This window comes from Ramlibacter rhizophilus, assembly GCF_004681965.1.
GTDB lineage: Bacteria > Pseudomonadota > Gammaproteobacteria > Burkholderiales > Burkholderiaceae_C > Ramlibacter > Ramlibacter rhizophilus.
The window spans coordinates 167,529-222,371 of record NZ_SMLL01000006.1 but is presented as its reverse complement, the minus strand read 5'-3'; the positions used below and the strand labels follow the sequence as shown (position 1 = coordinate 222,371).

Here is a 54,843-nt window from a genome sequence, read left to right as displayed (position 1 = left end):
GGGAGCTGCGGCCCGGCGCCGACCAGCTGGTGGTGCGTTTCGAGTCGCCGGTGAAGAACGGGGTCAAGCTGGTCAAGACCTACACGCTCGCACGCGGCTCCTACGACATCCCGGTGCAGCACCAGGTGATCAACGCGGGTGAGCAGCCGGTGGCGCCGCAGCTGTACGTGCAGCTGGTGCGCGACGGCAACCCGCTGCCCGGTGAGTCGTCGTTCTATTCGACCTTCACGGGTCCTGCGGTCTACACCAACGAGAGCAAGTACCAGAAGATCGATTTCGAGGACATCGAGAAGAACAAGGCCGACTTCCAGAAGCAGGCGAGCGATGGCTACATCGCCATGGTGCAGCACTACTTCGCCAGCGCCTGGATCCTGCCGCAGGGCGTGCAGCGCGACTTCTTCATGCGCAAGGTGGACAGCAACCTCTACGCCGCCGGCATGATCGCGCCCATGGAGCCCGTGGCCGCAGGCGCGAGCCAGGCCCTCACGCCCGTGCTCTTCGCGGGGCCCCAGCAGGAAAAGATGCTGGAGCAGGTTGCCCCGGGCCTGGACCTGGTCAAGGACTACGGCTGGCTCACCATCCTGGCCAAGCCGCTGTACTGGCTGCTGGACAAGCTGCACGCCTTCATCGGCAACTGGGGCTGGTCCATCGTGGCGCTGGTGCTGGTGATCAAGATCGCCTTCTACTGGCTGCAGGCCAAGGGCTATGAAAGCATGGCCAAGATGAAGGCCATCAACCCGCGCGTCATGCAGATGCGCGAGCGCTTCAAGGACAACCCGCAGCAGATGCAGCAGGAGATGATGCGCATCTACCGCGAGGAGAAGGTCAACCCGCTCGGCGGCTGCTTGCCGATCCTGGTGCAGATCCCGGTGTTCATCGCGCTGTACTGGGTGCTGCTGTCCAGCGTGGAGATGCGCAACGCGCCCTGGATCCTCTGGATCAATGACCTGTCCGCGCCCGATCCCTTCTTCATCCTGCCGCTGGTGATGGCGCTGACCACGCTGCTGCAGACGGCGCTGAACCCGCAGCCGCCCGATCCCATGCAGGCCAAGCTGATGTGGTTCATGCCTCTGATCTTCTCGGTCATGTTCTTCTTCTTCCCGGCCGGCCTGGTGCTGTACTGGATCACGAACAACGTGCTGTCGATCGCGCAGCAGTGGCTGATCAACACGCGCATGGGCGTGCCGCCGCAGTTCAACCTGCCCAAGTTCCGCTGAACCTCGAAGCAGCAAGCCAGGGGCCGCGCAAGCGGCCCTTGTCGTTTGCTGGCCCACGTACCATCGCGCCCATGCTGACCCACCGGGACGACTCCATCGCCGCCATCGCCACCGCCCCGGGGCGGGGTGCGGTGGGCATCGTGCGCGTCTCCGGTCTTGCCGTCGCGGCGGTGATGCAGGCGGTCTGCGCCCGCGCCCTGGCCCCGCGCGAAGCCCGCTACCTTCCCTTCCTGGACGAGGCCGGCCGCCCCATCGACCAGGGGCTCGCGCTGTACTTCCCCGGCCCGCACTCCTACACCGGCGAAGACGTGCTGGAGCTGCAGGCGCACGGCGGCCCGGTGGTGCTGCAGCTGCTCCTCGCGCGTTGCCTGGAGGCCGGGCGGGAGGCCGGGCTGCGCGTGGCGCAGCCCGGCGAGTTCACGCAGCGCGCCTTCCTCAACGACAAGATCGACCTGGCGCAGGCCGAGGCCATCGCCGACCTCATCGACGCGAGCACCGAGGCCGCGGCGCGCAGCGCGAGCCGGTCGCTGTCGGGCGAGTTCTCGCGCGAGGTCGATGCGCTGCTGGCGCAGCTGGTGCAGCTGCGCATGCTGGTGGAGGCCACGCTCGATTTCCCCGAGGAGGAGATCGACTTCCTGCAGCAGTCCGACGCCGTGGGGCAGCTCGCCCGGCTGCAGGAGCGGCTGCGCGCCGTGCTCGAACGCACGCGCCAGGGTGCCCTGCTGCGCGAAGGCCTCAAGGTCGTCATCGCCGGGCAACCCAATGCCGGCAAGAGTTCGCTGCTCAATGCGCTGGCCGGCGCCGAACTGGCCATCGTCACGCCGATTGCGGGCACCACGCGCGACGTGGTGAGCCAGTCGATCCAGATCGAGGGCGTGCCGCTGCACGTCATCGACACGGCGGGCCTGCGCGAGAGCGAGGACCCGGTCGAGCGCATCGGCATCGAGCGGGCCTGGGCTCAGATCGCGCTAGCCGACGCCGTGCTGTTCCTGCACGACGCCTCGCGCCGCGCCGATGCCGACTGGCAGGCCGGCGATGCCCGCATCCGCGAGCGCCTGCGGGCCCACCTCCCGCAGGGCGTGCCGGTGATCGAGGTCTGGAACAAGCAGGACCTGCTGGCGCCCGCGGAGGGCCAGGCCCTCGAAGGCCTGCCGCTGTCGGCCCGCACGGGCCTGGGCCTGGACGGCTTGCGCCGTCGCCTGCTGGACGTGGCCGGCTGGCAGGCGAGCCCCGAGGGCGTGTGGATCGCGCGCGAGCGGCACGTGCAGGCCTTGCAGCGCGTGGGCGAGCACCTGCGCGCGGCCGGGGCCCATCTCGCGCCCGAGGCGCTGGCGCTGGACCTCCTGGCCGAGGAACTGCGCCTGGCGCAGAACGCGCTGGGCGAGATCACCGGGGCGTTCAGCGCCGACGACCTCCTGGGCGTCATCTTCTCCAGCTTCTGCATCGGCAAGTAGGCCGGCGCGACGCCCTGCTCACACCGCCAGGAGCTTCTCCTCGGCCAGCGCCAGCGGTTCGGCGCGGCCACTGAGCACCAGGGTGTCCCCGTCCTGCAGCGCGAGGTCGTCCCGCAGCTCGAGGGTGCGGCCGCCGCCGCGCCGCAGGCTCAGCACGCGCACGCCCAGTCCGTGCAGGGCCAGCTCGCCCAGCCGTCGCCCGTTGGCGCTCGCCCCCCGGGGCAGCGTCACGGTGGCCAGGCGCTCGGCGCCCGGGTCGTCGGGCGGATCGTCGGCGCCGTGGAAGTAGCCGCGCAGCAGGTTGTAGCGGGCATCGCGCTGCTCCTGCACGATGCGGATCACGCGGCGGATCGGCACGCCCACCAGCGCGAGCGCATGGCTGGCCAGCATGAGCGAGCCTTCCAGGGCCTCGGGCACGACCTCCGCGGCACCCGCGGCCTGCAGCTTGTCCAGCTCGCGGTCGTCCTGGGTGCGCACGATCACCGGCACCTGCGGCGCGTGCGCGCGGGACACCGCGAGCACTTTCATGGCGCCGGGCACGTCCAGGTAGGTCACCACCACCGCGCTGGCGCGTGCCAGGCCCGCGGCCATGAGGGCCTGCAGGCGCGAGGCGTCGCCGAACACCGCCGAGTCGCCGCCGGCGGCCGCCTGCCGCACGCGGTCGGGGTCCAGGTCCAGCGCGATGTAGGGAATGCCTTCGTGCTCCAGCATGCGGCCCAGCGTCTGGCCCGTACGACCGTAGCCGCAGATGATCACGTGGCCGCTGGTGTTGATGGCGCGGCGCGCGATGCTCGTCATCTGCAGGGACTGCTGCAGCCACTCGCTGGAGACCAGCTTCATCACGATGGCGTTGCTCCCCATGATGATGAAGGGCGTGGCCAGCATGGACAGCACCATGCTCGCCAGGATGGGGTTGAACAGGGCCGGGCTCAGCAGGCCGTTCTGCTGGCTCAGCGTGAGCAGCACGATGCCGAACTCGCCCGCCTGCGCCAGGTACAGGCCGGTGCGAAGGGACACCCCCATGGAGGCGCCGAGCCCGCGCGAGAGCAGCGTCACCAGGCCCAGCTTGAACAGCACCGGCATGGTGACCAGCACTGCCACCAGTCCCCAGCGCTGCGCCACCCAGCGCCAGTCCAGCATCATCCCGATGGTGATGAAGAACAGGCCCAGCAGGATGTCGTGGAAGGGCCGGATGTCGGTCTCCACCTGGTGCTTGTACTCCGTCTCGGAAATCAGCATGCCGGCGATGAAGGCCCCGAGGGCCAGCGACAGGCCGGCCAGCTCCGTGAGCCAGGCCAGGCCCAGCGTGATCAGCAGCAGGTTGAGGACGAACAGCTCCTCGCTCCTGCGCCGCGCCACCAGCGTGAGCCACCAGCGCATCACGCGCTGGCCGCCCGTGAGCAGCAGCGCGATCAGCACGGTCGCCTTCAGCAAGGCGAGGGTCAAGGCGCCCAGCAAGGCCTCGGGCTTGCTGCCCAGGGCGGGAATGAGCACCAGCAGCGGCACCACGGCCAGGTCCTGGAACAGCAGCACGCCCATCACGCGCTTGCCGTGCTCGGTCTCCAGTTCCAGCCGCTCGGCCATGAGCTTGACCACGATGGCCGTGCTGCTCATGGCGAGCGCACCGGCCAGGGCGATGGCGGTCTGCCAGCTCACCTGCGGCACCCGCACGAAGGCGGGCAGCAGCAGCATGCCGGCACTGGCCAGCGCGATGGTCAGCACCACCTGGAACAGGCCCAGCCCGAATACGTGCGCCCGCATGGCGCGCAGCTTGGGCAGGTTGAACTCCAGGCCGATGACGAACATGAGGAACACCACGCCGAACTCGGCCAGGTGCCGCACGGCATCGGAGTTCTCGGCGAAGCCCAGCGCGTTGGGCCCGATCATCACCCCCACCACCAGGTAGCCCAGCATGGGCGGCAGCTTGAGGGAACGGCACGCGACCACGCCCACCACCGCGGCGAGCAGGTACAGCAGCGTGAGTTCCAGCGTGTCCATGGAGGGGGATCGTAAGCTGCCGCTGTTGCGCCGGCGATCCGCCGCCAAGCCAAGGACGCGTTCGTACAATGGCGGCCATGCCCGCCGCGCCTGCTTCCGATACGCCTGCCAGCTTTGATCCGTCCCGCGCCATCCGGCTCGCCCATGAGACCTTCGACATCGAGGCAGCCGCCGTCCTGGGCCTGAAGCAGCGCACCGGCGAAGCCTTCAGCCGCGCCGTGCAGGCCATGCTCGATGTGCGCGGGCGGGTGGTGGTCATGGGCATGGGCAAGAGTGGGCATATCGGCCGCAAGATCGCCGCCACCCTGGCCTCCACCGGTACCGCGGCCATGTTCGTCCACCCGGCCGAGGCGAGCCACGGCGACCTGGGCATGATCAAGCCGGTCGATCTCGTGCTGGCCATCTCCAACGGCGGCGAGAGCGACGAACTCACGGCCATCCTGCCGCTCCTCAAACGCCTGGGCGCGCCCCTGGTGGCGATCACCGGCCGGGCCCAGTCCACCCTCGCCCGCCACGCCGACATCGTGCTGGACAGCGGCGTGGAAAAGGAAGCCTGCCCCCTCAACCTCGCGCCCACCGCCAGCACCACCGCCCAGCTCGCGCTGGGCGACGCGCTCGCCGTGGCGCTGCTCGATGCGCGGGGCTTCCGCCAGGAGGACTTCGCGCGTTCGCACCCCGGCGGCGCGCTGGGGCGCAAGCTGCTCACGCTGCTGTCGGACGTGATGCGCTCGGGCGACCAGGTCCCGCGCGTCGGGCCCGACGCGGGCTTTTCCGAGCTGATGCGCGAGATGAGCAAGAAGGGCCTGGGCGCATCGGCCATCGTCGATGCCGAAGGCCGCGTCCTGGGCATCTTCACCGACGGCGACCTGCGCCGGCTGATCGAGAAGGGCGCCGACCTGCGCGCCCTGCGCGCACGCGAGGTCATGCACCCGAACCCGCGCACCATTCGCATGGACACGCTGGCGGTCGAGGCGGCCGAGTTGATGGAGCAGTACCGCATCACCAGCGTGCTCGTGGTCGATGCCCAGGACCGCCTGTGCGGCGCCGTCAACAGCAACGACCTGATGCGCGCCAAGGTCATCTGAGCGTCCTGTCCATGGCGCCCGCGCAGTACTTCGCACCCGACTTGCTCCTGGCGGCGCAGGGCGTGCGCGTCGCCTTCTTCAGCGTCGATGGCGTGCTGACGGACGGCGGCCTCTACCTCGGTGCCGAAGGCGAGTCGTTCAAGCGCCTGCACATTGCCGACGGCCTGGGCCTCATCCTGCTGCAGCGCGCCGGCATCGTACCGGTGGTCATCACCGGGCGCGACTCGCCGCCGCTGCGCGAGCGGCTCGCCGCGCTGGGAGTGGTGCATGCCTACTTCGGCGTCGAATACAAGGCGCCGGCCGCCGAGAGTGCCCTGCAGGCGCTGGGCTTCGGCTGGAACGAGGCGGCCGCCATCGGCGACGACTGGCCTGACCTGCCGGTGCTGCGGCGCTGCACCTTCGCCGCCGCGCCTGCCAACGCGCACGTGGAGGTCCAGGCGCTCGCGCGGCACGTCACCGGTGCGCGCGGCGGGCAGGGCGCCGCGCGCGAGTTCTGCGACCTGCTGCTGGTGGCCAGCGGCCGCTACGCCGAGCTGCTGGAGAGCTACCGTTGAAGGCCGGCGCGCCCGTGCAGCGCGGCGTCGCCACGGTCCGCAGGCTCGCGGACCGCGTCGCCGTCTACCTGCCCGTGCTCCTGATGGCGCTCATGGCGCTGGGCAGCTACTGGCTGGTGCGCAACACGCCCACCTTCGGCCCGCCGCCCACGCCCGCCGCCGCCACGCACGAGCCGGACTACTTCATGCGGCGCTTCGCGGTGCGCAACTTCGACGCCGCCGGCCGCCTCAAGAGCGAGATCTTCGGCAGCGAGGCGCGCCACTACCCCGACACCGACACGCTGGAAATCGACAACCCGCGCGTTCGCGCCTTCAACGAACGCGGCGAACTCACGGTGGCGACGGCCCGGCGCGGCCTGACCACCGGCGACGGCAGCCAGGTGCAGCTCTTCGGCAACGCCGTGGTCACGCGCGAAGCCAGCCGCGACGCGCAGGGCCGCCTGCAACCCCAGATGCGCATCAGTGGCGAGCACCTGCACGCCTTCCTGGACACGGATCGACTGACCTCCGAGCAGCCGGTGGTGCTGCAGCGCGGAGAAGACCGCTTCACCGCCGACCGCCTCAACTACCAGCACGGCGACCGCGTGCTGCAGCTTGACGGCCGGGTGCGCGGCCTCATCGCCCCGGCCGGATCGCGCGAGCCCGCCTCGTGAGCGGACTGGTCTTCATCACCGGTGCGTCCAGCGGCATCGGCCAGGCCCTGGCCGATCGCTATGCCCGCGCCGGCTGGCGCCTCGCCCTGGTGGCGCGGCGCACCGAGGCCATGGACGCGTGGGCGCTGGAACGCGGCCTGGGCCGCGGGCAGTACGCGATCTACGGGGCGGATGTGGGCGCGGTGGACAGCATCGTCGCCGCCGGCCACGCCTGCCTGGCCGGCCAGGGGCTGCCGGACGTGGTGATCGCCAACGCCGGCATCAGCCAGGGGGTGGACACCTCCCAGCGGGAGGACCTGGACGTCATGGCGCGCAGCTTCGCCGTCAACACCGTGGGCCTGGCGGCCACCTTCCAGCCCTTCATCGAGGCCATGGTCCGGCGCGGCAGCGGCACCCTGGTCGGCATCGCCAGCGTGGCCGGCGTGCGCGGCCTGCCCGGCCACGGCGCGTACTGCGCGAGCAAGGCCGCGGCCATCAGCTACTGCGAGTCGCTGCGGGGCGAGCTGCGACCCACCGGCGTGCGGGTGCTCACCCTCAGCCCCGGCTATGTCGCCACGCCGCTGACCGCGCGCAACCGCTATCCCATGCCTTTTCTGATGCAGCCGGCCGACTTCGCCGACGCGGCGTTCCGGGCCATTGCCTCGGGCGCGGGCCACCGCGTCATTCCCTGGCAGATGGCCTGGGTGGCGCGGGTGCTGCGGGTGTTGCCGGACGCCTGGTTCGACCGCCTGCTGGCCGGCCAGCCGCGCAAGCACCGGCACAACGAAGGCTGAAGGCAGCGCCTGCAATGAAAAACGGGGCCGAAGCCCCGTTGTCCTGATGAACCGGCCGCGGGGCCGGGTTCGATCGATCAGTAGCCGCCGCGATTGCCGCCGCCGCGCGGTCCCGAGCCGTAGGGGCTGCGGAAACCACCGTCGCTGCCGCCCCGGCCGCCGCCGCCGCCGCCACCACCGTAGCCGCCACCGCCGCCGCCGCCGCTGCGACCGCCGCCGTAGCCACCACCGCCACCGCCGTAGCCGCCGCCACCACCACCACCGTAGCCGCCGCCACTGCCGCCGCCGCCGAAGCCGCCGCTGCGCGGACGCGACTCCATCGGACGGGCCTCGTTGACCACGACACTGCGGCCGCCCAGGGGCTGGCCATTCATGCCGGTGATGGCAGCCTGCGCCTCGGCGTCGCTGCCCATTTCAACGAAACCGAAGCCCTTGGAGCGGCCGGTTTCGCGTTCCATCATCACCTTGGCGCTGGTCACGGCGCCGAACTGGCTGAAGGCTTGCTCGAGATCGCTGTCGCGCACCGAGTAGGGCAGGTTGCCCACGTAAAGTTTGTTGCCCATCTGTCTGGGACTCCTAAAAGAAACAATTGGCCGAGCGATGAGTCCCGAAAGCGCCTTCAACTGAGCAACAACGCGAAAGTGACCTGTTCACCGCAAACTCGCGGGGTTTTGCTTGACCCACGCGTGGACATTATGAACCACAGGTTCGGGGGTAATGCAAGGGCGCAAACCCGGCGGGGGCGAAGCAATCGATCAGGAACCGCTGTATCGAGGGGCGTTACCACTGGGCCATGGCAGAGCATTCGGCTCGGTAATGGAGGACTTCGCCATGGACACACAACGCTCGGCACGCCCGCGACCAGCCACTTCGCTGGGCTCCGGGTTGGCAACGCCGCAGCCGCAGAGGGAGCGCGATTCAAAAGGGCCTGCCGCATCGGCTATTTCGCCGCCTCTGCAACAGCGAGTGGAAGCACACCAAGTGGAACCGCTGGTCGAGGACGACTTTCGCACTCCGCAGGCGGACACCAAGCAGGGAGCTGCCAGGCGGGACACGAGTGCTGCTGGTCCGGCGAGCAGTCCTGAAGGCCAGAGCAGTAGCAGCCTTGATTTCGGCGAGCTGCCGCCCGACGATCCGGTCGTCGCGTGGGCGCGGCTGGCCCACCACGCAGCAGGCCTGGCGCGTGGCGGGCAGGCACTGACAGCAGTGCTGTCGAGAATTCATCCGCCTGCCTCCCGGCCGATCACGGCAGCCGATGTGGAAGCGGCGGACAGACTGGTTGGCCTGTTCGAAGAGGGCCAAGCTTTCGATGTTCAACGCCTCGGTGCGCTCCACGCGGTCTACGCCAAGTACATCCCCAAGGAAATCCAGGAGTCCGACCCCCAGCGCACGGCCGAAACCTTGAAGGCAGCGCTCGAACTGGACATTTCGCCAGAGACCCTCAAGCGCGCCCTGGACATGGCATGGACGCGCGACCTGATCTGCCAGGTCGCGGCGTCCACTATCGGCTACATCCTGTCCTGGTTCAACGGCGCTCAGCTGTCCATGCGCGCCGTGCGGGACGACTGGCCCGACTCGCTGCGGCGGCTGGTCGTCTCGCTGGACATCGCCATGGGCTTGAAGGTCGCGGCCAACTTCCTGCGGGTTTCGGGCATGGGCGGGGGCTGGACCCGGCCCGTCGCCATCGCGCCGGACGGAAAAGCCGTGGCCCCGCTGGAGACCCGGCAGGGCCAGTACCGGACCTCCAGCGTCTATGCGCCCTTCACCCCGGGCATGCTGGCGTCCCGCTACCTGAGCGAGGAACCCGCGGCGGCCCCCAGCCGGGAGGTCGCCGTGCAGCGATCGCTGGCGCGGCAGGACATGCGGGCCAACCTCAACTTTGTCTCGACCCTCGGCGTGGCGCTCATGCGCTACTTCTACGCCGCGCCCGCACGCGATTACTGGTGGCTCGACGCCGTCGACAAGCCCGGCGACCAGGTGGGCTTTCGCAGGAGCGTCATGGCCGGCGCCGTTCGCGAACTCACCGATCCAGTCGCCACCGCCCGCGCGGCGCTGGAGTACATCTGCGTGCGGCCGTTGATCCCGCTCTACGAAGCCTTGGCCATCCCCGACGCCGTGCACGCCCTGCGCACCCGGTTCCCGGACCGATTCGGTGCCCCGGACGATGACCGGGTGAGGCGCGGGGCCCTGAGCGCGGAAGAACGCAACGAGAGCCGCATGATCGCGCTCAAGACCCTCGGCCTTGTCGTCGGTGCCGTGCTCCTCTACCAGATGATCGACAAGGTGGCTGGCGACTTCTCCAACGAGCCCTGGCTGGCGCCCTTCAACGACGTGGCCGTGCTGCTGCCCCTCTGGGGGCTGGTGCTGACCCAGCAGGACCGTGAGACGGCCCGCAGCCCCGCCGTGCGAGCGGGCAACGACTACCGGGCCACGCAGTGGCATCGGGACCTGGCCGCTCGCGCGCCAAGGCCGTCCGAAGTGGCGCCGGCAGGCGCCAACCCGGTCTAGCCCCTGACGCACCACATCATCGGAGACCGTCATGTCCGCAAGCACCTTCACATCCGAGCCCGAGACCAGCGCAGCTCCCGAACTCGACGAATCCCTCGATGCCATGCTGCAGGACCTCGGCGAGATGGGCGACACGTTCCGGGCCAACTCCGCCGCCCGCTTCCAGGCCATGCTCCCGCGCATGATCACCCGGGTGCTCGGCGAGGGCGATGCCGCACGCCAGGCGCTGGCGGACGGCGGGTTCGTCATGAACGAGGCCACGGTCGTCCTGCGCCTGAACCCGGATACCGACCAGGTCGAGATCTTCTGTGACGTCGGCGTGCCGGACCCGCACGGGCTCGAGCGTGCCTACCGCGCCGCGTTGGAGTTGAACCTGTGCCGGACCTACCCGGGGGTGGTGTTCGGCGTGCATCCGGAGTCGGGCCGCATGGTCGCCACCACGGCCATCAGCAGTGTCATCGCCCTGGATGACCAGGTCTGCATCAATGCGCTGGAGATGCTCACCCTGCATGTGCGGCAGCTGCGGGCGAGCCGCACCCTTCCCTTGCTGGACGAAGAGCCCGCCTTCGCTTGAAAGGCCGAGCGGGGCCGCGCGATCGCTATACTGCCGCCCCATCAGCGCCGATTTGCTTCCGCTTGCGGGCGCTTCAACAAGTTCAGCTAAAGCCGAAGCCCGTACGCAAGAACCGGCCTCGCACTTTGGCGACGCCGGTTTTTTCGTTTGTCGATGACGCTGATCGCGCAACCGCAGTCCATGCACTTCGCCGAGCCGCTGGCGCTGCGAAGCGGCGCGCGTCTCGCCGACTACCACCTGGCCTACGAGACCTACGGCACGCTCAACGCCGAGCGCAGCAACGCCGTGCTGGTGTGCCATGCGCTCAACGCCTCGCACCACGTGGCCGGCGTCTACGAAGGGCAGGAGCGTTCCGAGGGCTGGTGGGACAACATGATTGGCCCGGGCAAGCCGGTGGACACCGACCGCTTCTTCGTCATCGGCGTGAACAACCTGGGCTCCTGCTTCGGCTCCACCGGGCCGATGCACACCAACCCGGCCACCGGCCGGCCCTGGGGGGCGGACTTCCCGGTGGTGACGGTGGAGGACTGGGTCGATGCGCAGGCGCGGCTGGTGTCGGCGCTGGGCGTCGACACGCTCGCGGCCGTCATGGGCGGCAGCCTGGGCGGCATGCAGGCGCTGTCCTGGACCCTGCAGTACCCGCGGCGCGTGCGGCATGCGGCGGTGATCGCGAGCGCCCCCAACCTCAATGCCGAAAACATCGCCTTCAACGAGGTGGCGCGCCGCGCCATCGTGACCGACCCCGACTTCCACGGCGGCCACTTCTACGGGCACGGCGTGCTGCCGCGGCGGGGCCTTCGCATCGCCCGGATGATCGGCCACATCACCTACCTCTCGGACGATGTGATGAACGCCAAGTTCGGCCGCGAGCTGCGCAGCGCCGTGGGCTCCGACTACCGCTACAGCACCCAGGAGGTCGAGTTCCAGATCGAGAGCTACCTGCGCCACCAGGGCGACAAGTTCAGCGAGTATTTCGACGCCAACACCTACCTGCTGATCACGCGCGCGCTCGACTACTTCGACCCGGCCCGCCTCACGGGCGGCAACCTCACGCGCGCCCTGGCCGCGGCCGCCGCGCGCTTCCTCATCGTGAGCTTCAGCACCGACTGGCGCTTCTCCCCGGCGCGCAGCCGCGAGATCGTCAAGGCCCTGCTGGAGAACCGGCGCGAGGTGAGCTACGCCGAGATCGATGCGCCGCACGGCCACGACGCCTTCCTGCTGGACGACCCGCGCTACCTCTCGCTGGTGCGCGCCTGGTTCGACCGGATCGCCTCGGAGCCGGCAGCATGAGCGACCGCACCATCATCCGGTCCATCGCGCAGATGGTGCCCGTGGGTTCGAGCGTGCTGGACCTCGGCTGCGGCGACGGCGCGCTCCTGGAGCTGCTGCAGCGCGAGCGCGGCTGCACCGGCTACGGCGTGGAGATCGATGACGCCAACGTGCTGGCCTGCACCCGCCGCGGCGTGAGCGTCATCCAGCTGAACCTGGACGAGGGCCTGGCCATGTTCGGCGACGACAGCTTCGACGTGGTGCTGCAGATCGACACGCTCCAGCACCTGCGCAACACCGAGACCATGCTGGTGGAGACCGCGCGCGTGGGCCGCCAGGGCATCGTCGCCTTTCCCAACTTCGCGCACTGGCCCAATCGCCTGGCAGTGCTGCGCGGCCGCATGCCGGTGACGCGCCGCCTGCCCTACCAGTGGTACGACACGCCCAACATCCGGGTGGGGACCTTCAAGGACTTCGAGGTGCTGGCCACGCGCAACCGCCTGTCCCTGCTCGACGCCTTCGGCCTGCAGGACGGGCGCGAGGTGCGGGTGCTGCCCAACCTGCTCGCCTCCACCGCGGTGTTCCGCTTCGAGCGGGGCTGAGAAGCTGTGAACGGATCCGCCACGCCCGCCTCGGCCGCCAAAACGCGGCCCCTCTGCGTTGCAAATGCTCGCCATAGCCCGGGCTATGGCTGCGCTTTGCGCCTTGATCGGCCACGTTTCGGCGACCGCTTCGGACGCGCCGAATCCATTCACAGCTTCTGACGCCGTGCCCGCGGTGCCCTTCGCCCAGGCGCTGCGCTTCTGGCTCAAGCTCGGCTTCATCAGCTTCGGCGGCCCGGCGGGGCAGATCGCCGTCATGCACCGCGAGCTGGTCGAGCGCCGGCGCTGGATCTCCGAGCGGCGCTTCCTGCATGCCCTGAACTACTGCATGCTGCTGCCCGGCCCGGAGGCGCAGCAGCTGGCCACCTACATCGGCTGGCTGATGCATGGTCCGATCGGCGGCATCGTGGCGGGCGCGCTGTTCGTGCTGCCCTCGCTGGTGATCCTGGTCGGGCTGAGCTGGGTGTACATGGCCTTTGGCGACGTCGCCGCCGTGGCGGGCATCTTCTACGGCATCAAGCCCGTGGTGGCCGCCATCGTGCTGCAGGCGCTGTGGCGCATCGGCGGGCGCACGCTGCGCGACGCGCAAGGGCACGCCCGGCCGCTGATGGCGTCCATCGCGCTCGCGGCCTTCGTCGGCCTCGCGGTACTGGGGTTGCCGTTCCCGCTGGTGCTGCTGCTGGCCGCCCTGGCGGGCGTCGTGGGAAGCCGCCTGGTTCCGGGTCAGTTCGAGGTCTCGCCGCCGCCCGTCCACCTGGCCGGCGCGCGTGCATCCGCGCCCGCCCTCATCGACGACGACACGCCGCCGCCGCCCCACGCCCGCCACGACCGCAGGCGCGTCCTGCGGGTGCTCGGCATCGCCGCCACGCTGTGGATTGGATCGATGGCGCTGGTCGTGTCGCTCCACGGCGCCGATGGCACGCTTGCGCGCATGGCCTGGTTCTTCACCAAGGCCGCCCTGCTCACCTTCGGCGGCGCCTATGCCGTGCTGCCCTACGTCTATCAGGGTGCGGTGGAGCAGGCGCAGTGGCTCACCGGCGCGCAGATGATCGATGGACTGGCCTTGGGCGAGACCACGCCGGGGCCGCTCATCATGGTGGTGGCTTTCGTCGGCTTCGTGGGTGGCTGGACGAAGGAGGTGCTGGGGGAGTCGCTGGTCCTTGGCGGCGTGCTGGCCGCCTGCGTGGCGACCTGGTTCACCTTCCTGCCGTCCTTCGTGTTCATCCTGGCGGGGGGACCGCTGGTGGAAGCCACGCACGGGCAGTTGCGCTTCACGGCGCCACTCACGGCCATCACCGCCGCCGTGGTGGGCGTCATCGCCAGCCTGGCGCTGTTCTTCCTGGTCCACGTGCTGTGGCCGGGCGTCGGCGCATTCGACGCGGTGGCCCTGGTGCTGGTCCTGGCGGCCGCGGCCGCGCTGCTGCGCTGGCGCGTCGGTGTGATCCCGGTCATCGGGGCCGGTGCGCTCGCCGGGCTGTTGCTGCGCCTTGCGGGCTGGGCTTAGCCGCTATGCTGCGGCGTCTTCCGCCGAACGCTCGCCCGCATGCCCCGCTTCGCCGCCAACCTTTCCCTGCTCTATCCCGAACTCGATTTCCCGGACCGCTTCGAAGCAGCCGCCCGCGATGGCTTCGAAGGTGTCGAGTGCCTGTTTCCGTATGCCTGGGACGCCGGCGAGCTGGCGGCGCGGCTGCAGGGGAACGGGCTGCAGCAGGTGCTGTTCAATGCCCCGCCGGGCCGGCGCGAACGCGCGGAGATCGAACGCGCCTGGCAGGCCGGCGACAAGGGCCTGGCCTGCGTGCCGGGCCGCGAAGCCGAGTTCAAGGCGGGGGTCGCGCTGGCCCTGTCCTATGCCGCCGTGCTGCAGTGCCCGCGCGTGCACGTGCTGGCGGGCGTGGTCCCGGCCGGCCTGACGCGCGAGGCGGTGCAGCCGCTCTACGTGGAAAACCTGCGCTGGGCGGCGCGCGCCGCCGCGAAGGAGGGGCTGCGGCTGATGATCGAGCCGATCAACACGCGCGACATCCCGGGCTACTTCCTCAACCGGCAAGACCATGCGCATGAACTGCTGGAGGAGATCGGCGAGCCGAACGTGCAGGTGCAGATGGACCTCTACCACTGCCAGGTCGTCGAGGGCGACGTGGCCACCAAGATCCGGCGCTACCTGCCGACCGGCCGCGTGGGCCATTTCCAGGTGGCGGGCGTCCCGCAGCGGCACGAACCCGACTGCGGCGAGCTCAACGCCGGTTACCTGTTCGGGGTGATCGACGAGGTGGCCGCGCAGTGCGGCTGGGACGGCTGGGTCGGTGCCGAGTACCGGCCGGCGCGCGGCAGCGAGGCCGGCGGCACCAGCGCGGGGCTGGGCTGGCTGCGCGCGGCGCGCGCGCAGGCGGCGCGCTGACTCAGACCTCAGACCGAGACGATCACGTCGGCGCCGTCGAGCAGTTGCTCGACCTTCGCGGCCGAAGGACCGACCTCGGCCACGGCTTCGCGCAGCTGCTGCTCATTGCAGCCGAAGCGCTTGACCCACCAGCTGACCTCCCTCGGGTTGTCCAGTTCGATGACGTTGCGTTGCGCCGGAATGGTCTCGAAGACGAATGACATGTAGCTCTGCTCCCGTGTTTGCTTTGGCCGAGATTGAAACGCAGGGCTTGAGGCGAGCCTGAACGAAGGTGGCGCGAGCATTCGTCGGCCTGCGCCTAACCCGAACGGTTTACCGGGTCCGCGCGATTGGCGGGGTCGCACGCCTGCGCTTACAGTGCGGCTGATTCACTTCCTTCCGCCATGAACGCACCCCTGCACCGCGAAATGCCCGCCGCCGCACTGGACGCGGCGGCCGCCCTGGACCAGATCAGCCGCCAGTGGGACGGCGACATCGTCCGGCAGCTGTCCGACTACATCGCCATCCCGGCCAAGTCCCCCGGCTTCGACCCCGAGTGGGCGGCCCACGGCCACATCGACACGGTGGTCCGCAACGCCGCCGCCTGGGTGGAGGCGCAGAAGGTGCCCGGGCTGTCCCTGGAGCTGGTTCGACTGCCCGGGCGCACGCCGGTGCTGTTCTTCGAGATCGCGGCCACGCGGGCGGAGGCCGGCTCGTCCGGCCAGACCGTGCTGATGTACGGCCACCTGGACAAGCAGCCCGAGTTCACCGGCTGGCGCGCCGACCTCGGGCCCTGGACGCCCAAGTACGAGGACGGCAAGCTCTTCGGCCGCGGCGGCGCCGACGACGGCTACGCCGTCTATGCCAGCATCGCCGCGGTGCAGGCGCTCAAGGCGCAGCAGCTGCCGCATCCGCGCATCGTGGGCCTCATCGAGACCTGCGAGGAGTCCGGCTCGCACGACCTGCTGCCCTACGTCGAAGCGCTGCGCCCACGCCTGGGCGAGGTGGGCCTGGTGATCTGCCTGGACTCGGGCGCCGGCAACTACGACCAGCTCTGGCTCACCACCTCGCTGCGCGGCATGGCCACCGGTACGCTGAAGGTGGAGGTGCTGACGGAGGGCGTGCACTCGGGCGATGCCTCGGGCCTCGTGCCCTCCAGCTTTCGGATCATGCGCCAGGTGCTGGACCGCCTCGAGGACAGCCGCAGCGGCCGCCTGCTGCCCGCGAGCTTCCACTGCGACGTGCCGGCAGAGCGCCTCGCGCAGGCCCAGGCGACCGCGGCCATCCTGGGCGAGGAGGTGTACAAGCGCTTCCCCTGGGCCCACTACGACTGCGGCGGATCGACCGCCTTCGCCCTGCCCACCACCACCGACCCGGTGCAGGCGCTCATCAACCGCACCTGGACGCCGACCCTGTCGGTCACGGGCGCCGAGGGCTTTCCGTCGCTGCGCGACGCGGGCAACGTGCTGCGGCCCTACACCGCTTTCAAGCTGTCGCTGCGCCTGCCGCCGCTGGTCGATGCGGCCAGCGCGGTGCAGGAGCTCAAGGCCTTGCTCGAGGACAACGCGCCCTACCAGGCGCGCGTCACCTTCGAGCCCTCGGGCGCGGCCACCGGCTGGAACGCACCGGCCTCGACGCCCTGGTTCGAGCAGGCGCTGCACGCGGCCTCGCGCGCCCACTTCGGCGCGTCCTGCGGCTACATCGGCCAGGGCGGCACCATCCCGCTGATGAACATGCTCAGCGCCGGCTTCCCTTCGGCGCAGATGATGGTGTGCGGCGTGCTCGGCCCGCGCAGCAATGCGCACGGCCCCAACGAGTTCCTGCACGTGCCGTATGCGAAGCGCCTCACGGCGGCGGTGGCCGAGGTGATCGCGCGCATGCCCTGAGAAGCTGTGCACGACGCGCCCCGGCATGCCTCGCAGCGATTCGACCCTGTCCACCTTCACGGCCGGCGACGGCGAGAACATCGCCGTCCAGCACTGGCGCCTTCCCGCCGGCGCGGTGCGTCGCGGCGCCGTGCTGCTGGTGCATGGCCTGGGCGAACATGCGGGTCGGCACGAGCGCCTGGCGCAGCGCCTGGTGGCCTGGGGCTTCGAGGTCCACGGCTACGACCAGTGCGGCCACGGGGAATCGAGCGGACGACGCGGCCGCATTCCCAGCATCCGCCGCCTCCTGCAGGACCTGCAGGACCTGATCGAGGCCACGCGCCGGCGCCTTGCGCCCGGCGAGCCGCTCATCGTGCTGGGACACAGCATGGGTGCGCTGGTGGTGACGCGCCTGCTGCTGCTGCGCGACATGCCGGTCGATGGCGTGGTGCTGTCGTCGCCGGCGTTCATGCTGCGGCTGGGCCCGGTGCAGCGATTCATGCTCCGCATCGTTCCGCGCCTCGCGCCGGACCTCGCGGTGGGCAATGGCATCGCCCCCGAAGCGCTGTCGCACGACCCGGACGTGGTGGACGCCTATCGCAGCGACCCGCTGGTGCACGACCGCGTCTCCGGCCGGCTCGCCCGCTTCATGGCCGAGGCCGGCACGCGCGTGCTGGCGCAGGCCGGGCGCTGGAAGCTGCCGACGCTGCTGGTCTGGGGCGGCAGCGACTGCGTGGTGGACCCGCGCGGCAGCCGGCGCTTCGCCGAACGCACGCCGCCCGGCGTGGTGCGCGCCTGCGCCTTCCGGGGGCTGTTCCACGAGGTCTTCAACGAGATGGAGGCCGAGCCGGTGTATGCGGCCCTGCAGCGCTGGCTGGAGGAGACGTTTCCACCGCCACCCCGCGGCGCAGCACCAGCCAGCCCAGTGCCGCAGCGCATGCCGCCACCGGCAGCACCGATCCCCAGTTGAGCAGGCTCCAGCCCTGGGTGGTGACCAGCACGCCCGAGGCCAGCGAGCTGAGCGCCAGCGTGGCGAAGACGAAGAAGTTGAGCGCGCCCTGGGCGCGGTCCTTCTCCTCCGGGGCATAGGCCGACAGCGACAGGGTGGTGCTGCCGGTGAAGAGGAAATTCCAGCCCACGCCGAGCAGGAACAGCGCCACCAGGAAGTTGTGCAGCTGCACGCCGGCCAGCGCGATGGCGATGCAGCCGGCCATCAGCGCCACGCCGGTGCCCATCACCCTGGGTGCGCCGAAGCGGCGGATCAGGTGGCCGGTGAAGAAGCCCGGCGCGAACATGCCGATCACGTGCCACTCCAGCACGAAGGCCGCATCCGAAAAAGGCAGCCCGCATTGCTGCATGGCCAGGGGCGTGGCCGCCATCAGCAGGTTCATCACGCCGAAGCTCAGGGCGCCGGTGGCCGCGGCCACGATGAAGATGGGTTGGCGCAGGATGGCCGACAGCGGCCGGCCGCCCTGCGCCGCCGTGCGCGGCGGCACCGGCGGGAATCGGACGAAGTGCATCAGCACCATGGCGAGCGCGGCCACCACGGCCAGCGCCAGGTAGGCACCGGCGAAAGGCACGCTGAACAGGTCGCGCGAGCGCGCCGCCAGGTTGGGGCCCAGCACGGCGCCGATGAGCCCGCCGGCCATCACCAGGGACACGGCTTTTTCGCGTGCGGCGGGCCCCGTGAGTTCGGCCGCGGCGAAGCGATACAGGCCGGCGTTGGCGTTGTAGTAGCCCGCGACCACGGTGGCCGCGCACAGCAGCCAGAAGTCGCGAGACACCGCCGCCCAGGCGCACAGCAGGGCCGAGAGCAGCGCCACCAGCAAGCCGAGCTGGAAGGCGCGCTGGCGGCCGAGCCGCTGCTGCGAGCGCGCCACGAGCGACGTGGACAAGGCACCGCCCACCACGTAGCCCATCACGGGCAGCGTCGCCATCCACCCGTAGGGCGCCAGCGCCAGGCCGACCAGGCCATTGATGGCGATGAAGGTGACGTTGTTCGTGAGGAAAAGGCCCTGGCAGGCCGAGAGCAGCCACAGGTTCCGGTTCATGCGCACCTCGTGTCGGATCGCGTGGCGCCCGCGAGCGTCAGGACGGCCAGGGCGGCCAGGGGTGCCGTCTCGGCGCGCAGCGTGCGCGCACCGAGCGAAACCGCTTCGAAGCCCTGCGCCTGCGCGGCCTCGATCTCCGCCGGGGCGAGCCCGCCTTCCGGGCCCGAGAGCAGCAGCACCGGGCCCTCGTCGGCGGTGAAGTGTCCGATGGGCCGGGCATCGGCGTCCAGCGAGAGCAGCAGGCGCCGCCCGCCGCCCGCCGGCAGGGCTGCGCACCAGGCGCCCAGCGACTGCAGGGGCTCTACGGCGGGCACGCGGTTGCGGCCGCACTGTTCGCAGGCCGCCGTGGCGATCGCCTGCCAGTGCGCCTGTCGGCGTTCGGCCCGCTCGCCGGACAGGCGCAGCACGCTGCGCTGGGCGGTCAGCGGGGTCAGGCTGGCCGCGCCCAGTTCGGCGGCCTTTTCCACCAGCCAGTCCATGCGCTCGTTGGCCGGCACACCCAGGGCCAGGTGCACGGCGCGGAGCGCTTCGCGCTCCGTGGCCCGGTGCGCACCCACGCGCACCTGCACCTCGCTGCGGCCCATGCGCTCGACGGTGGCGTCCCATTCGCCGCCCCGGCCGTCGAACAGCACGAGCCCGTCGCCGGGCTGCAGGCGCAGCACCTGCACATGGCGCGCGGCGCCGTCGCCCAATGCGAGCGAGCGGCCCGACTCCAGCGGGCCGGGGGTGAACAGGCGCGGGTCAGACGCGGCCAAAGGCGTAGCCGGTGGCGGCCTGCGTGCCCTCGACCTCGTCCACCAGGGCCAGCAGGGGCGCGAGCTCGCGGTAGCGCGCGGCGGTGGCGCGGATGTAGCCGATGAAGCGCGGCGCATCGGCCAGGTAGCGCGGCTTGCCGTCGCGCAGGGTCAGGCGGGCGAAGATGCCGGCCACCTTCAGGTGGCGCTGCAGGCCCATCCATTCCACGGCGCGCCAGAACTCACCGAAGTCGCGGTCCACCGGCAGGCCGGCCTTGAGCGCCTTCTCCCAGTAGCGGATGGTGATGTCCAGCACGAACTCCTCGTCCCAGCTCAGGAAGGCGTCGCGCATCAGGCTGGCGATGTCGTAGGTGATGGGGCCGTGCACCGCATCCTGGAAGTCCAGCACGCCCAGGCGCGGCTCCTGCGCGTCCAGGGGGATCATGAGGTTGCGCGGCATGAAGTCGCGGTGCACGTACACGGCCGGGGCGGCGAGATTGCGCTGCACGATGAGGCCGAACTGCTGCGACAGCGTCTCGCGCATCCGGCCCTCCACCGCCACGCCCCGGTGCTTGCCCAGGTACCAGTCGGGAAAGAGCTGGAGTTCGCGCTCGAGGAGGGCCGCGTCGTAAGGCGGCAGCACGCCGGGCCTGGAGGCGAGCTGCCAGGCGATGAGCGCATCGACCGCGCCCAGGTACAGCGGCTGGTTCGCAGGCGCATGCTCGCGCTCCAGCACCTCCATCATGGTCTGGCGGCCCAGGTCGTCCAGCAGCATGAAGCCCTGGGCCTCGTCCCAGGCGAGCACGCGGGGCACGAGCAGACCGGCGTCGGCCATGAGACGCGCCACGTGCACGAAGGGCCGGCAGTCTTCCCGCTCGGGCGGCGCGTCCATGATGATTAGGCTGCCGCCGTCCTGCGTGTCCACGCGCAGGTAGCGGCGGAAGCTCGCGTCGGCGGAGGCCAGTCGCAGGCTGGACGGGCGCAGCGCTTGGGTGTTCTGGAGATCGTCGAACCAGGCCTGGAAGGCGGCCTGGCGCCGGGGATCGGACCAGGTCAGCGGTGGCGAGGGCGGACTCGGGTCGGCGGGGGGCGCGTGATCGCTCATGGATAATCGATTCTACAAACGCAACCGACCCGCCCCGCCCGCCGCGGGCACCCCCCTTCCCCTCGATGCATCGCCGCTCCAGGAGCCGAACTGCCCCTCGTCCCGCCAGGCCACTGGCCTGGTTCCTGGCCGGGCTGGCCGCGGCCGGCATGGCCCAGGCGCAGGAGGACTTGCCGCCGCCCGCGCTGCGGCCCAGCCCCGCGCTGGCCGAGACCGTGCCGAGCGAGCTGCGCCCGCAGCTGCCCACCTTCGTGGAAGGCCAGAGCATCAGCGGCCGCCCCGAGCTGGAAACGGTCATCGAGGGCGATGCCATGCTGCGCCGCGGCGACACCGTCATCCGCGCCGACCGCATCGAATACGACCAGCCCCAGGACCTCGCCCGCGCGCGCGGCAACGTGCGCATCAACCGCGCCGGCGACATCTTCACGGGGCCCCGGCTGGAGATGAACGTGGAGGCCTTCGAAGGCTTCTTCACCGACCCGAGCTACCGCTTCATTGCCAACGACGCCTACGGCCGCGCGGACCTGATCGAGTTCCTCGACGACAAGCGGGCCGTGATCCGCAACGCCACCTACACCACCTGCACGCCCGAGCCGGGCGAGGGCTGGCTGCCCGAATGGCTGCTCACGGCGGACCGGCTGTACATCGACAACGAGGAAGAGACGGGGCTGGCGGTGGGTGCCACGCTGCGCTTTTTCGGCGTGCCGGTGCTGCCGGTGCCGGTGCTCAGTTTTCCGCTGACCGAGAAGCGCAAGTCGGGGTTCCTGCCGCCCACGCTGGCCCTGAACAACCGCAGCGGCCTGGAGCTGACGCTGCCCTACTACTGGGACATCGCACCCAACCGCGACGCCACGCTCTCACCCACGATCCTGAGCCGGCGCGGCCTGCAGCTGGGCGGCGAGTTCCGCTACCTGGAGCCGGGCTACCAGGGCGTGCTCGACGCCAGCTTCATGCCCAACGATGCCCTGCGCGACCGAGAGCGCTGGGCCTACAGCGTGCGCCACTCGCAGTACCTGCCGCAGGCGGTGCGCGGGGGCCTGAGCCTCAGCCTGAACCTCAACCGCGTGAGCGACGATGACTACTGGCGCGACTTCACCCGCTCGCCGGCCATCGTCTCGCTCACCCAGCGCCTGCTCGCGAGCGAGGGCGTGCTGGCCTGGGGCCTGGGCAACTACTCCGCCTTCGCGCGCGCGCTGCGCTGGCAGACCCTGCAGGACGTCACGGCGCCGATCGTGCCGCCCTACGACCGCATGCCCCAGGTGCAGGGCCGCTGGCAGAACACCTACCTGCCACTCGGTTTGAGCGGCTATGTCGAGGCGGACCACACGCAATTCCAGTCGGACAGCCGCCTGACCCTGCAGCCGAACTCGCAGCGAAGCTACGTGATGGCGCAGATCTCGCGCCCCTGGCAGGCGCCGGGCTGGTTCTTCACGCCGCGCGCGCAGTTCCACGCCACCCACTACGAGTTCGACGCGCCGCTGGCCAACGGCCGCCTGTCGGCGGACCGCACCGTGCCCACCTTCAGCCTAGACGCCGGCCTGGTGTTCGAGCGCGAGGTGCAGCTGCTGGGAATGTCCGTGCTGCAGACGCTGGAGCCGCGCGCCTTCTATGCCTACACGCCCTTCCGGGCCCAGAACTTCCTGCCCAACTACGACTCGGGCCTGCACGACTTCAACTTCGCAACCATCTTCACGGAGAACGCCTTCGTCGGGCACGACCGCATTGCCGACACCAACCTGCTGACGCTGGGGCTCATCAGCCGCCTGCAGGATCCGGCCACGGGCGGCGAGCTGGCGCGCTTCGGCTATGCCCAGCGCCTGCGCTACGAGAACCAGCAGGTCACCCTGCCGGGCGGCGCGCCGGTGGTGGACCGCTTCTCGGACGTCCTGCTGGGCGCCGCGATCAACTGGTCGCCGACCTGGGCCACCGAAACGACGGTGCAGTACAACCCCAAGACCGATCGCTCCGAGCGGGCTACTGCGGGCGTGCGCTATCACCCCGGCCCCTACCGCGTGGTCAGCGCGGCCTACCGCACGCAGCGGGGCTTGAGCGAGCAGTTCGACATCGGATGGCAGTGGCCGCTGCAGGATTTGCTGGGCGGCGAGGGGCGTTGGTACAGCGTCGGCCGGCTGAACTACAGCCTGAAGGACAATCGCCTGGTGGATTCCATCGTCGGCCTGGAGTACGACGGCTGCTGCTGGACCGGGCGCGTGGTGCTGGAGCGCCTGCAGGCCGGCAGCAGCGGGGCCAACAAGCGCATCCTGTTCCAGGTGGAGTTCCGAGGCCTTGCACGGCTGGGCTCCAATGCGCTTGGCGTGCTCAGGGACAATATCCCGCGCTACCAGCTGCTGCAGCAGCAGACCACCACCCCCAGCCGATTCACCCGGTACGACTAGTTCAGTGAAACAGCCATGATCGCAGGCGATTCCCCCCGGCTCCGCGCCTTTGCGCTGAGCCTTGCTGCCCTGGCCGCCACCGCCGGCCCCGTGATGCCGGCCGCGGCTCAGCTCGGCCTGGGCACGCCGGGCATGCCGCCCTCCACCGAGGCGCCCCGCGCCCGCGGCAACGAACCGCGGCCGGCCGACCACATCGTGGCCGTCGTCAACTCCGAGCCCATCACCTTCAACGAACTGCGCGCCCGCGAGGCGCGCGTCGCGCAGGAGCTCGAGCTGATGGGGCGCCGTCCGCCGAGCGGCGCCGAGCTGCGCGGCCAGGTCCTGGAACAGCTCATCGGTGAACGGGCGCAGCTCCAGATCGCCAAGGAACTGGGCCTGCGCGTGGACGACGCGCTGGTCGACACCGCCGAGCAGAACATCGCGCGGCAGAACCGCATCGACGTCGAGGAGTTGCGCCGCCGCCTGGCCAGCGAAGGCATCTCGCAGCAGTCGTTCCGGCAGGACCTGCGCAACCAGGTGCTGCTCTCGCGCCTGCGCCAGCGCGAGATCGAGCCGCGGGTCAAGGTGACCGAGCCCGAGGTCGAGCAGTTCATCCGCGAGCAGCAGAACCCGCAGGACCCCTCGGCCATCGAGCTGAACCTCGCGCACATCCTGGTGGCCGTCCCCGAGAACGCGGCGCCGTCCCTGGTGCAGGAGCTGCGGCAGAAGGCCGACCGCATCCGCGCCCGGGCCAGCGCCGGCGAGGACTTCTCGGCCCTGGCCCGCGAGGTCTCCGACGCGCCCGGTGCTGCGAGCAGCGGCGGCGTGGTGGGTCTGCGCACCGCCGACCGCTACCCGCCCCTGTTCGTGCAGGCGACGCGCCAGCTCGCCCCCGGCGCGCTGAGCGAGGTCGTCCGCTCGGGCGCGGGTTTCCACGTCATCAAGGTGCTGGAGAAGCGCCAGGGCGTGCTGCCCGGGGCCACCGTGACGCAGCACCGCGCGCGGCACATCCTGCTGCGGCCCGGCGGCGGCCTGACCGAGGCCGAGGCGCGCAAGCGCCTGGAGGGCTACAAGAAGCAGGTCGAGTCCGGCCAGGCGAGCTTTGCGCAACTGGCGCAGGCGCACTCGCAGGATGCCAGCGCCCGCGAAGGCGGCGACCTGGGCTGGGCCGGGCCGGGCATGTTCGTGCCGGAGTTCGAGGATGCCCTCGCGGCCCTGTCGCCCGGGCAGATCGCCGAACCCGTCGAATCGCGCTTCGGCCTTCACCTGATCCAGCTCGTGGACCGGCGCCAGCACACCCTCAGTGCACGCGAGCAGCGCGAGATCGCGCGCAACCTGCTGCGCGAGAAGAAGATGCAGGAGGAGTACCAGCGCTGGGCCAAGGAGGTGCGCGGCCGCGCCTTCGTGGACATCCGCGAGCCGGTGCAGTGAAGCGCGCCAGGCCGTGAGCCGCCACGTCGCGCGCAAGCGCTTCGGCCAGCACTTCCTGGCCGACCCCGCCATCCTGGACGCCATCGTCCGCGCCATCGCGCCGCGCCCGGGGCAGCCGATGGTGGAGATCGGCCCCGGCCTGGCCGCGCTCACGCAGCCGCTGGTCGAACGCGTGGGCAAGCTCACCGTGATCGAGCTGGACCGCGACCTCGCCGCCCGCCTGCGGGGGCACCCGCAGCTGGAGGTCATCGAAGCCGACGTACTCCAGGTCGATTTCGGTGCGCTGGCCGAGCGCGCGGGCGCGCCGATCCGCGTGGTGGGCAACCTGCCCTACAACATCTCCTCGCCCATCCTGTTCCACCTGCTGCCCTGGGCGGACCGGGTGCAGGACCAGCACTTCATGCTGCAAAAGGAGGTGATCGACCGCATGGTCGCCGCGCCGTCCACCGCCGCCTACGGTCGCCTGTCGGTGATGCTGCAGTGGCGCTACGAGATGGAGGACGTGCTCTTCGTGCCGCCCGAGGCCTTCGATCCGCCGCCGCGGGTGGACAGCGCCGTGGTGCGCATGGTGCCCCGCACCGAGCCCGCCACGGTGGACGCCGCTCGCCTGTCCGAGCTGGTGCAGGTGGCCTTCAGCCAGCGGCGCAAGCTGCTGCGGCACACCTTGGGACGCTGGCTGGAACAGCGGGGGTTCGCGGGTGAGTTCGACCTGCAGCGGCGCGCCGAGGAAGTGCCGGTCGAGGAGTACCTCGCGCTCGCGGCCGCCGGGGCCTGAGCGCCGGCGCCCCATGCAAAAAGGCCGGACAAGCCGGCCTTTTTTCTTGTGGGATCCGGGGGTGACCCGGATGCCCGCGTGCTGATCGCCTCAGGCGGCGGTGAGCCAGTACCCGGCGTTGAAGGGGCTGCTCATGCGCAGCGCCATGGGCGACACGTCCACGAGCTTGTCCGTGGGCATCTTCTCGCCGGTCTCGGTCACGGGGGCGGGCGCCGCAGCGTTCTCGCCTTGAGCCTCGTTCGCCCGTTCTGCTTGGCTGGTGTGTGCAGAACGGGCTACAGAAAAGAATAGAAGCACCGGAATGGGATCTTCCGGTCTCCCCAGTAGTCGGCCGTGTCGCGGAAGATGTCGAGCAGCTGCTCGCGCGCTTCCTTGTCGAACTTCGCGTGCGCCGGGATCTGCTCCAGCACGACGACGAAGCCGGGCTGCGGGCCCGATTTATGCACGGGGTCGGTCATGCAGTCGTACAGCGCATCGAAGTTCTTGCCGAAGTGCGCCGGCAGCATGAACTGCTGCGCGAGCAGGTCCAGCACGTCCTGCTTGCTCTGGGCCTGTGCCAGGTTGGCGTACAGGAAGTGGTGGCCCAGCGCGCTGGCGGCATCCTGCAGGTCCTGCACGCGGAAGGCGCGGATGGACTGCACGATGTTGCTGCGCACGCCCTTCAAAGGCGTTTCGCTGAGCTCGGGGCGAAGAGATTTGTTCATCTCCGCGTGTCTTTCCATGGTCAAGAACAAGTCCCGCTTCATTTCGGGTTCACTCCACAATCTTGCGAAAACTGGCGTAGTGGTCTGCGGTGTAGTAGCAGGCATGCGGTACGCGTGGCGGCCCTCCGCACACGATGCGCCGGGCTCCCCGGTCGCGCGAACCTGGTGTCTTCACGGTGTATTCCCGGTAGTAGCCCCGCTTGTTGGGCGGCAACAGACGCTCCCGATTGAAGAAGACCGTGCCGTCCTTGCTGTAGGGGAACGGCCCGCCTTGGCGGATCAGCTCGAAGGTCTCACGCCCCTGCCTGGGCAGCTCGGCCACGGAAACCGTGGCTGAAACTGCCGGGGCTGGATCCACCGGCGTCCTGGCGTCTGCCAGACCGGTGACCACTGCCGAAAACAAGATGCTAGTGAGCGCAAACTTGGTCGCGGCAACGCGCATGGACTGGGCCTTCTGAGGTGACCTTCAATTCGGAGAACGTCCGGGAAAACCCGAAAGTTCAGGTGCGCGAGTGTGAACGATCCGGTCGCGAAACGCAAGCTGGTGCCCAAATTTTGCGCAGGCCGTATGGCCTTTGGTGCATGGCTTGCGACCGGCCTTAGTTAGTGCCTGCTTTCGACCGAGGCCTTATCGGCTGGCGTTGGCGTCGGCCACTGTCAAAGCTGTCATATTGACGATGCGCCTCACCGTGGTGCTGGCCGTGAGGATGTGCACCGGCTGAGCTGCCCCGAGCAGCACCGGGCCGATGGCAATGTTGCCGCCCGCCGCCGTCTTGAGCAGGTTGTAGGAGATGTTGGCCGCGTCGATGTTGGGCAGCACCAGCAGGTTGGCGTCGCCGGCGAGCGTGCTGCGTGGCATGAGTTTCATGCGCGCGGCGCCGTCCAGGGCCACGTCGCCGTGCATTTCCCCGTCCACTTCGAGCCAGGGCGCCTGCACCCGCAGCAGCTCCAGCACCTGCCGCATCTTCACCGCACTGGGCTGGTTGCTGCTGCCGAAGCTGGAGTGCGACAGCAGGGCCGCCTTGGGCCGGATGCCGAAGCGCATCATCTCTTCGGCCGCCATGACGGCGATTTCCGCCAGTTGCTCGGCCGTGGGGTCGTAGTTGACGTGGGTGTCCACCAGGAACACCTGGCGGCCGGGCAGCACCAGGCCGTTCATGCAGGCGTAGGTCTGGCAGCCGGCGCGGCGGCCGATCACCTGGTCGATGTAGTGCAGGTGCAGCGAGGTCAGGCCCCAGGTGCCGCAGATCATCCCGTCCACTTCGCCCTTGTGCAGCAGCATGGCGCCGATCAGGGTCAGGCGGCGGCGCATCTCGATCTTGGCCATCTGGGCCGTCACACCCTTGCGCTCGGCCATGCGGTGGTAGGTCTGCCAGAAGTCGCGGTAGCGCAGGTCGTGCTCGACGTTGACCACGTCGTAGTCGATGTCGCTGCGAAGCCGCAGGCCGAACTTATCGATGCGCTGCGCGATGATGGCCGGCCGCCCGATCAGCGTCGGCCGGGCGATGCGTTCGTCCACCACGATCTGCGCGGCGCGCAGCACGCGCTCTTCCTCGCCTTCGCAGTAGGCCACGCGCTTGCGCGGCGCGAGCCGGGCCGCCGCGATGATCGGCTTCATGGTCGTGCCCGAGGCATAGACGAAGCTTTGCAGCTTCTCGCGGTAGGCGTCCATGTCCTGGATGGGGCGCAGCGCCACCCCGCTGTCCACCGCCGCCTGCGCCACGGCCGGCGCGATCTTCATCATCAGCCGCGGATCGAAGGGCTTGGGGATGAGGTAGTCCGGCCCGAAGGCGAGCTGCTGTCCGGCGTAGGCCGCGGCCACTACCTCGCTCTGCTCGGCCTGCGCCAGCTCCGCGATGGCGTGCACCGCCGCGATCTCCATCTCGTCCGTGATGGTGGTCGCGCCGGAATCGAGTGCGCCCCGGAAGATGTAGGGGAAGCACAGGACGTTGTTGACCTGGTTCGGGTAGTCGGTGCGACCGGTTGCGAGGATCGCATCCGGGCGCACGGCCTTGGCCTCGTCCGGGGCGATCTCCGGGTTGGGATTGGCCAGAGCCAGGATCAGCGGGTTGGGCGCCATGCTCTCGACCATGGCCGGCTTGAGCACGCCTCCCGCCGACAGGCCCAGGAAGATGTCCGCGCCCGCGACGATGTCGGCCAGCGTGCGCGCCGAGGTCTTCTGCGCGAACTGGATCTTGTCCTCGTCCATGAGCTCGGTGCGGCCTTCGTACACCACGCCGGCCAGGTCGGTGGCGAAGATGTTCTGGCGCGGAAGCCCCAGCTTGACCAGCAGCTGCAGGCAGGCCAGCGCCGCCGCGCCCGCGCCGGAGGTGACCAGCTTCACCTCCTCGATTTTCTTGCCCACGACCTTCAGGCCGTTGAGGATGGCCGCGCCCACCACGATGGCCGTGCCGTGCTGGTCATCGTGGAAGACGGGGATCTTCATGCGCTCGCGCAACTTGCGCTCCACGTAGAAGCAGTCCGGCGCCTTGATGTCCTCGAGGTTGATGCCGCCGAACGTGGGCTCCAGCGCGGCGATGACATCGACCAGCTTGTCCAGGTCGTGCTTCTCGTTGATCTCGATGTCGAACACATCGATGCCCGCGAACTTCTTGAACAGGACGCCCTTGCCCTCCATCACCGGCTTGGCCGCCAGCGGCCCGATATCGCCCAAACCGAGCACCGCGGTGCCGTTGGTGACCACGGCCACGAGGTTGCCGCGGCTGGTGTAGCGGAAGGCGTTGACCGGGTCCTTGACGATCTCTTCGCAGGGCGCTGCCACCCCCGGCGAGTAGGCCAGCGCCAGGTCGTGCTGGTTGATCAGCTGCTTGGTGGCCTGGATCGATACCTTGCCCGGCGTGGGGAACTCGTGGTACTCGAGCGCAGCCTGGCGCAGCAGGGCGCGCTTGTCTTCGGGTGGGGCCGGGGGGGTGCTGGACATGGGGAACTTCTCTCCTCGCCCGAGAGCCGCTGTCGGGGGCGCAGCCGGGCCTGTTCTGGGTGGCGCGGATTGTAGACCTGCCCCCTTGCGGGCCTACGCTCAGGCCGCAGCCGCAAGCGCCTCGCTGCGGGCGCGCTCGCGGCGGCTCCACGCCTTCTCGTGCACGAAGAAGGCGACCGCCTGGACCGTCGGCTCGATCAGGCTGAGGGTCAGCGACACCATCAGGTTGCCGGTGACGGCATAGGCCACCGTAATGGCGACCACGATGTGCATGAGGTAGTAGCTGGCGGTTTTCTTCAGGGTGGGAAGCTGAGCGATGGCAAGGCGGGCCATGGTGAACTCCAGGGGATCGACCCGACGAATGATAGGCATTCGCAATGATGTCGGGAACTTGGATTTGGCTAACCTATCGATAGCCGCCCCCCCCCGGGGCCTGGTGCCTCAATCCCGCATCAGCGCCTCGATCTCGTCCGCCTTCACCGGCACGCCGCGCGTGATCAGCTCGCAGCCGCCCTCGGTGACGACCGCGTCGTCCTCGATGCGGATGCCCAGGTGGTGGAAGGCCTCGGGAACGCCCTCGGCCGGCCGCACGTACAGGCCCGGCTCGATGGTGAGCACCATGCCCGGGCGCAGGATGCGGCTGGGGCGGTTCTTGATGATTTCGCCGGACAGCGGGTCCTTGCGCTCGCTCACCTCGCCGGCCTCGCCCGGCTCCACGTAGCTGCCGCAGTCGTGCACGTCCATGCCCAGCCAGTGGCCGGTGCGGTGCATGTAGAACTGGAAGTAGGCGCGCTGCGCGATCACGTCCTCCAGGCCGCCCACCTTGTCGCGGTCCAGCAGGCCCAGGTCGAGCAGGCCCTGCGACAGCACCCGCACGGTGGCTTCGTGCGGGTCGGTGAAGCGGGCGCCTGGGCGGGTGGACTCCACCGCCGCGTCCTGGGAGGCCAGCACCAGCTCGTAGAGCGCGCGCTGCGGGCCGGTGAAGCGGCCGTCGGCTGGAAAGGTGCGCGTGATGTCGCTGGCATAGCCGTCCAGCTCGCAGCCGGCATCGATCAGCACCAGCTCGCCCGCGCGCACCGGCGCCGCGTCGGCGCGGTAGTGCAGCACGCAGGCGTTGGGTCCTGCGGCGACGATGGAGTTGTACGCAGGCGCCTGCGAGCCGCCGGCGCGGAACTCGTGCAGCAGCTCGGCGTCCAGGTGGTACTCGCGCACGTCGTGGCCTTGGCGCAGCATGCGGGCGCTCGCCTGCATGGCGCGCACATGGGCCCGTGCGCTGATGGCGGCGGCCCGGCGCATGGTGTCCAGTTCGAGCGCGTCCTTGACCAGGCGCATCTCGTCCAGCACGGCGCACAGGTCGCGCTGCTGCTCGGGGCACAGCGCGCCGAAGCGCACCCGGGCCCGCACGCGGGCGAGCCAGCTCGCCACCTGCGCCTCCAGGCCGGCGTGGATCGCGAAGGGGAACCACACCGCGTCCCGGTTTTCCAGCAGGCGCGGAAGCTGCGCGTCGAGTTCGGCGACCGACATCGCGCTGTCCACGCCCAGTGCCCCGGGCGCGGCCTCGGGGCCGAGCCGAAAGCCGTCCCAGATCTCGCGTTCCAGGTCCTTGGGGGCGCAAAAGAGCGTGCTGCGGCCGTCCCCGGTGATCACCAGCCAGGCGTTCGGCTCGGTGAAGCCGGTGAGGTAGTAGAAGTAGCTGTCGTGCCGGTAGAGGAAGTCGCTGTCCCGGTTGCGCGGGCGTTCCGGGGCGGTGGGGACGATGGCGATGCCGCCGGGGCCGATGGCCCGGGCGACGCGGGCGCGTCGATCGGCGTGGACGGAGTGGTTCATGGTGCGTTGAGTTGGGCCAGGCGCTCCGGGGTGCCCACATCGGTCCAGCCCCCGGTCCAGAGTTCGGCCGTGACCGCGCCATTGTCCATGGCGGCGCGCAGCAGCGGCGCGAGCGGGGCGCGAAGGCCCTGCGGGTTGCCGGGGACGAAGCCGGCGAAGAAGGCCTTGCGGTACAGGGCGACGGTGGAGAAGGTGTAGCGCTCGGCGGCCTCGTTGACGGCCCGGCCGTCGCTCGCGAGGCCGAAGTCGCCGCGCGGGTTGTGCGGCGGATTGGGCACCAGCCAGAGGTGCGCCGACGCATCGCCCGCCATGAAGCGTTCGCGGGCCTGGCGCGCGAAGGGAAACTGCGGCATGAAGACGTCGCCCGCCACCACCCAGAAGACCTCGTCCAGCAGTGGCAGGGCACGCACGATGCCGCCGGCTGTCTCCAGGGCGCCGCCGAAGTCGCGGCCTTCGTGGGAATAGAGCAGCCGCTGGGGGCTGGCGTCGCTCCACTGCGCACGCTCGCCGAAGGCGGCCTCCACCTGCTCGCCCAGCCAGGCGGTGTTGACCACCACCGTCTCGATGCCCTCGCGCGAGAGGGCCTCCAGGTGCCACTGCATCAGCGGCTTGCCGCGCACTTCGAGCAGCGGCTTGGGGCACTGGTCGGTCAGCGGCCGCATGCGCTCGCCGCGTCCCGCCGCCAGCACCATGGCCCCTGCGGGCCGCTGCGGCGGGCTGGTCATCGGGGCGCCGCTCACGCCTCGTCGCCCCGGTCGAGCGAGCGCTGCTCGGTCCACTCCGGCGCGAAGCGCGCCACCAGGGCTTCCATCAGCGCACGGGCCTGCGCGGCCGAGTGCTCGTCCTCGCCGTCCAGGGCGATCTGCAGGTCCAGCAGCGCGCCGCGCGCGGCCGGTGCGGTGCGCAGGTCCAGCCGCGCACCGCGCATCAGGAGCACGCCCGAGACGGGGCCGTCGCTCTCGGTGCAGAACAGCTCGCCATGGGTTTCGAAGCCGCCCGCCTCGGCCACCTGCCGCAGCGCCGAGCGCAGCGGCTCGGCGGTGGACAGCCAGCCCGCGGCGCAGCGACAGCGGTACAGGTCGGCGGTGAGATGGAGCGCGCGCATCGCGGCACTTTAGACCATGGCCGCCCGCTGCGGCTTCTCAGCCGGTTCGGGGGGTGGCCGCTAAAATGCCGGGTTTCCCCCAGTCCCACCCCTCCCCGCCTTTTCCCCCGGAGCTGCCCTCGATGGCCAACCCCCTTCAGATGGCGAGCGCGATCCGCGCTCTGTCCATGGACGCCGTTCAACACGCCAACTCGGGACACCCGGGCGCGCCCATGGGCATGGCCGACATCGCAGTCGCCCTGTGGGGCCGCCACCTGCGGCACAACCCCCTGGACCCGCACTGGTCCGACCGCGACCGCTTCGTGCTGTCCAACGGCCACGGCTCCATGCTGATCTACTCGCTGCTGCACCTGACCGGCTACGAGCTGCCGATCGAGGAGCTGAAGAACTTCCGCCAGCTGCACAGCAAGACGCCGGGCCATCCCGAAGTCGGCATCACCCCCGGCGTCGAGACCACCACCGGCCCGCTCGGCCAGGGCCTGGCGAACGCGGTGGGCATGGCGCTGGCGGAAAAGCTGCTGGCGGCCGAATTCAACCGCGAGGGCCACACGGTCGTCGACCACCACACCTACGTCTTCACCGGCGACGGCTGCCTCATGGAAGGCATCAGCCACGAAGCCAGCGCGCTGGCCGCCGTGTGGAAGCTGAACAAGCTCATCGTCATCTATGACGACAACGGCATCTCCATCGACGGCCAGGTCACCCCCTGGTTCGTGGACGACACGCCCGCGCGCTTCAAGGCCTACGGCTGGAACGTCATCGGGCCCGTCGACGGCCACGACGTGGACGCAGTGGACCGGGCCATCGCCCAGGCCCGCGACTGCGCCGACAAGCCCTCCCTGATCGTCGCCAAGACGCACATCGGCAAGGGCAGCCCCAACCGGGCCAACACCGCCAAGTGCCACGGCGAGCCCCTGGGCCACGACGAGATCCGCCTCACGCGCGAGAACCTGGGCTGGCCGCACGAGGCCTTCACCGTGCCCCAGGAGGTCTATGCCGACTGGAACGCGCGCGATTCCGGCCGCAAGCGCCAGGCCGAGTGGGACCGCCGCTTCGCCGCCTACGCGCAGGCCCATCCCGAGCTGGCCGCCGAATTCACCCGCCGCATGCGCGGCGAGCTGCCCGAGAACTTCGCGCAGCTGGCGCTGGACGCCGCGCTGGCGGCCGTGGCCAAGGCCGAGACCGTCGCTTCGCGCAAGGCCTCGCAGCAGGCCCTGGAGGTCTTCACCGCCGCGCTCCCGGAGATGCTGGGCGGCAGCGCCGACCTGACCGGCTCCAACCTCACCAACACCAAGGCCACGCAGCCGCTTCGTTTCGGGGCGGGTGGCGAGGTCCAGCGTGCGGACGGCGGCGCGCTCGGCCGCCACATCAACTACGGCGTGCGCGAGTTCGGCATGGCCGCGGTGATGAACGGCATCGCCCTGCACGGGGGATTCATCCCCTACGCCGGCACCTTCCTCACCTTCAGCGACTACAGCCGCAACGCCATCCGCATGGCCGCGCTCATGAAGCAGCGCGTGGTGCACGTGTTCACGCACGACTCCATCGGCCTGGGCGAGGACGGCCCCACGCACCAGTCCATCGAGCACGCCGCCAGCCTGCGCCTCATCCCCGGCCTGGACGTCTGGCGTCCCTGCGACACGGCCGAGACCGCCGTGGCCTGGGCCGTGGCGCTGCAGAACGCGCAGCGGCCCACGGCGCTGCTGCTGTCGCGGCAGAACCTGCCCTACGCACCCAAGCCGGGCCTGGAGAACATCCGCCGCGGCGCCTACGTGCTGGCCGAGGCCGCCGAGGTCGGTCTCGATCGCGCACCGCAGGCGGTGCTCATCGCCACCGGCTCGGAGGTGCAGCTCGCGCTCAAGGCGCAGGAGCAGCTTGCCGCGCAGGGCCTGGCCGTGCGCGTGGTCTCCATGCCCAGCACCACCACCTTCGACCGCCAGGAGCGCGCCTACAAGGAGCAGGTGCTGCCCCCGGGCCTGCCGCGCGTGGCGGTGGAGGCCGGCGTGACCGACTTCTGGTGGAAGTACGGTTGCTCGGCCGTTGTCGGGATCGACACCTACGGCGAGTCCGCGCCGGCCAACGTACTGTTCAGGCACTTCGGATTCACCCCCGAGAACGTGGCGGACACGGTCCGCGCCGTCCTCGGACAATGACGGTTCTCGTTTTCAACCAGCAAGGGACAAGCACATGACGATCAAGATCGGGATCAACGGCTTCGGCCGCATCGGCCGCATGGTGTTTCGCGCCGCGGTGCAGAACTTCAAGGACATCGAGGTCGTCGGCATCAACGACCTGCTCGAGCCCGACTACCTCGCCTACATGCTGCGCTACGACAGCGTGCACGGCCGCTTCGAGGGCGAGGTGTCGGTGGACGGCAACACGCTGGTGGTCAACGGCAAGCGCATCCGCCTGACCGCCGTCAAGGATCCGGCCGAGCTGAAGTGGAACGAGGTCGGCGCGGACATCGTGGTGGAGAGCACCGGCATCTTCCTGACCAAGGAAGGCGGGCAGAAGCACCTGGCCGCCGGCGCCAAGAAGGTGATTATGTCCGCCCCCTCCAAGGACGACACGCCCATGTTCGTCTTCGGCGTCAACGACAAGAGCTACAAGGGCGAGGCCATCATCTCCAACGCCTCCTGCACCACCAACTGCCTGGCGCCGCTGGCCAAGGTGATGAACGACAAGTGGGGCATCAAGCGTGGCCTGATGACCACCGTGCACGCCGCCACCGCCACCCAGAAGACCGTGGACGGCCCGAGCAACAAGGACTGGCGCGGCGGCCGCGGCATCCTGGAGAACATCATCCCCTCCAGCACCGGCGCGGCCAAGGCCGTGGGCGTGGTCATCCCCGAGCTGAACAAGAAGCTCACCGGCATGGCCTTCCGCGTGCCCACTTCGGACGTCTCCGTGGTGGACCTCACCGTCGAGCTGGACAAGCCCGCCACGTACGCGGAGATCTGCGCCGAGATGAAGGCCCAGTCGGAAGGCGCGCTCAAGGGCGTGCTGGGCTACACCGAGGACAAGGTGGTCGCCACCGACTTCCGCGGTGACGCCCGCACCTCCATCTTCGACGCCGACGCCGGCATCGCCCTGGACGGCACTTTCGTCAAGCTGGTGAGCTGGTACGACAACGAGTGGGGCTACTCCAACAAGGTGCTGGAGATGGTCCGCGTCGTCGCCTGAACGTCGCGTCGGCCAGGAGACACGCCGGCGGCGCCACGGCCCGCCGGCGTTCCATTTCAGTGGTGATGCCCACCTTCGCCGTGCACGTGCCGGTGCGCGAGTTCCTCGGCGCTGGCCGGCCGCACGCCGGTCACCTTGATCGACAGCCGCAGGGTGCGTCCGGCCAGGGGATGGTTGCCGTCCAGGTGCACCGTGTCGCCCTTGATCTTGCTCACGGTGAAGGGCAGCGGATGGCCGTTGGGCCCGGGCATTTCCAGCTGGCCGCCCACCTTCACCCCGGGCGGGAAGTCCCGCTTGGGCAGGGTGCGCAGCAGCGCCTCGTCGCGCTCTCCGAAGCCCTCGGCGGGTGTGAGCACCAGCGACAGCTCGTCGCCCACGGTGCGGCCCTGCAGCGCCTCCTCGATCTTGGGAAAGGTGTTGTCGTAGCCGCCATGCAGGTAGGCCATGGGCTGCTTGCCGTCCTGGATCAGCTGGCCCTTGTCATCGGCGATGCGCACGCGCATCGTCACCACGGAATCTTTGTCGATGTTCATGGGCCGGATTGTGCAACCCGGCCCGCTACAGTCGCAGCCACATGAGCGAAACCGAATCCCAGTCCCCGCCGCCGCGCCCGGCCAAGGCCAGCCGCAAGACGGCCCGCGCGCCGCGCACCGTGCATCCCCTGCTGAACCGGCTGTGGGAGCTGTATCCGCGGCTCTTCGGCGCGCGCTTCCGGCCGCTCAAGCGCGGCGTGTTCGAGGACCTCATGGCCCGCCACCCGGGCGACTTCGCCAAGGACGAGCTGAAGCAGGCCCTGGGCCAGCACGTGCGGTCCACCCGCTACCTGGAGGCCGTGGCCGAGGGCGACGCACGCCACGACCTGGACGGCGAGCCGGTCGAGCCGGTCGCACCCGAGCACGTGCAGCACGCCATCGTCGAGGTCTTCCGCCGCCGGCAAGCCCGCGGTTCGGAGGCGGCCCGTGCCTGGGCGGTGGCGCACCTGGTGCGCACGGTGCAGGCAAGCGGCCTCTCGCGCGAGGCCTACCTGGAGCAGGTCCGCACGCAGGACGAGACGGCGCTGTCGCTGCTGGACGAGGCGTTTGCCGAACTGGCGGCGCAGACCGCGCGGCGCGAGGCCCTGGTGCGCGCCTTCAAGGCCAGCGGGCGACCCATGGACGAGTTCGCGGACATGTACGGCCTGGACCCGGCCGTGGTGCGACAGGCGGTGGAAGCGGGCGCCGGCTGAGCGCCGGACCGGGGCCGGCGGCGCAAAGCCGGACCGGTGCCGGCGCCGACCTACAGCCGGCGCGCAGGGGCGTGGGTACAACCGGCGGGATCGCCCATCCCCCTGCCAGGAGTCCCCCCGATGAACGCCTTGATCGAACGCGTGGCGCCCTATGCCACGCACATGATCCGCACCGACCATGCCCACGTGCTGGCCGCCTTCCACCAGTACCAGACCGACAGCGCGCCCCGGGTCAAGAAGGGCCTGGTGAACACGGTCTGCCTGGCGCTGGAGGTGCATGCGCAGCTCGAGGAGGAGATCTTCTATCCGGCCATGCGGGCCGTCTCCGACAGCGACTTCCTGCGCAAGGCCGTGCCCGAGCACAACGAGATGCGCCGGCTGATCACCCAGCTTCGCAACATGGAGCCCACCGACGCCGGCTACGACGGCACCTTCATGGAGCTGATGCGTGACGTGATGCACCACGTGGCCGACGAGGAGACCACCGTGCTACCGGAGGCCGAGCGGCTGATGCGCGACCGCCTCGGCGAACTCGGCGCCAAGATGACCCGGCGCCGGCTGGAGCTGATGGCCCCGCGCAGCGGCGCGATGGCCACCAACATGGCCCGGTCCCTGCCCGCCACGTCCATTGCGCTGGCCGCCGGTCTGGTCGCGGGCGGCGTGCTGCTCGGCAACCGCCTGCTTTCCAGCCGGCCGCATCGCTTCGGCAGCGGCACGCGAACGGGGGCAAGCGGCCGCTGGCTGTAGATCCCTTGCGGCGTTTCGCGTTGGAAATCCGAGACGTCGCGCAGCCGCTGATTGCCCTGTCCTACGGCTCGAGCTGTCCGCCTGGCCTAAGGTGGCGGCATGGAGATCGAGCGCCAAGCTGCGGTGAAACGCCGGCCGGCCCCTGAGGCCAAGGACTCGCCCGCTGCCCGCCGGGACGCCCCGCGCGCGCCGCTTCCGGCCGAAGTGGCCGAAGGCCGCCGCGAGGCCCGCGAACCCGAGGGGCCGAGCGAGGACGACGCCGCGCAGAAGGTCTGGGACGACCGTGCTGGCTGAAGCGCGCGCCCAGGAGCTGCGGGAGGCCCGTGCCAACCGGCGCCTCAAGATCGGCCTGTCGGCCTGCTTTTCGCACGCCGACCCCACGCGTTCCTTCTTCACCGGCAAGACGCTGCAGTACGTGGAGCAGAGCGTCGCGCACTGGCTCATGTCCTCGGGCGCGATGGTCGTCATGGTGCCCTGCCCCACCGGCAGCACGGCCCGCGGCGATGTCACCTACGAGCACTATGCGCAGTGGCTCGACGGTCTGGTGCTCCATGGCGGATCGGACGTCTGGCCCGGCAGCTACGGCGAAGTGCCCATGGAGGAGCGCTGGGCCGGCGACCGCATTCGCGACGAATACGACCAGGCGCTGGTCGCAGCCTTCGTTGCCCAAGGCAAGCCGGTCTTCGGCATCTGCCGTGGGCTGCAGTTGCTGAACGTGGCCTTCGGTGGAACGCTCTGGCAGGACATCAACACGCAGGTGCCCGAGTCCCTGGTGCACCGCGACGCCGCCATCTACGACAACAACTACCACAGCATCGACATCGTGCCGGGCACGCGCCTGGCGGCGCTGTACCCCGGCGTGCAGCGCGTGCGCGTCAACAGCATCCACCACCAGGGCATCAAGCGGCTGGCCGACGAATTCGTGGTGGAGGCCGTGAGCCACAGCGACGGCGTCATCGAGGCCATCCGCCGCAAGGACGCGGGCGCGAGCTACATCGCGGCCGTCCAGTGGCACCCGGAGTGGCACCAGCCCGGGTTGTCCGAGTCGATCGACGACACGGCGCTGCTGCGCGACTTCCTGGGGGCCGTGTCGGAGGCCAAGGCGCGCGCGGGGTGAGTGCGAAGCAAACTCCCTCCCTCTCTGGAGGAGGGTGGGGGTGGGGGCTGGCGCGCCGACAATGCCACCTCAGCGCGGCCCCCATCCCGGCCTTCCCCCAAAGGGGGAAGGGGGCTTCACCTACTGCCCCACCTGCTCCAGGTGCTTGCCCACCAGGCCGGCCAGCTCGAACATCGTCACCTGCGGCTTGCCGAACACGGCGCGCAGCTTGTCGTCGGCGTTGATCGCCCGCTTGTTCGTCGCATCCTGCAGGCCGTGGGCCTTGATGTAGTCCCACAGCTTCTTGATCACCTCGGTGCGGGCAACCGGTTCACTGCCCACCACGGCGGCGAGGGCCGGGCTGGGCCGGAGGCCTGCGGTGGTCTTGCGAGGGGCCTTGGGCGCGGCGCTCTTGGCGGCCACTGCCTTCTTGGCCGGCGCCTTCTTCGCTGGCGCCTTGCCGGCGGCGACCGTGCTCGTCTTGCCGGCGGGCGCGGCGCGCGCCGCCGACTTGGCCGCGAACTTGCCGGCGGCCTTGCGCGGCGGAAACTTGCTCGCGCGCGGCTCGAACTCGAAGTTCACCTTGCCGGCCTCGGCATCCCAGACCAGGAAGGCCTTGAACGCGCGGCGTGTGCGCGTGGACACGAACTTGTCCAGCAGGTCGGTCTTGCCGGTGGCCAGCAGCTTGTGCATCTGTTCGCGCTCGATCGGCTGCTGCAGGATGATCTGGCCGCTCTTGAAGTCGCACGAGGGCGTGGCCTGCGCGGGCGTGGGCAGGCTGTGCTCGCACACGTAGTTCTTCCCGAACTCGAACACCCGCGCGCCGCACTTGGGACAGGGGCCCAGCGCCTCCTGGCCGCTGAAGTCCACCAGCTCGCCGGTCTCGGACGGGTCGGCTTCGTCGCCGAAGTCGAACTCCAGCTTCCAGTTCCGGTCCTCCTCGCTGTAGGCGAGCGCGATCTCCGCGGTGAAGGGCCAGCCGGCCTTGGAGCGGAAGCCTTCCAGCGGTCCGATGCGCTTGTCGCGCAGGAACTGCTCCACCTCGTGCAGCTCGAAGGCGCGTCCGGCCGGCATCTTGGTAAAGGAGAAGCCGCAGGCGTCCTCGCCGGTGCCGCTCCTGCCGCTGCAGGTGTAGCGGCGGTAGTTCTCCTTGACCACGCCGCCGCAGTTGGGGCAGGGCGTCGACAGCGTGGCGTAGTCGCCGGGGACGGTGTCGCGGTCGTACTCCTTGGCCTTCTGCACGATGCGCTGCGTCATCTCCGCGATCTGCTGCATGAAGGCGTCGCGACTGAGCTGGCCGCGCTCCATCTGCGCGAGCTTGTATTCCCACTCGCCCGTGAGCTCGGGGCGCGAGAGTTCCTGCACGTCCAGCCCGCGCAGCAGCGTCATGAGCTGGAAGGCCTTGGCCGTGGGAATCAGCTCGCGGCCCTCGCGCAGCATGTACTTCTCGTTGATGAGGCCTTCGATGATGGCCGCGCGCGTGGCCGGGGTGCCCAGGCCCTTTTCCTGCATGGCCTCGCGCAGTTCCTCGTCCTCGATGTTCTTGCCGGCGGTCTCCATGGCACCCAGCAGCGTCGCTTCGCTGTAGCGCGCGGGGGGACGCGTCTTCAGGCCCTTGGCCTCCACGGCCTCGGCCAGCACCTTCTCGCCCGGCGCCACCGCAACCAGCACCTTGCTGTTCTCGTCGCCCTCGACGTCGGCTTCCTTGCCCCAGATGGCGAGCCAGCCCGGGCGGACCAGCACCTTGCCCTCGGTGCGGAAGCGATGCTGCTCCACCTGGCTGATGCGCGTGGTGACCAGGTGCTCCGCGCTCGGGAAGAACACCGACAGGAAGCGCCGCACCACCAGGTCGTAGAGCTTCTGCTCGGCATCGGACAGGCCGCTGGGGGCCTGCAGCGTCGGGATGATGGCGAAGTGGTCGCTGACCTTGGCGTTGTCGAAGATGCGCTTGCTCGGCTTGACGTAGCCCTGCTCGATGGCCTGCTTCGCGAACGGCGCGAGGTGGCCCATGCCGCTGGTCGCCAGCATCTGCATCGTCTGCTTCACGGTGCCGAGGTAATCCTCGGGCAGGGCGCGCGAGTCGGTCCGCGGGTAGGTCAGTGCCTTGTGGCGCTCGTACAGGCTCTGGGCGAGGGCCAGCGTGGTCTTGGCCGAGAAGCCGAAGCGGCCGTTGGCCTCGCGCTGCAGGGAGGTCAGGTCGAACAGCAGGGGCGAAGCCTGCGTCGTCGGCTTGGCTTCCTCCGTGACCGTGGCCCGCTTGCCGCGCACGGCGTCGGCGATGGACTGCGCCTGCTGCAGGGACCAGAGCCGGTCGGCCCGCTGCTCGGCGTCGTCCGGGTTCTTGCGCCACTGCGGGTCGAACCACTTGCCCGCGTACTCGCCCGCTTCGGCGGCGAAGGTGGCGTGCACCTCCCAGTAGTCGCGGCTGACGAACTTGCGGATCTGCTCCTCGCGCTCGACCACCACCGCCAGCGTGGGCGTCTGCACCCGGCCCACGGTGGTGAGGAAGAAGCCGCCGTCGCGCGAGTTGAATGCGGTCATGGCGCGGGTGCCGTTGATGCCCACCAGCCAGTCAGCTTCCGAGCGCGAGCGCGCGGCGTGGGCCAGGCCCTCCATCTGCCGGTCGGTGCGCAGCTTGTCGAAGCCGTCCCGGATCGCCTGCGGCGTCATGGACTGCAGCCACAGGCGCCGCACGGGCTTGCCCAGCGGCTTGGCCCCGCCGGCGTACTGCTCGATCAGCCGGAAGATCAGCTCGCCCTCGCGCCCCGCGTCGCAGGCGTTCACGAGCTCGGTGACGTCCTTGCGCCGGGCCAGCTTGACCACGGCGTTCAGGCGGCCCTTGGTCTTGTCCACGGGCTTGAGGTCGAAGTAGGGCGGGATCACCGGCAGGTGGGCGAAGCTCCACTTGCCGCGCTTGACGTCGAACTGCTCGGGCGCCTGGATCTCCACCAGGTGGCCCACGGCGCTGGTGACCACGTAGCGCTCGTTCTCGAAGTACTCGTCGTGCTTGTCGAACTTGCCCACGGCGGGCGTCAGCGCCCGCACGATGTCCTGGGCAACGGACGGTTTCTCGGCAATGACCAGTGTCTTGCTCATGTGTGTTTGATGGGGTTGGGCCCGGATTCTGAGGCGACCGGGCACCAGGTTGTTCCTACAATCGCGGCTCTCGCGCGTGCGCGCACGCGCCTGTGCACACCTTCAACTTACCAGAGTTTCCAGAGATGCCATCCACCGCCCCGGGCCGCGGCCGCAAGATCCAGGCTCGTCGCTCGGGAATCCACGGCCGCGGCGTGTTCGCGCTGCAGGACATCGCCGAGGGCGAGACCATCATCGAGTACGTGGGCGAGATCATCAGCTGGAAGGAGGCCCAGCGCCGCCACCCGCACGATCCCAGCGATCCCAACCACACCTTCTATTTCCACGTCGACGAGGACCGCGTCATCGACGCCCTGCACGGGGGCAACACCTCGCGCTGGATCAATCACTCCTGCGACCCGAACTGCGAGGCCGACGAGGTGGAGGGCCGCATCTTCATCAAGGCGCTGCGCAACATCCGCGCCGGCGAAGAGCTGAACTACGACTACGGGCTCATCATCGACGAGCCCTACACGAAGAAGCTCAAGGCCGAGTACCCCTGCTGGTGCGGCGCGGCGGACTGCCGGGGCACGCTGCTGGCCCCCAAGCGCCGGCGCTGACGATGGAGTGCGCCTGGCCGCTGCAGGCCCTGCGCGAGGAGCTCGCGCCGCTGATGCCCGGCGTGCGCGTGGAGCTCGCCCCCGAGATCGACTCCACCAACAGCGAACTCATGCGGCGCGCGCGCGCCGGCTCCACCCAGCCGGTGCTGCTGGTGGCCGAACGGCAGACCGCCGGTCGCGGTCGCCGCGGGCGGGCCTGGCAGGCCGATCCCGGCGATTCGCTCACCTTCTCCCTGGGCCTGCCGCTCGCACCGCGCGAGTGGTCGGGGCTGTCGCTTGCCGTCGGCGTGGCGGTGGCCGAGATGCTGCATCCGGCCGTTGGCCTGAAGTGGCCCAACGACCTGTGGGTCGGCGGGCACAAGCTCGGCGGCATCCTGGTGGAGACCGCCGGGACGGGCGAGGCCCTGCGCCAGGCGGTGGTGGGCGTGGGCATCAACATCGCACCCCGCGATGGCGCCGGCCTCTCGACCCCGCCGGCCGCACTGCGCGCGCTGTGGCCGCAGGCGCAGGCCGGCGAGGTGCTGCTGCGCGTGGCCGCGCCGCTGGCCCGGGCGCTCCGGGAGTTCGAGCAGGCCGGCTTCGGCGCCTTCGTGGAGCGCTACCGCGCCCGCGACCTGCTGTGGGACACCCCGGTGACCCTCAGCGACGGGCGCCTCGGCACGGCGTGCGGCGTGTCCGGATCGGGCGGGCTGCTGGTGCATACTGCGGCCGGCACGCTCTGCGTGACCAGCGAGGAGGTCAGCGTCCGACCGGCCTGAACCCTGCGCGCCGATCCCTTCTTCCATGCTCCGACCGCTCGTTCTCCTGCTGATCCTCGCCAACGCCGCCTGGTTCGCCTGGGCCCAGGGCCTGCTGCGACCCTGGGGCCTCGGGCCGGTGCCCCAGGCCGAGCCGCAGCGCCTGGAACGGCAGCTGCGCCCCGAGCTGCTGCGCGTCGGCGCCGCGGCACAGCACCTGGCGGCTCGCGCATCCGACCCGAACACCTGACCTGGAGACTTCGAATGACCCTGAAGCTGTACTTCGCCCCCGGCGCCTGTTCCTTCGTTCCGCACGTGCTGCTCGAACTCAGCGGCACGCCTTTCGAGCCGACGATGGTCAAGCTGCACAAGGGCGAGCAGAACGAGGCGGCTTACCGCGCGATCAACAGCCGCGGGCAGGTGCCCGTGCTGGTCGACGGCGACGTGGTCATCACGCAGATCCTGGCCATCATCGGCTACCTGCACGACCGCTTCCCCGAGCAGCGCTTCCTGCCCACCGAGCCCCTGGCCCGCGCCCGCGTGATGGAGCAGCTCGCCTGGTTGAACAACACCGTGCACCCGACCTTCACGCACGTCTTCATGCCCTACAAGTTCGTGGACGGCACCGAGGCCCAGGCGCAGGTCAAGGCCTTCAACGTCGGCGTCTACGCCAAGCTGCTGCAGGAGCTGGAGTCCTTCGCGGCGCGCGCCGTGGCGCAGGGCCCGTGGCTGGGTGGCGAAGCGGTCGGTCCGCTCGACGCCTATGCGCTCACGGTGCTGCGCTGGGGCGGCATCGCCGGCATCGACCCGGAGCGCTTCGTCACGCTGTGGTCCCAGGCGCAGAAGCTGGCCAAGGAACCCGCCGTGGCCCGCGTGATCGAGCGCGAGCGGCTGCAGCTCAATCTCTACAAGCCGGCCTGAGGCCAGCCGGTCACGCGATCGCGGCCGCGGGCTCGCGCGCGGTGAATCGCACGCTGATGCGCGTACCCGGCGGCGTGGCCCCGGGGTGGGCCTCGTCGATGCGGATCTCGGCGCCGTGCTGGCGCGCGATCTCCCGCACGATGGACAGGCCCAGGCCCGAGCCGTCCACGTTGGTCCCCAGGGCGCGGTAGAAGGGCTGGAACACCAGCTCGCGTTCGGAGGCGGGAATGCCCGGCCCCGTGTCTTCCACCTGCAGCACCAGCGCCTGCGCGGACGCGTCCGGTACCAGGCGCGCCGTGATCACGCCCGGCTGCTCGGCGCTGGAGGGCGTGTAGTTCAAGGCGTTGTCCAGCAGGTTGACCACGATCTCCTTGAGCAGCGTGCGGTTGCCGTGCAGGCGCACGGCAGGATCGCCCGGCTCGGGACCGTCGTAGCCCAGGTCGATGCGCTTGTCGAGCGCGCGCGGCAGCAGCTCCAGCACCGCTTCCTGCGTGATCTCGGCCAAATCGCAGCCCTGCAAGGCCACCACCGTGGCGCCGCTCGCCTCGGCGCGGGCCAGCGAGAGCAGCTGGTTGACCGTGTGGGTGGCGCGCATGCTCGCGCGGCCGATCTGCTTGAGCGACTGCTTGAGCGCCTGCGCGTTGGTGTCCTCGCGCTGCGCCAGGTCGGCCTGCATGCGCAGCCCGGCCAGCGGCGTCTTGAGCTGGTGCGCGGCGCCGGCGAGGAAGCGCTTTTGCAGCGAGATGGATTCCTTCAGGCGCGTGAGCAGGTCGTTCACCGAGGACACCAGCGGCGCCACCTCCAGCGGCACGGCCTTCTCGTCCAGCGGCGAGAGGTCGTCGGGACGGCGCGCGCGGATGCGTTCTTCCAGTTGCGACAGCGGCTTGATGCCGCGCACCAGCGCCAGCCACACCAGCAGCACCGCCAGCGGCAGGATGACGAACTGCGGCAGCATCACGCCCTTGATGATCTCGGTGGCCAGCACCGAGCGCTTGTCGCGCGTCTCGGCCACCTGCACCAGCAGCAGGTCGCCGCCGGGCAGGGCCACCCAGGTGTGGCCCACGCGCACGGGCAGGTCACGGAACACGTCGTCGCGCAGGCGCACCTCGCCCACTAGGTGCGGCTCGGTATCGGGCGGTGCCGGCATGTCGCGCTCGCCGCCCAGCGTGTCGCCCTTGGGCGCGCGGACCTGGTGGAAGACCTGGTCCGTGTCGTCGGCGGCCTGGAAGCTGCGTTCCGCGCGCGGCATGTCGAAGCCGGGTTGCTGGTCCTGCGCCGCCACGCGCTGCGCGAGCAGGTGCACGTTGTGTTCGAGCGCGCGATCAAAGGGCTTGGCGGCGATGCTCTGGGCCACCACCCAGGTCAGCGCCAGGCTGACCGGCCACAGCAGCAGCAGGGGCGTGAGCATCCAGTCGAGGATCTCCCCGAAGAGGGAGCGCTGCTCACGCTGGAAGAGGCGCATGGCTTCTTCAGCCCGGGATCTTCTCGAGGCAGTAACCCAGGCCGCGCACGGTGGCGATGCGGATCGGGCCCTTCTCGATCTTCTTGCGCAGGCGGTGGATATACACCTCGATCGCGTTGTTGCTCACTTCTTCGCCCCACTCGCACAGGCGCTCCACGAGCTGGTCCTTGCTGACCAGCCGGCCGGCGCGCTGCAGCAGCACTTCGAGCAGGCCCAGCTCGCGCGCGGACAGTTCCACCGCACGGCCGTCGATGGTGGCCACGCGCCCCGCCTGGTCGTACACCAGCGGGCCGTGGCGGATGCTGCTGCTGGTGCCGCCCATGCCGCGGCGCGTGAGTGCGCGCACGCGCGCCTCCAGCTCCTGCAGCGAGAAGGGCTTGGCCATGTAGTCGTCGGCGCCCAGGTCCAGGCCCTTGACGCGCTCTTCCACGCTGTCGGCGGCGGTGAGGATCAGCACGGGCAGCGAGGAGCCGCGTCCGCGCAGCCGGCGCAGGACCTCCAGGCCATGCAGGCGGGGCAGGTCCAGGTCGAGGATGAGGAGGTCGAACTCGTTGTTCGTCAGGAGGGCCGCATCGGCCTCGGACCCGCTGGAGACCTGGTCGGCGGCGGCGCCGGAGGCGCGCAGGCTGCGCAGCAGCGCGTCGGCCAGCACCTGGTCATCTTCGGCAATGAGGATGCGCATGGCTCGTCTCCTGTCTCGCCGCTCTCGACGCGCGCAGGAACGTGGCGGCTGTGGGCGCGATTCTAGGCCGCCGGTGCGGCCCAGGCCTCCAGGCCGATCTTCATGACCGTGGCCACGGCCTCGCCCACTTCGGCGTTGAACTCGGCCTCCGCCTGGGCGACCGCATCCCGGAAGGCCTGCAGCCAGGCCAGCCCGGCGGCCGTGAAGCACACCCGGCGGGCACGTGCGTCCAGCGGGTCGGGCTCGCGCACCACTAGGCCCCAGGCCTCGCACTGGGTCACCAGGTCGCCCATGGCCTGCTTGCTCATGCCGGCGCGCGCGGCCAGCTCGGTCAGGCGCGAGCCCTCCAGCGCGAGGTGGCGGGTCAGGTGCACGTGGGCGGCACCCACCTGCCCCCGGGCGGCCAGGTGCGACAGCGCCAGGGGCACGTCCACGTTGTGCGCCATGAGGTGCAGCACCCGCTCGTCGAAGCGGCGCGAGGCATGGCCGAGCAGGCGGCCCAGGTGGGTGGAACGCCAGCCGGCGTCGCGAATGTCGGGCATTCGCAAATGGTAAGGCAAACTGACCAAAAAACACGGGAAAGCAGCGCGACTCGCCGCTACAGTACTGGTCAGGCATCCAGCCTGTACTTTCCGCCACCGGATGCGAACACCGACTCAACGACCCCCGAAGGAGAAACCCATGGACGCGCAAGTCAAGGGCAGCAAGATCGCCGCCGCCGACACCGAGAAATCCAAGGCGCTGCAAGCCGCCCTGGCCCAGATCGAGAAGCAGTTCGGCAAGGGCACGATCATGCGCCTGGGCGAGGGCGAGAAGATCGAGGACATCCAGGTGGTCTCCACCGGCTCGCTGGGCCTGGACATCGCCCTGGGCGTGGGCGGCCTGCCGCGCGGGCGGGTGATCGAGATCTACGGCCCGGAGTCGTCCGGCAAGACCACCCTGACCCTGCAGGTCATCGCCGAGATGCAGGGCCAGGGCGGCACCTGCGCCTTCGTGGACGCCGAGCATGCGCTGGACGTGCAGTACGCGCAGAAGCTGGGCGTGAACCTGCCGGACCTGCTGATCAGCCAGCCCGACACCGGTGAGCAGGCCCTGGAGATCGTGGACAGCCTGGTGCGCTCCGGCGCCGTGGACCTGATCGTGGTGGACTCCGTCGCCGCGCTCACGCCCAAGGCCGAGATCGAGGGCGAGATGGGCGATTCCCTGCCCGGCCTGCAGGCGCGCCTCATGAGCCAGGCGCTGCGCAAGCTCACGGCCACCATCAAGAAGACCAACTGCATGGTCATCTTCATCAACCAGATCCGCATGAAGATCGGCGTGATGTTCGGCAGCCCCGAGACCACCACCGGCGGCAATGCGCTGAAGTTCTACGCCTCGGTGCGCCTGGACATCCGCCGAACCGGCACCATCAAGAAGGGCGAGGAGGCCATCGGCAACGAGACCAAGGTCAAGGTGGTCAAGAACAAGGTCTCGCCCCCCTTCAAGACGGCCGAGTTCGACATCCTCTTCGGCGAGGGCATCAGCCGCGAGGGCGAGATCATCGACATGGGCGTGACCGGGCGCATCCTGGAGAAGTCCGGCGCCTGGTATGCCTACAACGGTGAAAAGATCGGCCAGGGTCGCGACAACGCGCGCGAGTTCCTGCGCGAGAACCCCGAGCTGGCCCGCGAGATCGAGAACAAGGTCCGCGACTCGCTGGGCATCCCGCTGCTGCCGGCCAGCCTCGAGGCCGACGACAGCAAGTAAGCCGCATGCCGGCCCCGGCCCTCTCGCTCAAGGGGCGGGCGTTGCGCCTGCTCTCGCAGCGCGAGCACTCGCGCCGGGAGCTCGAACGCAAGCTGGCCGCGCACGAGGAAGAAGCGGGGCAGCTGCAGCGCGTCCTCGACGAGCTGCAGGCCAAGGGCTTCATCAGCGAGGAGCGGGTGGTGGAGTCGGTGCTGCACCGCCGCGCGCCGCGCCTGGGCGCGCTGCGCATCCGGCAGGAGCTGCAGGCCAAGGGGCTGGATGGCGAGCGCATTGCGCAGGCCATCGCGCAGTTGCGCGGCACGGAAGTGGCGCGGGCGCGGGAGGTCTGGCAAAGGCGTTTCGGCGAGCTGCCACAGGATGCGGCGCAGCGCATGAAGCAGGCGAGGTTCCTGGCCGCGCGCGGGTTCGGCGGCGAGGTGATCCGGAAGGTGCTGGGCGGCGAGGTCTTGGAGGAGTAGGGCGCTGCCGTGTCAGTGGCTTGGCTGGCGCGCGGGGCCCCCACCCCGACCCTCCCCCAGCGGGGGAGGGGGGTCTTGCACCTTCTCCCTCTGGGGGAAGGCTGGGATGGGGGCTCCCCCGGTTCAGACGCCCAGCATCAGCCGCAGGTTCTGCACCGCCGCCCCGCTCGCGCCCTTGCCCAGGTTGTCCAGCCGGGCGACCAGCACCGCGTGGTGGTGGTCCATGTTGTGGAAGACGCGCAGCTCCATCCGGTTGCTGTCGTTCAGGGCCAGCGCATCGAGCTTGCCGCTCTCGGTGGGCGGCTCCACGCTGACCCACTCGCTGCCGGCGTAGTGCCGTGCCAAGGCTTCGTGCAGGTCCTGCGGCGCGGGCTTGCCGGGCAGCAGGTCCAGGTGCAGCGGCAGTTGCACCAGCATGCCCTGGCGGAAGTTGCCGACCGAGGGCGTGAAGATGGGCCGGCGCGTCAGGCCCGTGTACTTCATGATCTCGGGCAGGTGCTTGTGCTTCAGGCCCAGGGCGTAGAGCTCGAAGGCCGGTGCGCGTCCCTGCTCGTAGTCCTCGATCATGGTGCGGCCGCCGCCCGAGTAGCCGCTGACGGAAGGCAGGGCGAGCGGCCAGTCGGCGGGCAGCAGGCCAGCGTCCACCAGCGGGCGCACCAGCGCGATCGCGCCGGTGGCGTAGCAGCCGGGGTTGCTCACCCGCCGGGCCTGGGCCACCGCCTCGCGCTGCCCGGGCGCGAGCTCGGGGAAGCCATAGACCCAGCCTTCGGCCGTGCGGTGCGCGGTGGACGCATCGATGATCCGGGGGCCGCGGCCCTGTTCACGCTCGATGGCATCGACCATGGCGGAAGATTCGCGCGCCGCGTCGTCGTGAAGGCAGAGGATGACCAGGTCCACGCCGGCCATCAGATCGCGCTTGGCCGCCGGGTCCTTGCGGCGCTCGGGGGCGATGCTGACCAGCTCGACCTCGGCCATTTTGTCGAGTCGCTCGCGGATCTGCAGACCGGTGGTGCCGGCTTCGCCGTCGATGAAAACTTTAGGCATGGAAAGCTCCCGTGGCAGGGCCGCTTCCCCACGGATGAGCGGCAGTTTGTCGCAGCGCACCATGATACAGTCGCCGGTTGCTGCTTCGGCACCCGCACCCCGGCCTGCCATCTTCGCGCCGGGACTCCCCCCAGTTTCCCGAGAGACACCCTCATGAAGATTCACGAGTACCAAGGCAAGGAGATCTTGCGCAACTTCGGCGTGCCCGTGCCGCGTGGCATTCCGGCATTCACCGTGCAGGAAGCGGTGGAAGCCGCGCAGAAGCTCGGTGGCCCGGTGTGGGTGGTCAAGGCGCAGATCCACGCGGGCGGCCGCGGCAAGGGTGGCGGCGTGAAGGTGGCCAAGTCGATCGAGGACGTCAAGCGCCTGGCCGGCGACATCCTGGGCATGCAGCTCAAGACCCACCAGACCGGCCCGGAGGGCCAGAAGGTGCGGCGCCTGTACATCGAGGACGGGGCCGACATCCAGAAGGAGTACTACGTCTCGGTCGTGACCGACCGCGCGACGCAGAAGGTCGCCTTCATCGCCTCCAGCGAGGGCGGCATGGACATCGAGGAAGTGGCGCACTCTTCGCCCGAGAAGATCATCACCGTCTTCGTCGATCCGCTCGCGGGCCTGACCGACGCGCAGGCCAAGGAAATCGCCGACGGCATCGCCATTCCCGCGGACTCCACCGCCCAGGCCGTGGACGTGTTCAAGAAGCTGTACCGCTGCTACATGGAGACGGATGCCTCGCTGGTCGAGATCAATCCGCTCAATCGTGACGGCAAGGGCACCATCACCGCCCTGGACGCCAAGTTCAACTTCGATTCCAACGCGCTGTTCCGCCACCCCGAGATCGTCGCCCTGCGCGATCTCGACGAAGAGGACCCGGCCGAGATCGAAGCCAGCAAGTTCGACCTGGCCTACATCAGCCTGGACGGCAACATCGGCTGCCTGGTCAATGGCGCCGGCCTGGCCATGGCCACCATGGACACCATCAAGCTGTTCGGCGCCGAGCCGGCCAACTTCCTCGACGTGGGCGGCGGCGCCACCCCGGAGAAGGTGACCGAGGCCTTCAAGATCATGCTGAAGAACCCCAAGGTGAAGGCCATCCTGGTCAACATCTTCGGCGGCATCATGCGCTGCGACACCATCGCCACCGGCGTCATCACCGCCTGCAAGGCCGTGAACCTGAACGTGCCGCTGGTGGTGCGCATGAAGGGCACCAACGAGGAACTGGGCAAGAAGATGCTGGCCGAATCGGGCCTGCCCATCATCAGCGCGGACACCATGGCTGAAGCGGCCCAGAAGGTCGTCGCCGCCGTCAAGGCTTGAAGGAATTCCCATGTCGATCTACATCAACAAAGACACCAAGGTCATCACCCAGGGCATCACGGGCAAGACCGGCCAGTTCCATACCGAGAAGTGCCAGGAATACGCCAACGGCAAGAACTGCTTCGTCGCCGGCGTGAACCCCAAGAAGGCCGGCGAGAAGATCTTCGACATCCCGATCTTCGGTTCCGTGAAGGAAGCGGCCGCCCAGACCGGTGCCACGGTCTCCGTGATCTACGTGCCGCCCGCGGGCGCTGCCGCCGCCATCTGGGAGGCCGTGGAGGCCGACCTGGACATGGCCATCTGCATCACCGAGGGCATCCCGGTGCGCGACATGCTCGAAGTGCGCAACAAGATGAAGGCCAAGGAGGCCGCCGGCGGCAAGCGGACGCTGCTGCTCGGCCCCAACTGCCCGGGCCTCATCACGCCCGACGAGATCAAGATCGGCATCATGCCCGGCCACATCCACCGCAAGGGACGCATCGGCGTGGTCTCGCGCTCGGGCACGCTCACGTATGAAGCCGTGGCCCAGCTCACCGAGATCGGCCTGGGCCAGTCCAGCGCCGTGGGCATCGGCGGCGACCCGATCAACGGCCTCAAGCACATCGACGTCATGAAGGCCTTCAACGACGACCCGGACACCGACGCCGTGATCATGATCGGCGAGATCGGCGGTCCCGACGAAGCCGAGGCCGCGCGCTGGTGCAAGGACCACATGAAAAAGCCCATCGTCGGCTTCATCGCCGGCGTGACGGCGCCCCCCGGCAAGCGCATGGGCCATGCCGGCGCGCTGATCTCCGGCGGCGCCGACACGGCCGACGCCAAGCTCGCCGTCATGGAGGAGTGCGGCTTCAAGGTCACGCGCAACCCGTCCGAGATGGCCAAGCTGCTCAAGGGCCTGCTTTAATCGCTGTCCGCCGGGTGTGGTGATCCACAACCCAGGGCCGGTTGTCCTCGCCGACAATCGGCCCTTTGTCCGTCCCTTCATTGCTGAACTGACCGCCGGCTTCGCTCGGCGCACAACAACATCATGGAAGCATTTGCCTCACCCGCCTTCTGGGTCGCCGTCGGCCAGATCATCCTCATCGACATCCTGCTGGGTGGTGACAACGCCGTCGTCATCGCGCTGGCCTGCCGGGGCCTGCCGCCCGCGCAGCGCAAGATGGGCATCATCTACGGCACGGCCGGTGCCATCATCCTGCGCGTCATCCTCATCGCGTTCGCGCTCGCCCTGCTGGCGGTACCGTACCTGAAGCTGGTCGGCGCCGTGCTGCTGGTCTGGATCGGCGTCAAGCTGCTGGTGCCGCAGGACGAGGACTCCCACGCCAACATCAGCCCCAGCGACAAGCTCTGGGGCGCGGTGAAGACCGTGATCGTGGCGGACCTGGTCATGAGCGTCGACAACGTGCTGGCCATCGCGGGCGCCGCCGAAAGCGCGGGCAACCACCAGATGGGCCTGGTGATCTTCGGCCTGCTGGTGAGCATCCCCATCATCGTGGCCGGCAGCCAGATCGTGCTGAAGCTGATGGACCGCTTCCCCATCATCATCACCCTGGGCGGCATGCTGCTGGGCTGGATCGCGGGCCAGATGGCCTACACCGACCCGGCCGCCAAGCCCTACCTGCCCGCCGACAAGACCTGGGAGTACGCGACAGCCGCGGCAGGCGCGCTGCTCGTCCTGGCCCTCGGCAAGATCGTGTCGAAGGTGCGGGCCAACCGCGGCTCGGCGGCGGCCTGAGGAACGGACCGGTCGGTGGCACGCCTTCGCGGCCGCCGACCGAGGCGACTCATCGCGCCTGTTGGCTGCCCACCGCACCCGGGGCCTGTTACAACGGCCGGGCGCCCGGCGTCCTTGTAAGCGTCTGTAAGCTCTGCTAACGTGGGCTCCGGTTCCGGCGCAGGCGCAGGGCGGCGGGGCCGCCCGCCTGCGATCGGCGAATGGGACTTCGGGTGGGCAGGCTAACTTCCAAGCGACTTGGCGCCGTCTGGCGCACCGAACCGCTGCTCGCGGCGGCGGTGGTGGTGGCCGTGCTGGCGCTGCACCTGGGCACCGACGCCATCGCCACCCTGGAGCGGCGCTTCTTCGACTTCGCCAGCACGCTGCGCGACCGCACCCCCTCCGACCGCGTCGCGATCATCGCCATCGACGACGCCAGCCTGGCCGCCATGGGCCGCTGGCCTTGGCCGCGCGACGTGCATGCGCGGCTCATCGACCAGCTCGCCGCCGGCGGGGCCAAGGTCGTGGTCCACACCTCGCTCTTCGTCGAGCCGCAGGCGGACCGGGGCCTGGCTTACGTGCAGCGACTCAAGCGCCTGCTGCCGCCCGCGCCCGGGACCGAGATCGCCGCCCTGCTCGCGCAGGCGGAGCGTGCGCTGGACCCGGATGCCGTGCTGGCCGACAGCCTGGCCCGCTCCGGCCAGGTCCTCCTGCCCGCGGTCCTGACCCTGGGCGAACCGCTCGGCCGCCCGGACCGCCCGTTGCCCGCCTGGGCGACGCGCAGCGCCCTGCCGCCCGCGCCCGGCCACATGCCGGCGGCGCGTGATGCGCTGGTCCCCATCGAGCCGATCGGTGCCGCCGCGGCCGGCATCGGCCACCTCAACCACCTCACCGACGTCGATGGCGCCGTGCGCGAGCTGCCCCTGCTGCTCGACTTCGATGGCCGCGCGGTACCTTCCATCGCCCTGCTGGCCGTTGCCCGCGCACTGAACCTGCAGCCTGCCGACATCCGCCTCGGCCCGGGGCAGGACATCCGCCTGGGCGGGCTGCGCATCCCCACCGACGAGCAGGCGCGCGTGCTGCCGCAGTTCTACGCCGGCACGGGCAAGCCTGCGTTTTCGATCGATGCCTTCCACGAGGTCGCTTCCGGCCGCATCGACGCGAGCCGGTATGCGGGCAAGATCGTCCTGGTCGGCGCCACCGCCGCGGGCGTGGGCAGCTTCTTCGCGGTACCGGGCCATCCGGCGCTCGCGCCCGTGGAGATGCTGGCGCACATCACCTCCAGCCTGCTGCAGGCGGACTCCATGGTCCAGCCGGCCTGGGCCGGCTGGGTCGCGACGCTGCTGGTGGGGCTGGTGGCGCTGTACCTGCTGGCGCTGCTCGGGCGCCTCTCGGCCCGCCAGGGTGCCTGGGCCACCGGCCTCCTGTTCGCGGGCCTGCTGGGGGCCGAGTTGCTGCTGCTCACGCGCAGCGCCACCTGGGTGCCCATGATGCTGCCGGCCACGCTGCTGCTGGCCGGCCACCTGGCCCTGACCACCCGCCGCTTCCTCCAGACCGAAGCCGGCAAGCGCCGCGCCGACGACGAAACCGCCGAGGCCCACCGCATGATGGGCCTGGCCCTGCAGGGCCAGGGCCAGCTGGACATGGCCTTCGACCGCTTCCGCCGCGTGCCCCTCGGCGAGGCAGTGATGGACAACCTGTACAGCCTCGCCCTCGATTTCGAACGCAAGCGCCAGTACAACAAGGCCGAGGCCATCTACCGCCACATGGCCGGCTGGGATGCAAGCTATAAGGACCTGCCATCGCGGCTCGCGCGAGCGCAGCGCTTGGCAGACACGGTCATGCTGTCGGGCGGGGGCGAGACCGCGGCCACGCTGGCCTTGGGTGGCGAGGGAGTCGAGCGGCCCATGCTCGGGCGCTACCAGCTGGAAAAGGAGCTGGGCAAGGGCGCTATGGGCGTGGTGTACCTCGGGCGCGACCCGCGCATCGGGCGCGCCGTGGCCATCAAGACCCTGGCGCTCGGCAAGGAGTTCGCCGGTCCCGAGCTGGACGAGATCCGCGAACGCTTCTTCCGCGAAGCCGAGACGGCCGGGCGCCTCGCGCACCCGGACATCGTGACCATCTACGACGCCGGCGAAGAGCACGACCTGGCCTACATCGCCATGGAGCTGCTCCAGGGCCACGACCTCACGCGGCACTGCGATCCGCAGCAGCTGCTGCCCGCGCGCACGGTGCTGTCCATCGCCGCGCGCGTGGCCGAGGCCCTGGCCTATGCGCACGCGCAGGGCGTGGTGCACCGGGACGTCAAGCCCGGCAACATCATGTACGAGCCGCGGTCCGACCAGGTCAAGGTCACGGACTTCGGCATCGCCCGCGTCATGGACGCGAGCCGCACCCGCACCGGCACCCTGCTGGGCACGCCCAACTACATGTCGCCCGAGCAGCTCGCCGGCCTGCCGGTGGCCGGCAGCTCGGACCTCTATTCCCTGGGCGTGGCCCTCTACCAGCTGCTCACCGGTCGCCTGCCCTTCGAAGGCGACTCGCTGGCCGCGGTCATGTATGCGGTGGCCCACCACCCGGCGCCCGACCTGCGCGAGCACGCGCCTTCAATGCCGCAGCCGCTCGCCGAGCTCGTCGCGCGCGCGCTTGCCAAGCACCCGGAGGCGCGCCTGCCCGACGGCCTGGTCTTCGCCGCCGAACTGCGCGCCTGCGTGGCGCTGCTCGCGCCGGCAGCACCGGCCGCCTCCGCACCGCAGGCCGGCGCATGAACTACCGCTTCTGCGCCCGCAGCGACGCAGGCCTCACCCGGCCGAACAACGAGGACTCGGTCACCGTCGATGCC

Annotated in this window: 52 protein-coding genes and 1 pseudogene (2 of these 53 running past the window's edge); 34 read left to right on the top strand and 19 right to left on the bottom strand. The window is 70.0% G+C overall.

What is annotated here, in order from left to right:
• On the top strand, positions 1-1,217 hold the 3' portion of the coding sequence (gene yidC / locus EZ242_RS15995) for a membrane protein insertase YidC (RefSeq protein ID WP_135286185.1). 475 nt of this gene lie to the left of the window's left edge; 1,217 of the gene's 1,692 nt are visible here — the last part of the coding sequence; its start codon lies off the left edge, out of view; its stop codon occupies positions 1,215-1,217.
• Positions 1,218-1,288: 71 nt separating this feature from the next.
• Positions 1,289-2,671, top strand: coding sequence for a tRNA uridine-5-carboxymethylaminomethyl(34) synthesis GTPase MnmE (gene mnmE, locus EZ242_RS15990; protein ID WP_135286184.1), 1,383 nt, complete (start codon positions 1,289-1,291; stop codon positions 2,669-2,671).
• Between the two features lie 18 nt (positions 2,672-2,689).
• Here mnmE and EZ242_RS15985 read toward each other — a convergent pair whose 3' ends face one another.
• Positions 2,690-4,669 carry a monovalent cation:proton antiporter family protein gene (locus EZ242_RS15985; protein WP_135286183.1) on the bottom strand — a complete coding sequence of 660 codons (1,980 nt, stop codon included), beginning with the start codon at positions 4,667-4,669 and terminating at the stop codon, positions 2,690-2,692.
• Between the two features lie 77 nt (positions 4,670-4,746).
• Between EZ242_RS15985 and EZ242_RS15980 the strand changes: the two genes are divergently transcribed.
• Genes EZ242_RS15980 through EZ242_RS15965 form a run of 4 tightly spaced genes read left to right on the top strand, consistent with a single transcriptional unit; the run spans position 4,747 to position 7,734 of the window.
• The gene (locus EZ242_RS15980; protein ID WP_205960671.1) at positions 4,747-5,754 is read left to right on the top strand and encodes a KpsF/GutQ family sugar-phosphate isomerase; all 1,008 of its coding nucleotides are present in this window, start codon (positions 4,747-4,749) and stop codon (positions 5,752-5,754) included.
• 11 nt (positions 5,755-5,765) lie between these two features.
• Positions 5,766-6,308, top strand: a complete 543-nt coding sequence (locus EZ242_RS15975) for a KdsC family phosphatase (protein ID WP_135286181.1) — start codon at positions 5,766-5,768, stop codon at positions 6,306-6,308.
• Positions 6,305-6,961: an LPS export ABC transporter periplasmic protein LptC gene (gene lptC / locus EZ242_RS15970; RefSeq protein ID WP_276606541.1), complete on the top strand. Its 657-nt coding sequence runs from the start codon at positions 6,305-6,307 to the stop codon at positions 6,959-6,961. The genes EZ242_RS15975 and lptC overlap by 4 nt, the downstream gene beginning before the upstream one ends.
• A complete protein-coding gene (locus tag EZ242_RS15965; RefSeq protein ID WP_135286180.1) occupies positions 6,958-7,734 on the top strand; it encodes an SDR family oxidoreductase in 777 nt (258 codons plus the stop codon). Before lptC ends, EZ242_RS15965 begins: the two co-directional genes overlap by 4 nt.
• A gap of 77 nt (positions 7,735-7,811) precedes the next feature.
• On the opposite strand, the gene EZ242_RS15960 is transcribed toward EZ242_RS15965, so the two are convergent.
• The gene (locus EZ242_RS15960) at positions 7,812-8,297 is read right to left on the bottom strand and encodes an RNA recognition motif domain-containing protein (RefSeq protein WP_135286179.1); all 486 of its coding nucleotides are present in this window, start codon (positions 8,295-8,297) and stop codon (positions 7,812-7,814) included.
• 418 nt (positions 8,298-8,715) lie between these two features.
• On the opposite strand from EZ242_RS15960, the gene EZ242_RS15955 reads away from it, so the two are divergent.
• The 6 genes from EZ242_RS15955 to otnI all read left to right on the top strand — a co-directional run bounded on the left by EZ242_RS15955 (position 8,716) and on the right by otnI (position 15,082).
• Positions 8,716-10,242 carry a hypothetical protein gene (locus EZ242_RS15955; protein WP_135286178.1) on the top strand — a complete coding sequence of 509 codons (1,527 nt, stop codon included), beginning with the start codon at positions 8,716-8,718 and terminating at the stop codon, positions 10,240-10,242.
• A 31-nt stretch (positions 10,243-10,273) separates the two neighbouring features.
• Positions 10,274-10,816 (top strand): type III secretion system chaperone, encoded by a 543-nt coding sequence (locus EZ242_RS15950; protein ID WP_135286177.1) that lies wholly within the window; start codon positions 10,274-10,276, stop codon positions 10,814-10,816.
• Between the two features lie 153 nt (positions 10,817-10,969).
• The gene (metX, locus tag EZ242_RS15945) at positions 10,970-12,106 is read left to right on the top strand and encodes a homoserine O-succinyltransferase MetX (protein WP_135286176.1); all 1,137 of its coding nucleotides are present in this window, start codon (positions 10,970-10,972) and stop codon (positions 12,104-12,106) included.
• Positions 12,103-12,687, top strand: a complete 585-nt coding sequence (metW, locus tag EZ242_RS15940; RefSeq protein ID WP_135286175.1) for a methionine biosynthesis protein MetW — start codon at positions 12,103-12,105, stop codon at positions 12,685-12,687. Before metX ends, metW begins: the two co-directional genes overlap by 4 nt.
• An 85-nt stretch (positions 12,688-12,772) precedes the next feature.
• Entirely contained in the window at positions 12,773-14,191 is a 1,419-nt protein-coding gene (gene chrA / locus EZ242_RS15935; protein WP_135286174.1) for a chromate efflux transporter, read from the top strand.
• A 39-nt stretch (positions 14,192-14,230) separates the two neighbouring features.
• On the top strand, positions 14,231-15,082 hold the full coding sequence (otnI, locus tag EZ242_RS15930; protein WP_135286173.1) for a 2-oxo-tetronate isomerase: 852 nt from the start codon (positions 14,231-14,233) through the stop codon (positions 15,080-15,082).
• A gap of 8 nt (positions 15,083-15,090) precedes the next feature.
• Here the strand turns inward: otnI and EZ242_RS15925 are convergent, their stop codons facing one another.
• Positions 15,091-15,285 (bottom strand): DUF3606 domain-containing protein, encoded by a 195-nt coding sequence (locus EZ242_RS15925; protein ID WP_135286172.1) that lies wholly within the window; start codon positions 15,283-15,285, stop codon positions 15,091-15,093.
• Positions 15,286-15,465: 180 nt separating this feature from the next.
• Here EZ242_RS15925 and EZ242_RS15920 point away from each other — a divergent pair, with 180 nt between their 5' ends.
• Positions 15,466-16,947 carry a M20 family metallopeptidase gene (locus EZ242_RS15920; RefSeq protein WP_135286171.1) on the top strand — a complete coding sequence of 494 codons (1,482 nt, stop codon included), beginning with the start codon at positions 15,466-15,468 and terminating at the stop codon, positions 16,945-16,947.
• Between the two features lie 25 nt (positions 16,948-16,972).
• A pseudogene (locus EZ242_RS15915) lies at positions 16,973-17,818 on the top strand (lysophospholipase); the annotation flags it as partial.
• Here EZ242_RS15915 and EZ242_RS15910 read toward each other — a convergent pair.
• The 3 genes from EZ242_RS15910 to EZ242_RS15900 are packed head-to-tail and all read right to left on the bottom strand — an operon-like array spanning position 17,754 to position 20,816.
• The gene (locus tag EZ242_RS15910; protein ID WP_240787119.1) at positions 17,754-18,977 is read right to left on the bottom strand and encodes an MFS transporter; all 1,224 of its coding nucleotides are present in this window, start codon (positions 18,975-18,977) and stop codon (positions 17,754-17,756) included. The pseudogene EZ242_RS15915 and the gene EZ242_RS15910 overlap by 65 nt on opposite strands.
• Positions 18,974-19,732 (bottom strand): 16S rRNA (uracil(1498)-N(3))-methyltransferase, encoded by a 759-nt coding sequence (locus EZ242_RS15905; RefSeq protein WP_420821256.1) that lies wholly within the window; start codon positions 19,730-19,732, stop codon positions 18,974-18,976. The genes EZ242_RS15910 and EZ242_RS15905 overlap by 4 nt, the downstream gene beginning before the upstream one ends.
• Positions 19,719-20,816 carry an aminoglycoside phosphotransferase family protein gene (locus EZ242_RS15900; protein ID WP_135286169.1) on the bottom strand — a complete coding sequence of 366 codons (1,098 nt, stop codon included), beginning with the start codon at positions 20,814-20,816 and terminating at the stop codon, positions 19,719-19,721. Before EZ242_RS15900 ends, EZ242_RS15905 begins: the two co-directional genes overlap by 14 nt.
• 65 nt (positions 20,817-20,881) lie before the next feature.
• On the opposite strand from EZ242_RS15900, the gene EZ242_RS15895 reads away from it, so the two are divergent.
• The 3 genes from EZ242_RS15895 to rsmA are packed head-to-tail and all read left to right on the top strand — an operon-like array spanning position 20,882 to position 25,397.
• Positions 20,882-23,212 carry an LPS-assembly protein LptD gene (locus EZ242_RS15895; RefSeq protein ID WP_205960670.1) on the top strand — a complete coding sequence of 777 codons (2,331 nt, stop codon included), beginning with the start codon at positions 20,882-20,884 and terminating at the stop codon, positions 23,210-23,212.
• A gap of 15 nt (positions 23,213-23,227) precedes the next feature.
• Positions 23,228-24,622: a peptidylprolyl isomerase gene (locus EZ242_RS15890; RefSeq protein WP_135286168.1), complete on the top strand. Its 1,395-nt coding sequence runs from the start codon at positions 23,228-23,230 to the stop codon at positions 24,620-24,622.
• Positions 24,623-24,635: 13 nt separating this feature from the next.
• Complete coding sequence (rsmA, locus tag EZ242_RS15885) at positions 24,636-25,397, top strand: 16S rRNA (adenine(1518)-N(6)/adenine(1519)-N(6))-dimethyltransferase RsmA (RefSeq protein ID WP_135286167.1); 762 nt, start codon at positions 24,636-24,638, stop codon at positions 25,395-25,397.
• Between the two features lie 275 nt (positions 25,398-25,672).
• Here the strand turns inward: rsmA and EZ242_RS15880 are convergent, their stop codons facing one another.
• The 7 genes from EZ242_RS15880 to EZ242_RS15850 form a co-directional block, all read right to left on the bottom strand.
• Positions 25,673-26,101, bottom strand: a complete 429-nt coding sequence (locus tag EZ242_RS15880) for a barstar family protein (protein WP_135286166.1) — start codon at positions 26,099-26,101, stop codon at positions 25,673-25,675.
• Between the two features lie 49 nt (positions 26,102-26,150).
• Positions 26,151-26,543, bottom strand: a complete 393-nt coding sequence (locus EZ242_RS15875; protein ID WP_135286165.1) for a guanyl-specific ribonuclease — start codon at positions 26,541-26,543, stop codon at positions 26,151-26,153.
• Between the two features lie 186 nt (positions 26,544-26,729).
• Positions 26,730-29,042, bottom strand: a complete 2,313-nt coding sequence (locus EZ242_RS15870) for an NADP-dependent malic enzyme (protein WP_135286163.1) — start codon at positions 29,040-29,042, stop codon at positions 26,730-26,732.
• 99 nt (positions 29,043-29,141) lie between these two features.
• The gene (locus tag EZ242_RS15865) at positions 29,142-29,375 is read right to left on the bottom strand and encodes a DUF2061 domain-containing protein (protein ID WP_135286379.1); all 234 of its coding nucleotides are present in this window, start codon (positions 29,373-29,375) and stop codon (positions 29,142-29,144) included.
• Between the two features lie 108 nt (positions 29,376-29,483).
• Positions 29,484-30,869, bottom strand: a complete 1,386-nt coding sequence (locus EZ242_RS15860; RefSeq protein WP_135286161.1) for an aminopeptidase P N-terminal domain-containing protein — start codon at positions 30,867-30,869, stop codon at positions 29,484-29,486.
• Positions 30,866-31,561: an N-acetylmuramate alpha-1-phosphate uridylyltransferase MurU gene (murU, locus tag EZ242_RS15855; protein ID WP_135286378.1), complete on the bottom strand. Its 696-nt coding sequence runs from the start codon at positions 31,559-31,561 to the stop codon at positions 30,866-30,868. The genes EZ242_RS15860 and murU overlap by 4 nt, the downstream gene beginning before the upstream one ends.
• 44 nt (positions 31,562-31,605) lie before the next feature.
• On the bottom strand, positions 31,606-31,974 hold the full coding sequence (locus EZ242_RS15850) for an S-adenosylmethionine decarboxylase (protein ID WP_135286159.1): 369 nt from the start codon (positions 31,972-31,974) through the stop codon (positions 31,606-31,608).
• Between the two features lie 122 nt (positions 31,975-32,096).
• Here EZ242_RS15850 and tkt point away from each other — a divergent pair, with 122 nt between their 5' ends.
• On the top strand, positions 32,097-34,127 hold the full coding sequence (gene tkt, locus EZ242_RS15845; RefSeq protein WP_135286158.1) for a transketolase: 2,031 nt from the start codon (positions 32,097-32,099) through the stop codon (positions 34,125-34,127).
• A gap of 34 nt (positions 34,128-34,161) precedes the next feature.
• Entirely contained in the window at positions 34,162-35,157 is a 996-nt protein-coding gene (gene gap / locus EZ242_RS15840) for a type I glyceraldehyde-3-phosphate dehydrogenase (protein ID WP_135286156.1), read from the top strand.
• A gap of 56 nt (positions 35,158-35,213) precedes the next feature.
• Here gap and EZ242_RS15835 read toward each other — a convergent pair whose 3' ends face one another.
• A complete protein-coding gene (locus tag EZ242_RS15835) occupies positions 35,214-35,690 on the bottom strand; it encodes an FKBP-type peptidyl-prolyl cis-trans isomerase (protein WP_135286155.1) in 477 nt (158 codons plus the stop codon).
• A 41-nt stretch (positions 35,691-35,731) separates the two neighbouring features.
• Here EZ242_RS15835 and EZ242_RS15830 point away from each other — a divergent pair, with 41 nt between their 5' ends.
• The 4 genes from EZ242_RS15830 (at position 35,732) to EZ242_RS15815 (ending at position 38,246) form a co-directional block, all read left to right on the top strand.
• Positions 35,732-36,382, top strand: coding sequence for a ProQ/FinO family protein (locus tag EZ242_RS15830; RefSeq protein WP_135286153.1), 651 nt, complete (start codon positions 35,732-35,734; stop codon positions 36,380-36,382).
• Between the two features lie 120 nt (positions 36,383-36,502).
• Entirely contained in the window at positions 36,503-37,129 is a 627-nt protein-coding gene (locus tag EZ242_RS15825; protein ID WP_135286152.1) for a hemerythrin domain-containing protein, read from the top strand.
• A 99-nt stretch (positions 37,130-37,228) separates the two neighbouring features.
• Complete coding sequence (locus EZ242_RS15820; protein ID WP_135286150.1) at positions 37,229-37,423, top strand: hypothetical protein; 195 nt, start codon at positions 37,229-37,231, stop codon at positions 37,421-37,423.
• A complete protein-coding gene (locus tag EZ242_RS15815) occupies positions 37,413-38,246 on the top strand; it encodes a gamma-glutamyl-gamma-aminobutyrate hydrolase family protein (RefSeq protein ID WP_135286149.1) in 834 nt (277 codons plus the stop codon). Before EZ242_RS15820 ends, EZ242_RS15815 begins: the two co-directional genes overlap by 11 nt.
• A 120-nt stretch (positions 38,247-38,366) precedes the next feature.
• On the opposite strand, the gene EZ242_RS15810 is transcribed toward EZ242_RS15815, so the two are convergent.
• On the bottom strand, positions 38,367-41,321 hold the full coding sequence (locus tag EZ242_RS15810) for a DNA topoisomerase III (protein WP_135286147.1): 2,955 nt from the start codon (positions 41,319-41,321) through the stop codon (positions 38,367-38,369).
• A gap of 125 nt (positions 41,322-41,446) precedes the next feature.
• On the opposite strand from EZ242_RS15810, the gene EZ242_RS15805 reads away from it, so the two are divergent.
• Genes EZ242_RS15805 through EZ242_RS15790 form a run of 4 tightly spaced genes read left to right on the top strand, consistent with a single transcriptional unit; the run spans position 41,447 to position 43,578 of the window.
• Positions 41,447-41,920 (top strand): SET domain-containing protein, encoded by a 474-nt coding sequence (locus EZ242_RS15805; protein WP_135286145.1) that lies wholly within the window; start codon positions 41,447-41,449, stop codon positions 41,918-41,920.
• A 2-nt stretch (positions 41,921-41,922) separates the two neighbouring features.
• Positions 41,923-42,678, top strand: a complete 756-nt coding sequence (locus tag EZ242_RS15800; RefSeq protein WP_135286144.1) for a biotin--[acetyl-CoA-carboxylase] ligase — start codon at positions 41,923-41,925, stop codon at positions 42,676-42,678.
• Positions 42,679-42,703: 25 nt separating this feature from the next.
• Complete coding sequence (locus tag EZ242_RS15795) at positions 42,704-42,907, top strand: hypothetical protein (RefSeq protein WP_135286143.1); 204 nt, start codon at positions 42,704-42,706, stop codon at positions 42,905-42,907.
• A 14-nt stretch (positions 42,908-42,921) separates the two neighbouring features.
• Positions 42,922-43,578: a glutathione S-transferase family protein gene (locus EZ242_RS15790; RefSeq protein WP_135286142.1), complete on the top strand. Its 657-nt coding sequence runs from the start codon at positions 42,922-42,924 to the stop codon at positions 43,576-43,578.
• Between the two features lie 10 nt (positions 43,579-43,588).
• Here EZ242_RS15790 and EZ242_RS15785 read toward each other — a convergent pair whose 3' ends face one another.
• The 3 genes from EZ242_RS15785 to EZ242_RS15775 all read right to left on the bottom strand — a co-directional run bounded on the left by EZ242_RS15785 (position 43,589) and on the right by EZ242_RS15775 (position 46,264).
• Positions 43,589-45,040, bottom strand: coding sequence for a sensor histidine kinase (locus EZ242_RS15785; RefSeq protein WP_135286141.1), 1,452 nt, complete (start codon positions 45,038-45,040; stop codon positions 43,589-43,591).
• Positions 45,041-45,047: 7 nt separating this feature from the next.
• A complete protein-coding gene (locus EZ242_RS15780; RefSeq protein ID WP_135286140.1) occupies positions 45,048-45,722 on the bottom strand; it encodes a response regulator transcription factor in 675 nt (224 codons plus the stop codon).
• Positions 45,723-45,784: 62 nt separating this feature from the next.
• The gene (locus EZ242_RS15775) at positions 45,785-46,264 is read right to left on the bottom strand and encodes a MarR family winged helix-turn-helix transcriptional regulator (protein WP_135286139.1); all 480 of its coding nucleotides are present in this window, start codon (positions 46,262-46,264) and stop codon (positions 45,785-45,787) included.
• A gap of 139 nt (positions 46,265-46,403) precedes the next feature.
• On the opposite strand from EZ242_RS15775, the gene recA reads away from it, so the two are divergent.
• Positions 46,404-47,468, top strand: a complete 1,065-nt coding sequence (gene recA / locus EZ242_RS15770; RefSeq protein ID WP_135286138.1) for a recombinase RecA — start codon at positions 46,404-46,406, stop codon at positions 47,466-47,468.
• A 5-nt stretch (positions 47,469-47,473) separates the two neighbouring features.
• Positions 47,474-47,926 (top strand): recombination regulator RecX, encoded by a 453-nt coding sequence (gene recX, locus EZ242_RS15765; protein WP_135286137.1) that lies wholly within the window; start codon positions 47,474-47,476, stop codon positions 47,924-47,926.
• Between the two features lie 123 nt (positions 47,927-48,049).
• Here recX and argC read toward each other — a convergent pair whose 3' ends face one another.
• The gene (gene argC / locus EZ242_RS15760) at positions 48,050-48,970 is read right to left on the bottom strand and encodes an N-acetyl-gamma-glutamyl-phosphate reductase (RefSeq protein ID WP_135286136.1); all 921 of its coding nucleotides are present in this window, start codon (positions 48,968-48,970) and stop codon (positions 48,050-48,052) included.
• A 153-nt stretch (positions 48,971-49,123) separates the two neighbouring features.
• Here argC and sucC point away from each other — a divergent pair, with 153 nt between their 5' ends.
• From sucC to EZ242_RS15735, 5 genes are all read left to right on the top strand, one after another.
• Positions 49,124-50,287: an ADP-forming succinate--CoA ligase subunit beta gene (sucC, locus tag EZ242_RS15755; RefSeq protein ID WP_135286135.1), complete on the top strand. Its 1,164-nt coding sequence runs from the start codon at positions 49,124-49,126 to the stop codon at positions 50,285-50,287.
• Between the two features lie 10 nt (positions 50,288-50,297).
• Positions 50,298-51,191: a succinate--CoA ligase subunit alpha gene (gene sucD, locus EZ242_RS15750; protein ID WP_135286134.1), complete on the top strand. Its 894-nt coding sequence runs from the start codon at positions 50,298-50,300 to the stop codon at positions 51,189-51,191.
• A 123-nt stretch (positions 51,192-51,314) separates the two neighbouring features.
• Positions 51,315-52,022, top strand: a complete 708-nt coding sequence (locus tag EZ242_RS15745) for a TerC family protein (RefSeq protein WP_135286133.1) — start codon at positions 51,315-51,317, stop codon at positions 52,020-52,022.
• Positions 52,023-52,234: 212 nt separating this feature from the next.
• Entirely contained in the window at positions 52,235-54,769 is a 2,535-nt protein-coding gene (locus EZ242_RS15740) for a CHASE2 domain-containing serine/threonine-protein kinase (RefSeq protein WP_240787118.1), read from the top strand.
• Positions 54,766-54,843, top strand: partial view of a Stp1/IreP family PP2C-type Ser/Thr phosphatase gene (locus tag EZ242_RS15735; protein ID WP_135286131.1) — the 5' portion only. It continues 708 nt past the right edge of the window; the window shows 78 of its 786 coding nt (coding positions 1-78); its start codon is at positions 54,766-54,768; the stop codon falls past the right edge of the window. Before EZ242_RS15740 ends, EZ242_RS15735 begins: the two co-directional genes overlap by 4 nt.

What these genes read in the sequence shown, in the direction of transcription:
- mnmE (WP_135286184.1), top strand. Translation starts at nt 1,289, where the DNA reads ATGCTGACCCACCGGGACGACTCCATCGCCGCCATCGCCACCGCCCCG.
- EZ242_RS15985 (WP_135286183.1), bottom strand. Translation starts at nt 4,669, where the DNA reads ATGGACACGCTGGAACTCACGCTGCTGTACCTGCTCGCCGCGGTGGTG.
- EZ242_RS15980 (WP_205960671.1), top strand. Translation starts at nt 4,747, where the DNA reads ATGCCCGCCGCGCCTGCTTCCGATACGCCTGCCAGCTTTGATCCGTCC.
- EZ242_RS15975 (WP_135286181.1), top strand. Translation starts at nt 5,766, where the DNA reads ATGGCGCCCGCGCAGTACTTCGCACCCGACTTGCTCCTGGCGGCGCAG.
- EZ242_RS15960 (WP_135286179.1), bottom strand. Translation starts at nt 8,297, where the DNA reads ATGGGCAACAAACTTTACGTGGGCAACCTGCCCTACTCGGTGCGCGAC.
- EZ242_RS15950 (WP_135286177.1), top strand. Translation starts at nt 10,274, where the DNA reads ATGTCCGCAAGCACCTTCACATCCGAGCCCGAGACCAGCGCAGCTCCC.
- metX (WP_135286176.1), top strand. Translation starts at nt 10,970, where the DNA reads ATGACGCTGATCGCGCAACCGCAGTCCATGCACTTCGCCGAGCCGCTG.
- metW (WP_135286175.1), top strand. Translation starts at nt 12,103, where the DNA reads ATGAGCGACCGCACCATCATCCGGTCCATCGCGCAGATGGTGCCCGTG.
- chrA (WP_135286174.1), top strand. Translation starts at nt 12,773, where the DNA reads ATGGCTGCGCTTTGCGCCTTGATCGGCCACGTTTCGGCGACCGCTTCG.
- otnI (WP_135286173.1), top strand. Translation starts at nt 14,231, where the DNA reads ATGCCCCGCTTCGCCGCCAACCTTTCCCTGCTCTATCCCGAACTCGAT.
- EZ242_RS15925 (WP_135286172.1), bottom strand. Translation starts at nt 15,285, where the DNA reads ATGTCATTCGTCTTCGAGACCATTCCGGCGCAACGCAACGTCATCGAA.
- EZ242_RS15920 (WP_135286171.1), top strand. Translation starts at nt 15,466, where the DNA reads ATGAACGCACCCCTGCACCGCGAAATGCCCGCCGCCGCACTGGACGCG.
- EZ242_RS15910 (WP_240787119.1), bottom strand. Translation starts at nt 18,977, where the DNA reads ATGAACCGGAACCTGTGGCTGCTCTCGGCCTGCCAGGGCCTTTTCCTC.
- EZ242_RS15900 (WP_135286169.1), bottom strand. Translation starts at nt 20,816, where the DNA reads ATGAGCGATCACGCGCCCCCCGCCGACCCGAGTCCGCCCTCGCCACCG.
- EZ242_RS15895 (WP_205960670.1), top strand. Translation starts at nt 20,882, where the DNA reads ATGCATCGCCGCTCCAGGAGCCGAACTGCCCCTCGTCCCGCCAGGCCA.
- EZ242_RS15890 (WP_135286168.1), top strand. Translation starts at nt 23,228, where the DNA reads ATGATCGCAGGCGATTCCCCCCGGCTCCGCGCCTTTGCGCTGAGCCTT.
- EZ242_RS15880 (WP_135286166.1), bottom strand. Translation starts at nt 26,101, where the DNA reads ATGAACAAATCTCTTCGCCCCGAGCTCAGCGAAACGCCTTTGAAGGGC.
- EZ242_RS15875 (WP_135286165.1), bottom strand. Translation starts at nt 26,543, where the DNA reads ATGCGCGTTGCCGCGACCAAGTTTGCGCTCACTAGCATCTTGTTTTCG.
- EZ242_RS15870 (WP_135286163.1), bottom strand. Translation starts at nt 29,042, where the DNA reads ATGTCCAGCACCCCCCCGGCCCCACCCGAAGACAAGCGCGCCCTGCTG.
- EZ242_RS15865 (WP_135286379.1), bottom strand. Translation starts at nt 29,375, where the DNA reads ATGGCCCGCCTTGCCATCGCTCAGCTTCCCACCCTGAAGAAAACCGCC.
- EZ242_RS15860 (WP_135286161.1), bottom strand. Translation starts at nt 30,869, where the DNA reads ATGAACCACTCCGTCCACGCCGATCGACGCGCCCGCGTCGCCCGGGCC.
- murU (WP_135286378.1), bottom strand. Translation starts at nt 31,561, where the DNA reads ATGGTGCTGGCGGCGGGACGCGGCGAGCGCATGCGGCCGCTGACCGAC.
- EZ242_RS15850 (WP_135286159.1), bottom strand. Translation starts at nt 31,974, where the DNA reads ATGCGCGCGCTCCATCTCACCGCCGACCTGTACCGCTGTCGCTGCGCC.
- tkt (WP_135286158.1), top strand. Translation starts at nt 32,097, where the DNA reads ATGGCCAACCCCCTTCAGATGGCGAGCGCGATCCGCGCTCTGTCCATG.
- gap (WP_135286156.1), top strand. Translation starts at nt 34,162, where the DNA reads ATGACGATCAAGATCGGGATCAACGGCTTCGGCCGCATCGGCCGCATG.
- EZ242_RS15835 (WP_135286155.1), bottom strand. Translation starts at nt 35,690, where the DNA reads ATGAACATCGACAAAGATTCCGTGGTGACGATGCGCGTGCGCATCGCC.
- EZ242_RS15830 (WP_135286153.1), top strand. Translation starts at nt 35,732, where the DNA reads ATGAGCGAAACCGAATCCCAGTCCCCGCCGCCGCGCCCGGCCAAGGCC.
- EZ242_RS15825 (WP_135286152.1), top strand. Translation starts at nt 36,503, where the DNA reads ATGAACGCCTTGATCGAACGCGTGGCGCCCTATGCCACGCACATGATC.
- EZ242_RS15820 (WP_135286150.1), top strand. Translation starts at nt 37,229, where the DNA reads ATGGAGATCGAGCGCCAAGCTGCGGTGAAACGCCGGCCGGCCCCTGAG.
- EZ242_RS15810 (WP_135286147.1), bottom strand. Translation starts at nt 41,321, where the DNA reads ATGAGCAAGACACTGGTCATTGCCGAGAAACCGTCCGTTGCCCAGGAC.
- EZ242_RS15805 (WP_135286145.1), top strand. Translation starts at nt 41,447, where the DNA reads ATGCCATCCACCGCCCCGGGCCGCGGCCGCAAGATCCAGGCTCGTCGC.
- EZ242_RS15800 (WP_135286144.1), top strand. Translation starts at nt 41,923, where the DNA reads ATGGAGTGCGCCTGGCCGCTGCAGGCCCTGCGCGAGGAGCTCGCGCCG.
- EZ242_RS15795 (WP_135286143.1), top strand. Translation starts at nt 42,704, where the DNA reads ATGCTCCGACCGCTCGTTCTCCTGCTGATCCTCGCCAACGCCGCCTGG.
- EZ242_RS15790 (WP_135286142.1), top strand. Translation starts at nt 42,922, where the DNA reads ATGACCCTGAAGCTGTACTTCGCCCCCGGCGCCTGTTCCTTCGTTCCG.
- EZ242_RS15785 (WP_135286141.1), bottom strand. Translation starts at nt 45,040, where the DNA reads ATGCGCCTCTTCCAGCGTGAGCAGCGCTCCCTCTTCGGGGAGATCCTC.
- EZ242_RS15780 (WP_135286140.1), bottom strand. Translation starts at nt 45,722, where the DNA reads ATGCGCATCCTCATTGCCGAAGATGACCAGGTGCTGGCCGACGCGCTG.
- EZ242_RS15775 (WP_135286139.1), bottom strand. Translation starts at nt 46,264, where the DNA reads ATGCCCGACATTCGCGACGCCGGCTGGCGTTCCACCCACCTGGGCCGC.
- recA (WP_135286138.1), top strand. Translation starts at nt 46,404, where the DNA reads ATGGACGCGCAAGTCAAGGGCAGCAAGATCGCCGCCGCCGACACCGAG.
- recX (WP_135286137.1), top strand. Translation starts at nt 47,474, where the DNA reads ATGCCGGCCCCGGCCCTCTCGCTCAAGGGGCGGGCGTTGCGCCTGCTC.
- argC (WP_135286136.1), bottom strand. Translation starts at nt 48,970, where the DNA reads ATGCCTAAAGTTTTCATCGACGGCGAAGCCGGCACCACCGGTCTGCAG.
- sucC (WP_135286135.1), top strand. Translation starts at nt 49,124, where the DNA reads ATGAAGATTCACGAGTACCAAGGCAAGGAGATCTTGCGCAACTTCGGC.
- sucD (WP_135286134.1), top strand. Translation starts at nt 50,298, where the DNA reads ATGTCGATCTACATCAACAAAGACACCAAGGTCATCACCCAGGGCATC.
- EZ242_RS15745 (WP_135286133.1), top strand. Translation starts at nt 51,315, where the DNA reads ATGGAAGCATTTGCCTCACCCGCCTTCTGGGTCGCCGTCGGCCAGATC.